The sequence below is a fragment of the Vibrio sp. YT-15 genome (assembly GCF_033337445.1).
Classification (GTDB): domain Bacteria; phylum Pseudomonadota; class Gammaproteobacteria; order Enterobacterales; family Vibrionaceae; genus Vibrio; species Vibrio alginolyticus.
The window spans coordinates 173014-227270 of sequence record NZ_JAWOQR010000007.1; the positions used below are offsets into that span (position 1 = coordinate 173014).

34 protein-coding genes (1 of these 34 running past the window's edge) are annotated in these 54257 nt (G+C 43.5%); 17 read left to right on the forward strand and 17 right to left on the reverse strand.

What is annotated here, in order from left to right:
• The 10 genes from rlmKL to R7D93_RS15380 all read right to left on the reverse strand — a co-directional run.
• Nucleotides 1-1710, reverse strand: the 5' portion of a protein-coding gene (gene rlmKL / locus R7D93_RS15335; RefSeq protein WP_053350765.1) for a bifunctional 23S rRNA (guanine(2069)-N(7))-methyltransferase RlmK/23S rRNA (guanine(2445)-N(2))-methyltransferase RlmL. Its footprint begins 411 nt before the window's first position; the window shows 1710 of its 2121 coding nt (coding positions 1-1710); the start codon lies at nt 1708-1710; its stop codon lies off the left edge, out of view.
• A gap of 486 nt (nt 1711-2196) precedes the next feature.
• Entirely contained in the window at nt 2197-2739 is a 543-nt protein-coding gene (locus tag R7D93_RS15340) for a cell division protein ZapC (protein ID WP_005377444.1), read from the reverse strand.
• Nucleotides 2740-2907: 168 nt separating this feature from the next.
• Nucleotides 2908-3918: a quinone-dependent dihydroorotate dehydrogenase gene (gene pyrD / locus R7D93_RS15345; protein ID WP_017634281.1), complete on the reverse strand. Its 1011-nt coding sequence runs from the start codon at nt 3916-3918 to the stop codon at nt 2908-2910.
• Nucleotides 3919-4229: 311 nt separating this feature from the next.
• Entirely contained in the window at nt 4230-9071 is a 4842-nt protein-coding gene (locus R7D93_RS15350; RefSeq protein WP_225496890.1) for an NAD-glutamate dehydrogenase, read from the reverse strand.
• 201 nt (nt 9072-9272) lie between these two features.
• Nucleotides 9273-9491 (reverse strand): DUF2835 domain-containing protein, encoded by a 219-nt coding sequence (locus R7D93_RS15355; RefSeq protein ID WP_005377440.1) that lies wholly within the window; start codon nt 9489-9491, stop codon nt 9273-9275.
• A gap of 65 nt (nt 9492-9556) precedes the next feature.
• Nucleotides 9557-12163: an aminopeptidase N gene (pepN, locus tag R7D93_RS15360; RefSeq protein ID WP_213868720.1), complete on the reverse strand. Its 2607-nt coding sequence runs from the start codon at nt 12161-12163 to the stop codon at nt 9557-9559.
• A gap of 226 nt (nt 12164-12389) precedes the next feature.
• Nucleotides 12390-13055, reverse strand: a complete 666-nt coding sequence (locus tag R7D93_RS15365; RefSeq protein WP_213868718.1) for a hypothetical protein — start codon at nt 13053-13055, stop codon at nt 12390-12392.
• Between the two features lie 194 nt (nt 13056-13249).
• Nucleotides 13250-15256: a carboxy terminal-processing peptidase gene (gene prc, locus R7D93_RS15370; protein WP_017634279.1), complete on the reverse strand. Its 2007-nt coding sequence runs from the start codon at nt 15254-15256 to the stop codon at nt 13250-13252.
• 17 nt (nt 15257-15273) lie between these two features.
• Nucleotides 15274-15900 (reverse strand): RNA chaperone ProQ, encoded by a 627-nt coding sequence (gene proQ, locus R7D93_RS15375; RefSeq protein WP_005377435.1) that lies wholly within the window; start codon nt 15898-15900, stop codon nt 15274-15276.
• A 97-nt stretch (nt 15901-15997) separates the two neighbouring features.
• Nucleotides 15998-16471, reverse strand: a complete 474-nt coding sequence (locus tag R7D93_RS15380; protein WP_005377433.1) for a GAF domain-containing protein — start codon at nt 16469-16471, stop codon at nt 15998-16000.
• 92 nt (nt 16472-16563) lie between these two features.
• Here R7D93_RS15380 and R7D93_RS15385 point away from each other — a divergent pair, with 92 nt between their 5' ends.
• The 4 genes from R7D93_RS15385 (at nt 16564) to rsmF (ending at nt 23863) form a co-directional block, all read left to right on the forward strand.
• The gene (locus R7D93_RS15385; protein ID WP_225496892.1) at nt 16564-18360 is read left to right on the forward strand and encodes an ABC transporter ATP-binding protein; all 1797 of its coding nucleotides are present in this window, start codon (nt 16564-16566) and stop codon (nt 18358-18360) included.
• Between the two features lie 24 nt (nt 18361-18384).
• Entirely contained in the window at nt 18385-19635 is a 1251-nt protein-coding gene (locus R7D93_RS15390) for a paraquat-inducible protein A (protein ID WP_005377429.1), read from the forward strand.
• A complete protein-coding gene (locus tag R7D93_RS15395; protein ID WP_213868712.1) occupies nt 19628-22276 on the forward strand; it encodes an MlaD family protein in 2649 nt (882 codons plus the stop codon). The genes R7D93_RS15390 and R7D93_RS15395 overlap by 8 nt, the downstream gene beginning before the upstream one ends.
• A 150-nt stretch (nt 22277-22426) precedes the next feature.
• Nucleotides 22427-23863, forward strand: a complete 1437-nt coding sequence (rsmF, locus tag R7D93_RS15400) for a 16S rRNA (cytosine(1407)-C(5))-methyltransferase RsmF (protein ID WP_064353943.1) — start codon at nt 22427-22429, stop codon at nt 23861-23863.
• 283 nt (nt 23864-24146) lie between these two features.
• Here the strand turns inward: rsmF and R7D93_RS15405 are convergent, their stop codons facing one another.
• Nucleotides 24147-24980 (reverse strand): S1 RNA-binding domain-containing protein, encoded by an 834-nt coding sequence (locus R7D93_RS15405; RefSeq protein ID WP_017633794.1) that lies wholly within the window; start codon nt 24978-24980, stop codon nt 24147-24149.
• Between the two features lie 192 nt (nt 24981-25172).
• On the opposite strand from R7D93_RS15405, the gene R7D93_RS15410 reads away from it, so the two are divergent.
• A complete protein-coding gene (locus R7D93_RS15410; RefSeq protein WP_213868710.1) occupies nt 25173-26525 on the forward strand; it encodes a hypothetical protein in 1353 nt (450 codons plus the stop codon).
• 33 nt (nt 26526-26558) lie between these two features.
• Here R7D93_RS15410 and R7D93_RS15415 read toward each other — a convergent pair whose 3' ends face one another.
• A complete protein-coding gene (locus R7D93_RS15415) occupies nt 26559-27056 on the reverse strand; it encodes a DUF4442 domain-containing protein (RefSeq protein ID WP_005377418.1) in 498 nt (165 codons plus the stop codon).
• A 372-nt stretch (nt 27057-27428) separates the two neighbouring features.
• Between R7D93_RS15415 and R7D93_RS15420 the strand changes: the two genes are divergently transcribed.
• Nucleotides 27429-28487, forward strand: a complete 1059-nt coding sequence (locus tag R7D93_RS15420; RefSeq protein ID WP_005390197.1) for a 3-deoxy-7-phosphoheptulonate synthase — start codon at nt 27429-27431, stop codon at nt 28485-28487.
• Nucleotides 28488-28508: 21 nt separating this feature from the next.
• Complete coding sequence (locus tag R7D93_RS15425) at nt 28509-28991, forward strand: YajQ family cyclic di-GMP-binding protein (RefSeq protein ID WP_005377415.1); 483 nt, start codon at nt 28509-28511, stop codon at nt 28989-28991.
• A gap of 101 nt (nt 28992-29092) precedes the next feature.
• On the opposite strand, the gene R7D93_RS15430 is transcribed toward R7D93_RS15425, so the two are convergent.
• Nucleotides 29093-30013 (reverse strand): bifunctional precorrin-2 dehydrogenase/sirohydrochlorin ferrochelatase, encoded by a 921-nt coding sequence (locus R7D93_RS15430; protein WP_005390199.1) that lies wholly within the window; start codon nt 30011-30013, stop codon nt 29093-29095.
• Nucleotides 30014-30473: 460 nt separating this feature from the next.
• Between R7D93_RS15430 and R7D93_RS15435 the strand changes: the two genes are divergently transcribed.
• The 5 genes from R7D93_RS15435 to R7D93_RS15455 all read left to right on the forward strand — a co-directional run bounded on the left by R7D93_RS15435 (nt 30474) and on the right by R7D93_RS15455 (nt 35710).
• On the forward strand, nt 30474-31502 hold the full coding sequence (locus R7D93_RS15435) for an amino acid ABC transporter substrate-binding protein (RefSeq protein ID WP_005377403.1): 1029 nt from the start codon (nt 30474-30476) through the stop codon (nt 31500-31502).
• A 218-nt stretch (nt 31503-31720) separates the two neighbouring features.
• Complete coding sequence (locus tag R7D93_RS15440; protein ID WP_005377402.1) at nt 31721-32926, forward strand: amino acid ABC transporter permease; 1206 nt, start codon at nt 31721-31723, stop codon at nt 32924-32926.
• Nucleotide 32927: 1 nt separating this feature from the next.
• On the forward strand, nt 32928-34025 hold the full coding sequence (locus tag R7D93_RS15445; protein WP_213868706.1) for an amino acid ABC transporter permease: 1098 nt from the start codon (nt 32928-32930) through the stop codon (nt 34023-34025).
• Between the two features lie 23 nt (nt 34026-34048).
• Nucleotides 34049-34798, forward strand: a complete 750-nt coding sequence (locus tag R7D93_RS15450) for an amino acid ABC transporter ATP-binding protein (RefSeq protein ID WP_005377400.1) — start codon at nt 34049-34051, stop codon at nt 34796-34798.
• A gap of 249 nt (nt 34799-35047) precedes the next feature.
• Entirely contained in the window at nt 35048-35710 is a 663-nt protein-coding gene (locus R7D93_RS15455) for a Bax inhibitor-1/YccA family protein (protein ID WP_025766607.1), read from the forward strand.
• Nucleotides 35711-35786: 76 nt separating this feature from the next.
• On the opposite strand, the gene R7D93_RS15460 is transcribed toward R7D93_RS15455, so the two are convergent.
• Entirely contained in the window at nt 35787-36161 is a 375-nt protein-coding gene (locus tag R7D93_RS15460; protein WP_005377398.1) for a chromosome partitioning protein ParB, read from the reverse strand.
• Between the two features lie 908 nt (nt 36162-37069).
• Between R7D93_RS15460 and R7D93_RS15465 the strand changes: the two genes are divergently transcribed.
• Nucleotides 37070-37399 carry a TusE/DsrC/DsvC family sulfur relay protein gene (locus R7D93_RS15465; protein ID WP_005377396.1) on the forward strand — a complete coding sequence of 110 codons (330 nt, stop codon included), beginning with the start codon at nt 37070-37072 and terminating at the stop codon, nt 37397-37399.
• A gap of 2 nt (nt 37400-37401) precedes the next feature.
• Here the strand turns inward: R7D93_RS15465 and yccX are convergent, their stop codons facing one another.
• On the reverse strand, nt 37402-37674 hold the full coding sequence (yccX, locus tag R7D93_RS15470; RefSeq protein ID WP_213973163.1) for an acylphosphatase: 273 nt from the start codon (nt 37672-37674) through the stop codon (nt 37402-37404).
• 90 nt (nt 37675-37764) lie between these two features.
• Here yccX and R7D93_RS15475 point away from each other — a divergent pair, with 90 nt between their 5' ends.
• Together R7D93_RS15475 and R7D93_RS15480 are read left to right on the forward strand one after the other, a co-directional pair.
• The gene (locus R7D93_RS15475) at nt 37765-39168 is read left to right on the forward strand and encodes a methyl-accepting chemotaxis protein (protein ID WP_017821867.1); all 1404 of its coding nucleotides are present in this window, start codon (nt 37765-37767) and stop codon (nt 39166-39168) included.
• Between the two features lie 161 nt (nt 39169-39329).
• Nucleotides 39330-40523 (forward strand): class I SAM-dependent methyltransferase, encoded by a 1194-nt coding sequence (locus tag R7D93_RS15480; protein WP_225496894.1) that lies wholly within the window; start codon nt 39330-39332, stop codon nt 40521-40523.
• A 70-nt stretch (nt 40524-40593) separates the two neighbouring features.
• On the opposite strand, the gene R7D93_RS15485 is transcribed toward R7D93_RS15480, so the two are convergent.
• Nucleotides 40594-47127: a Calx-beta domain-containing protein gene (locus tag R7D93_RS15485; RefSeq protein ID WP_213868702.1), complete on the reverse strand. Its 6534-nt coding sequence runs from the start codon at nt 47125-47127 to the stop codon at nt 40594-40596.
• 401 nt (nt 47128-47528) lie between these two features.
• Here R7D93_RS15485 and R7D93_RS15490 point away from each other — a divergent pair, with 401 nt between their 5' ends.
• Both R7D93_RS15490 and R7D93_RS15495 read left to right on the forward strand, forming a co-directional pair.
• Nucleotides 47529-48845 (forward strand): TolC family outer membrane protein, encoded by a 1317-nt coding sequence (locus R7D93_RS15490; protein ID WP_005389970.1) that lies wholly within the window; start codon nt 47529-47531, stop codon nt 48843-48845.
• A 2-nt stretch (nt 48846-48847) separates the two neighbouring features.
• A complete protein-coding gene (locus R7D93_RS15495; RefSeq protein WP_031781371.1) occupies nt 48848-49462 on the forward strand; it encodes an OmpA family protein in 615 nt (204 codons plus the stop codon).
• Nucleotides 49463-49550: 88 nt separating this feature from the next.
• Here R7D93_RS15495 and R7D93_RS15500 read toward each other — a convergent pair whose 3' ends face one another.
• Complete coding sequence (locus R7D93_RS15500) at nt 49551-54242, reverse strand: tandem-95 repeat protein (RefSeq protein ID WP_405537687.1); 4692 nt, start codon at nt 54240-54242, stop codon at nt 49551-49553.
• Nucleotides 54243-54257: the final 15 nt, after the last annotated feature.

Genomic DNA, 54257 nt, shown 5'->3' on the forward strand with positions numbered 1-54257 from the left:
AGTTGTAGTGGAACGCGCACCACCAACTGCAGCGTGCACTGTTGCACTACCAGTGTAAGCAAACAAGTTAAGGAAATCTTTACCCTGTGCCATTTCGCCAAGACGACGACGAGTGATCTTATGATCCAAGAACAGGCCTGTGTCTAGGTAGTCATGAAGGTTCACGATCAGCTTCACACCGTACTCGTTTACTTCGAGCGTCTCTGATACCTGACCTAATTTTTGGTACTGGCTTCGACCTTTCTGCTTCTCACGAACTTTCAGTACAACTTTGTTCGCTTCGACACCGGTCACCTGAATCGTCGCACGGATAATGTCCGTTAGACGACGCTTGGCTTTTTCTTCAGGGATGTTCTTAGGTGCTGCGTACTCTTGAATCACAATTTGATCGCCGTACACGTCGATCGCTACGTTATATTCTGGAAGGTCTGCATCGTAGATACGATAGCAGTCTAGTTTCTCTTTACGAGCCCACTTGCCAATCTTGCCAATGTTTTTCTTCAAACGGTTTGAGAAGTCTGGTGCGATTTGAACGTTAGTATCTGCACCTTTAACTTCATCAGCGCTGCGCTCGGCAATGCTGTAGTTCTTTTGGTGACACGGTAACGCACCATTGTTCAATTTAAACTGTTTATCAGCGCGCATACGAAGGCAACTCAAGAGCTCGTCTGAGCTAGAGAAGATAGATGCTTTACATCCGCCAAACTCAGATTTTAGCTGTCCACCGAATGCGGTATAGAGCGCAATCAGCCCCGGCTCAGTTCCTAGACGCTCACCGTAAGGTGGGTTTGAAACGATAACACCGTGTTCAAATCCTGCGGGACGAGTAATAGTTGCAGCATCACCTTGCGCAAACTCAATCAACTCTTCAACACCTGCTCTGCGGGCGTTTTCTTGAGCGACTTTTAATACTTTGGGGTCGTTATCGAATCCAAAAAACTTAGCGTCAACTTTCTTGACACCCCGTCTAGCTTGAACATTAGCCTCTGATTTAATCTCAGCCCAGGTCTCCGGTTCAAAGTCTTCCAAAACTTCGAAGCCCCATTGTTTGCGCTTAACGCCAGGTGCCATGTTGGCTGCCATCATTGCCGCTTCAATAAGCAAAGTACCAGAACCACACATTGGATCGAGTAATGGTTGATGCCCATCCCAGCCACAACGCATGATAATCGCAGAAGCAAGCGTTTCACGTAATGGCGCACGACCCGATTCTGGTCGATAACCACGCTGATGAAGACCACTACCTACCATGTCTACCCCAAGCAACGCTTTATCTTTATGCAAACGAACGTGAATACGAATATCTGGGCGTTCTTTGCTGATATTAGGACGTGGCAAGCCTTTATTCTCAAAGCAATCTACGATGCCATCTTTGACCTTCATAGCCCCGTATTGGCTATTTCTAATCTCACGGTTTGTGCCGTTAAAGTCCACAACAAAGCGTTTAGAGCTATGAAATTGGTTAACCCAGTTAATAGTGGAAGTGGATAGATACAAGTCCATGTCGTTGTTACACGTGAACTCAGATAAAACACGTACAAATCGAGACGCTAAACGGCTCCACAAACAACAGCGATAAACCTGTTCGTTTGTCGCTTTAAATTTTACGCCTGCCTGTACTGGTTTCGCATTTTCAATGCCTAGTTTAGTCAGTTCTTCAACAAGCAAATTTTCCATGCCATTTGAAGTTACCGCGAGATATTGATTCATAGTGTTCTTTCGCTGATAAAAAATGGCTTCAATTATACCTGACTTTACGATCAATGCCTCGTTTTTAAAGGTATTTTCCCACCCGTTAGTTCAAATCATCACCACTCAAATGATCTAAAACTTTCAACATCTTTAGTTTGAATGTTTTTCATTTATGAACGTATTTTGTTTCCTTTAGAAGAAGTGAATACTTATTTACATGCATTTTGGTATACACCAGTTTGGATTAGTTGATGTAAATTACTTACAAATGCCCTTTATAGGGGAATAAATAGGGTTGTTTTAGGCGCTAGGTTGCCTAATTAAAGGAGTAATCAAATTGAAATAAGTAAAATAAAAGTGACCAGCTTCATGTTTGCATGCATAGAAAACAAACAGTTTCATGGTCTTTCGGATTGGAGTGTCAGAGGAAAGGACAAAAAAAATCGACCCAGTAAGGTCGATTAAGGCAAACAAAGGAACGAAATAAAGAAAAATTAAACAGCTTTAACCCACCATTGCCATAGGGGTCATTGCAAAGAGGTGGTTTGCACAAGCCATGCGATCATGCATTACTTTAATCGGCTGCCCAAATTGAAGCGCCTTATTGCCATCAAGAACAAAGGCTTCTTGGTTAACATAAGCACATAAGCTCGATGTTTCGCCTGGTTCTAGAACGATGAACATACCATCAGAATATTGATTTGTGAGGAAGACCATGTCCCCTTCTTGAGGTTCATAATCAGAGGACTGTGCATCGAAGAACCAGCTCTTAGGCTGTACAGGTTTATGAAAACGCTTTGCAGCAACACAATACAGTGTTAATTCAGCTTGGCGATATTCACTGATATCGAGGCAGCGAATGCGCTCATTAAACGTTTGAAATGCGCTGGCGTCATCAACGGTAAATTCACTGTTTGAGAAGGCACAGTTAACCAACAATTTTCGGGATAGATTGGTTTGGAAAATCATTTCCTCCCCCAGATCCAGCATTAAGCAAGCTTTTTGCTCGTCAAAATACCAATTCCATTTGTCGCTGGGTTTAAGCATTATTCCGTTCTCTCTTGACTAGTTAAATCAGTGGTAAAGAGGTAAGACGCTTAATTACCTACTCGTGATTTTTAAATTCTACAAACGAACGGATAAAAAAAAAGAGGAAACAAAGTCCTCTTTTTTATGTAACAGGTACTGATTTTTCAGTAGTTTTTGATGTATATGTTAAAGATTCTTAACAATATCACGTACGAGACCTGGGCCGTGGTAAATAAAGCCAGTGTAGACTTGAACAAGCTTAGCGCCTGCCATGATCTTTTCTTTGGCTGCAACATAGGAATCTACACCACCAACACCGATAATTGGAAGTTTGTCTCCAAGCTCTTCATGAAGCTTACGTACGACCTCCGTAGAGCGTGATTGCACAGGGCGACCACTCAAGCCACCTGCCTCATTGGCGTGTTTCATCCCTTCTACGATCGTGCGATCCAAAGTTGTGTTAGTCGCGATCACACCATCTATATTGTTTTTCAATAAAGAATCGCAAATTTGGCAGATTTCATCGTCACTTAAATCTGGCGCAATCTTTAATGCTAACGGGACGTACTTGTTGTACTTCTCTGATAACTCCGCTTGTTTCGCCTTTAATTCGGAAAGCAGTTCATCAAGGGCTTCACCATATTGAAGTGAACGAAGGCCTGGAGTGTTTGGCGATGAGATGTTTACTGCAATATAGCCAGCATACTCATACACTTTTTCCATACAAATCAGGTAGTCCTCTGCCCCTTTCTCAATTGGCGTATCTTTATTTTTACCGATATTAATTCCGAGAACACAATTGAATTTTGCTCGTTTAACATTCTCGATCAAATTATCAACGCCTAGGTTATTAAAGCCCATGCGGTTGATGATCCCTTCTGCTTCCACTAAACGGAATAGACGTGGTTTATCATTACCTGGTTGTGGTCGTGGCGTTACAGTGCCGACTTCGACAAAGCCAAAGCCCATGGCATCAAATGCTTCAATACATTCGCCGTTTTTATCTAAACCAGCCGCAAGACCAACAGGGTTACGGAATGTTAGACCCATACACTCAACTGGACGAGTTGGTAACTGTTGGCGGTAAAAGAGATCAAGTGGTGTGCCGTTAAAGCGTTGGAAGTTCTTGATTGCAAGATCATGTGCCTTCTCGGCATCGAGTTGGAAAAAGCCAGTTCTGGCTAGACGGTAAAGCATTGTGCCTCCGAAAGAAAAAAGCCCCGTATAAACGGGACAATATTATTTACCGTTTTTCATCGTAATTCAATGAAAATGAACGTAATAAGTAAAAACCTATATCTTTATAAGATTTTCAAATATAAAACAAACAATTACAATCAAGTTTCTGCGATAAAAATCGTAACTAACCGCTTAAAAGCAATCGATTTCACTCTGTTTTAATTTCAACTCAATGTGACAATGTAACTATTTTCGTTCCAAATGTGAATAATAGATAATAAAAAGCCCCGTTAAATAACGAGGCTTATACTTATGACTTGATTATTCCACTACTCTTTCGATGAGCAGTTGAGGTTTAAAAGTACTAGCTCTCGAAGTGCTACAGAGAACTTAGCAAATTCGTGTACTGAGCCAACTTTGAACTCGTTTAAGATACTCTCCCAGCGGTGCAACGATTGCTCGTTAGTTTCAATCCAATCTTCTAACGCAGCCATCACGTCAAGCTCTTCGGTTGAGCAGCCACAAGTCAGTACCTGAGCGGTAAGTTGACGTTGTTGCCAGTCCAGATCTTCACGGAATGCCGCTCTTGCAAGTGCTTGCCAGTTGTTATCAACGGCTTGGCTATTAATTTGCTTCAAGAACCAATGCAACGATAAACGGTCACCCAAGTTAAAGTAGAGTTTCGATGCTTGCTCAACCGTTTTACCTGTTTCACTTGCTACTGATGAAATATCCAGTGCAGATTGTAAGCTTGATAAGCGGGCAACTTGGTGAGCGAGTTTCTCTTCAACCCCTTTCTCTATCCAACCTTGAGCCAACTCATTGTGTTCTTCAACTTCAGACTCAACTAACATAGTGTCTAGGGTTTCAGTAATAACATTGACATCTTGCTTGTAGATAGCAATCAACTCACCGACCGTGCATTTGCCGCTACGGTTACGAAGCAACCAGCGTGCAATTCGACGCAGTGCTCGGCGCACGTAAAACATAATTTCGTATTGAGCTTGCGCTGTCGCAACGTTATCAAGTTTGCGAGTTTGCTTGAGGATTTCTTCTAAATCAAAGATTTCTCTAGCCGCACTGTAAGCGTTGGCAATATCGACAACACTTGCACCAGTTTCTTCTTGCAAACGAGTAACGAAGTTACAGCCCATTTCATTAACCATCTGGTTAGCCAATGCTGTAGCGATAATTTCAGCTCGCAGTGGGTGATTAACCATTTGATCTTTATAGTTACGTCGTAACGCACTTGGGAAATATTCAACAAGTTGTTTTGCATGGAATTCATCATTTGCGATTTCATCCGTAACAAGTTGCTGTTTAAGTACCATTTTACCGTAGGCAACTAACACTGATAGCTCAGGGCGAGTCAGACCTAGTCCCTGTTTTTCACGCTCGATTAGCGTTTCATCATCAGGAATGTATTCGAGAGCACGGTCCAAGTACCCTGCTTTCTCCATAGTGTGGATGAATCGAATTTGCTCCTTAACAATGCCAACACCTTGCTGTTCAGTAACAGAGATCGACTCCGACTGACGGTAAGCATCATCCAAGACAATTTCACCCACTTCGTCTTCCATAGACTCTAGAATTTGGTTACGTTGCTTAACCGTAAGATCGCCATTTGAAACCAGTCCATTGAGGAAGATCTTGATGTTGACTTCATTATCCGAACAGTCAACGCCACCTACGTTATCAACGAAGTCCGTGTTCACTCGACCGCCAGTTAGTGCGTATTCGATACGACCAAGCTGAGTCATACCCAAGTTACCACCTTCGCCAACCACTTTGGCTCTTAAGTCACGGCCGTCAATGCGCAGCATGTCGTTAGCACGGTCACCAACATCTGTATGAGTTTCTGTCGATGATTTAACGTAAGTGCCGATACCACCATTCCAAAGAAGATCGACTTTCATTTTCAAGATCATCTTTATCAGATCGTTAGGCGCTAAAGATGCTTTCTTCGTACCTAACATTTTCTGAATTTCTGGCGTCAACTGGATCGATTTTGATCGACGAGAGAAGATGCCACCACCTTGAGAGATCAAGTCTTTGTTGTAATCTTCCCAGCTTGATCTTGGCAGATTAAACAAGCGGTTACGCTCTTCCCAGCTGCTGGCTGAATCTGGATTTGGATCAATAAAGATGTGCATGTGGTTAAACGCAGCTTGCAATCGAATATGCTTCGATAACAGCATACCGTTACCGAACACGTCACCTGCCATATCACCTACACCGATTGCAGTAAAATCAGTGGTCTGACAGTTGATGCCCATTTCACGGAAGTGACGTTTAACAGATTCCCAACCACCTTTTGCGGTGATACCCATTGCTTTGTGATCGTAACCGTTTGAACCACCTGAAGCGAATGCGTCACCTAGCCAGAAGTTGTATTCTGCAGAAACAGAGTTTGCCAAATCTGAGAAGGTTGCTGTGCCTTTATCGGCAGCCACTACTAGATATGGGTCATCTTCATCGTGACGAACAACGTTTTGTGGTGGTACCACCTCTCCTTCAATGATGTTATCTGACACATCTAGCAGTGCACGGATAAAGCGTTTGTAACAACGCTGACCTTCCGCAAAAATTTCATCACGAGTGGTGAGAGATGGCTGGCGTTTACAAACGAAGCCGCCTTTTGCACCAACTGGTACAATTACAGTGTTCTTAACCTGTTGCGCTTTTACTAAGCCAAGAATCTCCGTACGGAAGTCTTCTTGACGATCTGACCAACGCAAACCACCACGAGCCACTTTTCCACCACGAAGGTGAACACCTTCAATATCTGGTGCGTAAACAAAGATCTCGAATGCAGGTACAGGCTGCGGAATCTCAGGAATATCGCTTGGCTTCATTTTCAAAGATAACCAAGGCTTAGGCTGCTTATTCTCGTCTACTTGGTAGTAGTTGGTACGAAGCGTCGCCATGATCATTTCAATATAACGACGAATAATACGATCATCATCCAAGCTCTCTACACGATCCAACTGCTCTGTTAGCTTTTTAATTAGATCGTTTTGGCCTTTCTCGCTGCCTTTGTGTTTCGGATCAAATCGCTTGGTGAACAGCTTGACTAGACCTGTCGCTAAGTCTGGGTAGTGGCTTAGCGTGTCTTCGATGTACTGCTGACTGAATGGGAAGCCGACTTGGCGCATGTATCGTGCGTAAGCGCGAAGAATGGAAATCTCACGGCCAGATAAAGACGCACCTAATAACAATCGGTTGAAACCATCACTTTCAAGATTACCCGCCCAAATGGCAGCAAATGCTTGTTGGAAACGGTCACGAGCTTCACGAAGGTCAACGGTTTTCTCGCTCTTATGCAGCATAGAGAAGTCAAGGATCCAGAAAGTCTGCCCGTTGTTTTTCTCGATCTCATATGGCGATTCGCCAATCACACGCAAACCAAGGTTTTCCAACATCGGCATTACGTCAGAAAGGTGAATTGGTTCATCGCGATGGTATAACTTTAAGCGGACAGCTTTGGAATCTGCACCCTCTTCTTGAGGTCGGTAGAACAACATGCCAAGTTTATTATCATCACTTAACGCTTCTAAGCGCTCGATATCTGCAACCGCAGAACCTGGCATCATGTCCTCTTTGTATGAGCGAGGGAACGCACTCATATATTCTTTTGAAAGAGGAAGGCCTTTGCTTTCACCAAAGTTAGCAATGATGGATTCTTTTAGTCTGTCATCCCAAGAGGTAGAAACTTCCATTAGATTTTGCTCGATCTTTTTCACGTCTACGTCAATGTTGTTATTGTCTACACGAACAATGTAATGTGTTCTCGCTAGTGGGCTTTCTGAGAAGTACGTTGTAAATTCAACCTCTTGCTCGCAACCAAAGTACTGCTTAAGAATGCGTTGAGTTTGACGACGCAATTCTGTGTTGTAACGATCTTTAGTGACATAAACCATGCAACTGAAGAAACGACCAAATGGGTCTTTACGAACAAACAAACGCAGCAAGTCACGATCTTGCATTTGTACAACGCCCATTCCCACCTCAAGCAGCTCTTCTTCATTAGCTTGAAGCAACTCGTCGCGTGGGTAGTTTTCTAAGATATTGTGCAATGCTTTGTATGAGTATGATCCGTGACGGTATCCACTTGCTTCAAGGATACGGTCAACTTTTTCACGGATCAGAGGAATACTTTGTACCGCTTGGTTGTAAACGGCGGAGGTATATAAACCAGTAAAGCGATGCTCACCTATTACTTTACCGTTTTCATCAAACTTCTTAATACCGATGTAATCAGTATAAGCCGGACGGTGGATACGAGATGCTTTGTTACCTTTGGTGATGATCAGAGCGTATGGTTTTTTCGCTTCTAATCGCGCTGAATCTGATAATTCAGAGAGCTTGACGCTACGCACGCGCTTGTCATCAGCAAACAGACCTAGTCCTTTTTCTTTAGCAGGAACAAGTTCGGTATCACCATTGACCTCTTTTAAGTTATAATCTTTATAACCCATAAAGGTAAAGTTATGATCTTCTAGCCAACGAAGAAATGCGATCGTTTCATCCATACGATCAGTTTGGATAGAAACACGATCTTTATTTTTCTCAAGTTCATCAGTAACAAACTTAAGCTTATCAACCATCTGCTTCCAGTCATCAACGACTAAGCGAGTATCAGATAGAATTCTTAACAGCTCTTCTTTAAGCGCTTGCATCTCGTCTTTACTAGTAAGGCGGTCTACCTCTATGTGGAAAAGTGATTGAAGAACACCACCCTCACCGTTTACGTCTGTAACTTGGCCTTTTTTATCACGCTGAATCTGTGTTGGGTTATTCAACATTAGGTGACAAACAAGATCCAAACGCGCTAAAGCCATTTTGACTGAGTCCACTAAGAATGGACTATCTGGAACAACAATTTCTACGATTGTGTGTGTGGATTGCCAGCCTTGACGACTTACGGTCGGGTTAAATACTCGAACCGAAATCTCTTCTGGTTTTTTTTCATTGATATGGTGCCAAAGGCTAACGACAGCACCATAAAGGTCGGATTCGTTTCGCTGAATTAGATCATCATCAGCAATGTTACTGAATAAGTGTTGAGCAAGTTTAGTTACAAGCGTTTGGTGAGAAAGCTCGAGTTTGTCTTGAATCAGTTGGTAAACCTTTTCAAGCAGAACCGGCACTACATTTTCACGCGCGGTCATATTCACACTCCACATTAGAATTGTTGTTTTGTAGGGGGACTTAGTAGCTAGGTTGTTACCTTAGAAACTAAGCATAGGTAATGCATGTGCCCATTGTAAAAGCATAATTACAAATGTTTAACAACTAATCGTAGTGGTAAGAGGTGAAATGTCCGATTCTGTGACTAAGATTCCTATTTAACTCTCTGCAAATACAATACATCACAGAGTTTCTAACTTAAGAAACTTATTATTTTGGTCAGTTGTTAGTCTAAACTGGCCTCTAACGCCCAATTGACTAAGAAATGGTCTAAATCTCGCGGCGGGTAACTGCAAACGCAAACCGTTGTGTGTGACAACTTGAACAACACTTGCCGCACCAGAATAATGAGATAAAAACGTTTGATATGAAATGTTGAGATTGAAGTAGTAATAGTTCATGAAGTGAAAACTAAGTGACATAAACAAATAAGGTGGTCTAAATGACCACCCTATTGTTTTGTTTACTATTCGTCTAGTGCTTTAGTCACTTTTTCGAATAGATCTTTAGCAAGATTATCCATTGCTTTGAGCTTTTCAAGTTCTGCACGAATCATTGCTTGGCGAGCTTCATCGTATTTACGGAACTTAAGCAAAGGATCAATCATTCGAGAAGCTACTTGTGGGTTCGAATCATTTAGTTGGCGAAGAATTTCACCGGCAAACTGGTAACCTACACCGGATTTATCATGGAAACGTACAGGGTTCGCACTTAAGAACGAGCCAATTAAGCTGCGCGTACGGTTCGGATTTTTCAAACTAAATGCTTCGTGGTTCATGGTTGCTTTTACTTTTTCAAGAGCATCCTCTGCAGGATTGCTACCTTGAAGTGCAAACCACTTATCCATAACCAAACCATCGTGCTTCCATTTATCGCTATAATCAGCCATAAGTGCTTCACGACACTCGAGCTGAGCGTTATTTGCGGCACTCATCGCAGCAATCGTATCTGTCATGTTATTTGCAGATGCGTACTGCGCGTTGACTAAATCATTACCTTTTTCCGTATATGCTAGGTACTGAAGGCAACGGTTACGTAAAGCACGCTTGCCAATAGCAGCATGGTCGATCGTATACTCTGTTTGCTTAAGCGTGTGATAAGTCGCACTTAGCTCATCTTCTAATTCCTTAGAAAGTGACACTGTAATGCTGTTTAGCACTTTGTCTACGGCATCGATATCAATTTGCTGGTACCAACCAGTAATCTCATTGATTGAAGGCATAGAGAAAACTTGAGCAATGAAAGCTGGCTCAAGCGTTTCATCCAACAGCACACCGCGGAAAGCATCTATCACACCTTCAGAAAGCGATACTTCTTGTCCCGCTTGAACGTTTTTCACATTCTGACGAATGTATTTAGCCAATAGCATTTGGCTAGCGTCCCATCGAGCAAAATCGTTCGTTGCGTGCTTCATCAAGAAGACTAACTCGTCATCGCTGTAATCGTATTCTAATTTGACTGGTGCCGAGAATTCACGCAACAAAGATGGCACTGGCTGTTCTTCGACATTTTCAAATACGAACGTTTGCTTATCTTGTTTAATATCCAGCACGTTATGAACAGATTCACCGTTAATCACCAGTGGGATAACTCGACCTTTCGAATCATACAACTCGATATCGAACGGAATATGCAGCGCTTGTTTTTCTGCTTGGTCTTGCGTCGGCTCCGTAAATTGCTCTACCGTTAGTGCGTAAGTTTTTGCATCAGCGTTGTATTCGCTATTTACGCGCAGCGTTGGTGTACCCGATTGGCTGTACCACAGACGGAACTGTTTTAAATCAACACCGGTGGCATCTTCCATTGCAGAAACAAAGTCTTCACACGTCGCGGCGGTACCATCGTGACGTTCAAAATAAAGTTTCATTCCTTTTTGGAAGCCCTCTTCGCCAAGGAGTGTATGGTACATACGAATAACTTCGCTGCCCTTTTCATAGACCGTTAGCGTGTAGAAGTTATTCATCTCAATGACTTTGTCAGGACGAATCGGGTGAGACATTGGGCTTGCATCTTCCGCAAATTGAGGACCACGAATAATACGTACGTTATCAATACGGTTATCAGCACGAGAGCCTAAGTCAGAAGAGAATTCTTGGTCACGGAATACGGTTAAGCCTTCTTTTAGACTTAGTTGGAACCAGTCACGACAAGTGACACGGTTGCCAGTCCAATTGTGGAAGTACTCATGACCGATCACAGCTTCGATGCCTAAATAATCACGATCTGTCGCAGTTTGATCATTCGCCAGAACATATTTTGAGTTGAAAATGTTCAAACCTTTGTTTTCCATTGCACCCATGTTGAAGAAATCAACAGCAACGATCATGTAAATATCCAGATCGTATTCCAGGCCAAAGCGTTCCTCATCCCACTTCATCGAGTTGATCAGCGATGTCATCGCATGACCTGCACGATCTAAGTTACCTTTATCAACAAAGATTTCTAAATCAACACTGCGACCTGACATCGTTGTATATTTGTCACGCAATACATCAAAGTCGCCTGCAACAAGGGCGAACAAGTAAGCTGGTTTTGGATGCGGATCCTGCCATTGAACCCAATGACGACCGTTCTCTGCATCACCTTCTGCAATTCGGTTACCATTGCTCAGCAAATATGGGTAAGCCGCTTTATCTGCGATCACTTTTGTTGTGTATTTTGCTAGAACATCCGGACGGTCTAGATAGTACGTGATACGGCGGAAGCCCTCAGCCTCACACTGAGTACAAAATGCGCCGCCTGATTTGTACAAACCTTCGAGTGCTGTATTCGCTTCAGGATCAATTTTGGTGACGATTTCAAGTTCAAACTCGGATGGAAGATCGGTCAGTACCAGCGATGACTCCTTCACCTCGTGATGAGCCCAATCCTCACCATTTACTTTTACAGCGCGTAGCTCAAGCCCTTCGCCATCGAGTTCTAGCGTTGTTGTATCGCTTTTTTGAGCAACTTTTGATATCGCCGTAACGATTGTGTCATTGTCATATAGATCAAAAGTAAGATCGATATCAGTAATCGCATGAGATGGCTCTTTATAATCTTTACGATATTTGGCCTGGGGAGCTTGAGACATGAGCATAAATCCTTGTATGTCGAACAACAAAAATACCAGACTGCATGATCAAAAATGCAGTTCTGGTATCACTATATAAGCTATTTGTAGGGGTTGTGGTATCAGAATACAAGTCTTTCCATCAAAAAACGGAGCTTTTAGTGCTCTAGCTCCGTTTTTTGATTAACATTTAAACAACATTAATGACTTACCGTACGCACGCGTAATTTGGCGTATGTTAAAGGCATCATGGCGTAACTCTATTGAGTACGGCGTACATATCACCATTGGAATCTTCGATCGTTAGCTCATTCTTGTTGAGCTTATACGTGGTTCCATGCTCGCCATTTTCATACAACAGAACCAGAAACTCATCTTCTGTGTAAAACACACCTTGTTTGATGGACTCATCCCCTTCTTCGTTCGAAACCCTAAACATGAACACGAAATCAGGTTGAAGTATCAAATCCATCTGATTAATGTTGTTGGCCACTAGACCGTCGCCAGATACGTGAGAGCTAGACCAAATACCTGCAAGTGAATTGGATAATCCCTTAGTGAATGTTACACCATTAAGATCAAGCGTATTATGGTTGTTGCGATAGGCATAAATTTGAGGCTCGTCGGTGTTTAAACCAAGAACGATGGTGTCTTCATTTGCGTTATACAGCCCTTCCCAATGGTCAACGGAATAGTCTTTCTTTTGAATATCAATAGAAAAGCTGTAGTCAGAACCTAATGAGAGTTTGATCGCACGAAAGTTTTCAGCCGACTCTTCGGGGTTTGGGTTCATCAAATACCAGTCTCCGATGAGAAACGGCGTGTCAAAGTAACTTAATTCATCTTCTCTGGTGTTTTCTCCACCAAACACACTAAAGCAGCAAAAGCTAAGTAAAATAAAGAACCACTTCATATCGGCATCCTTATCGTTTTCTTTTAGCTTAGCCAGTAGTCCTCACTTTCGCGAAATTTTAGATGTAGATCACGTAAATTATTGGGGGAAAATAAGCGAATATCTTGCTCGATATCGAGACAGCGGAAGACAAAAAGGCATAAAAAAAGAGTGAATCTGAAAGACTCACTCTTTTTATTCTAAATTGCCAGTTATTATGACTGATTTTCCTGCTTAAGTAGATCGACCATAATCGCGACAGACTCATCTAAATAAACATCAGGAGCCTCGTAATCTTTTGGTATGTCATCCAATGTTTTGAATGCTTTTTTACCCAAAGCAACTTGACGTTCATTTATGCGTTGTAATCGAAGGGCTTCCGCTTTATCCGATTCAGCTTTACGAACTTTTTCGTTCAAAGACAAAGTATTATCGTCTTTTTCTTTACGATATTTCTCGATGTCTTCATTGATAAAGCGGAACTCCATTTCATCAGAAATACGCTTGTTATGAAGAGCAGTAAGTTTTTCAACTAAGGCGTCGTTACTTGGAAACGTTTGATATTGTGCTTTATCAATCTGATCCCAAGGTAAAGCATTGTCTTCAACACTTTCACCTGTTTCAGAAGCCTCAATTGGCGTTGGGTACGAAATATCTGGTGCAACACCACGATTTTGCGTACTTCCACCGTCAATACGATAAAACTTCTGAATCGTGTACTGAACGTAGCCTAGCTCTTTATCGAAAAGATCGTAAATATGATTCAGTGAACGATGTTGCTGAACTGTACCTTTACCGAAAGAGTTTTCACCTAAGATGATTGCACGATTATAATCTTGCATTGCCGCTGCAAAAATTTCAGATGCTGAAGCACTGTAGCGGTTAATCAACACCGTCAATGGGCCATCATAACTCACTTTTCCATCGGTATCGGCATTCACCTTGATGCGGCCATAGCTGTCACGAACTTGAACTACAGGACCTTCTTTAATGAATAAACCTGTCAATGCCGTCGCTTCTGTTAGCGCACCACCACCATTGTTACGTAGATCAACGATTACGCCGTCAACGTTTTTGGTTTTCAACTCAGCTAGTAATTTATCGGTGTCTTTCGATAAGCCGACGTAGAAACTTGGTACTTCTAAAATACCAATCTTCTTACCGTCTTTTTCGATGATTTCTGACTTAACCGCACGATCTTCTAAGCGAACTTTGTCACGAACAATTGTGACAATGTAACTCTTAGCATCGTTACCTTCTGGCAAGATCTGTAGATTAACCTTTGTGCCTTTAGGGCCTTTGATTAACTGAACAACATCATCCAGACGCCAACCGATCACGTCGACAATTTCTTCACCGTCTTGTCCAACACCAGTGATTCGGTCCCCTTCACCAAGTTGCTTACTCTTTGATGCCGGACCGCCAACAACAAGTGAACGAATTACTGTGTAATCGTCTGTCATTTGCAAAACGGCGCCGATGCCTTCTAGAGAAAGGTTCATTTCCGATTGAAATTGCTCGGCATTACGTGGAGAAAGGTAGCTTGTATGAGGGTCAACCTGTCGCGCGAAGGCATTCATATATAACTGAAATGCGTCTTCATTGTTGGTCTGTGTGATGCGCTTCATCGCGTTGTTATAACGCTTCTCTAAAACTTCTTTAATCTCTGGCCACTCTTTGCCAGTCAGTTTCAGATTTAACGCGTCATATTTCACACGCTTGCGCCACAACTCGTTGAGCTCTGCTTCGTCTTTTGGCCATGCGGCTTCAGAGCGGTCTAACTCTATCTCGTCATCGGTATCAAACTTGATCTCTTCATCGAGTAGAGTTAACGCATAAGCAAAACGATCGAAGCGCTTCTGCATTGAGAGGTTGTAAACATCAAAAGCAATTTGGTTGTTGCCCGATTTAAGCTGATCATCAAGCTCGACTGACCAATTTTTAAATGAATCGATGTCTGCTTGAGTGAAAATATTTCTATTGTAATCAAGCAACTCTACATAGCGTTCAAAGATCGCTTTAGAGAAATCATCATTGAGGCTGAAGTGCTTATAATGAGAGCGGGTAAATCGCGAGGTGACTCGTTTGCTAGCTGTTTCATGCTGAACTTCAGGAGAAAGAACCGGCAGGTCATCTTTATGTAGTTTGGCTTCAAGAGCCTGAGCTGATGCTGCTAGCCATAAGCTAGCAGCAATCAGGGTCACTTTTGAACGGCAATTCATGCGTAGGAGTATCTCCTTTATGCGCGCAAGTGCTCCGCTTTCACAACCATTTGTAGGCCGTTAGCAAGTTGAACACGTACATCATCCTTATTGATTTCAACAATGGTCGCTGCCATGTTTCCTTTGCCCATGTTCACGTTAACTGCGTTACCTACTGTGATTTCATCAGCATTTAGAGCGCGCGTTTCTACAGGCTTAGTTGGTTTTTGTACTTTTGGTTTATTAGTACGACGAGGCTGTTGAGGCTTTTTAGCCGCAGGTTTCGCTTTCGCCTTACCCTCTTCACGAGCTTTTTGTGCTTGTTCTTTACGACGAGCCTGAACTTTCGCCTTGCTTTCTGCAAGTGTCGCTTTCGCGTGTTCAACGTGCTCTTCTTCTAGCTCACCACAAGGGTTGCCATCTAGGTCTACACGTACTGCACCTGGTTTTACACCGTGTAGGTAACGCCATGATGAAGTGTACTGTCTTAACGCTGCACGAAGCTGTGTTTTGCTTACTTTTTCGTCTTCATTTAGACGTTCCGCAAGATCTTGAAAAATACCAATTTTCAGAGGTTTTGCTTCACCTTCTAAAGTAAAGCACTTAGGGAAACATTCAGCAATATATGCAATAACTTCTTTGCTGTTTTTTAACTTTTCAGTCATGAGGGGTCCTGATTTGAGCGGATTTCCGCGAGCATTAAGAAAAAATATTCTCGTATTATAGTGACATGCCAAGGAAAAACCACACTCGAAGGCTAATTTATGCGTCGTTCGCGTGTGAATTAAGCAGCTTTTCTACTTCAACCATGAAATGAGTGAGACCTTCTTCGTCTGTTTCATTAAATCGGCCAATACTTGGACTATCAATATCAAGTACACCAACCACCTTTCCATTAATAGAAAATGGAATCACAATTTCTGAATTGCTCGCTGCATCGCACGCAATATGCCCCTCAAATTCGTGAACGTCGTATACTCTTTGTATAGTATTAGTTTGTGCAGCAGTACCGCAGACGCCTCGACCCATTGGGATACGAACACAAGCTGGTTTTCCTTGGAACGGACCAAGAACAAGCTCTTCACCTTTTGTTAGGTAAAAGCCTGCCCAGTTAAGATCGTCAAGTTCCATGAAAAGCAATGAGCTCAAGTTTGCTAGGTTCGCAATAAAGTCTGGTTCAGACTCAATTAGAGCAACAGCTTGTTTGGTTAGTCTTTGGTATTGTTCTAAGTTCATATTAACTTCCTACTTACTATAAAAGCTTCCATTCTCAATGTATGGCGCTAAAATGCAGCCCTACTTTATAATAGGACTTATTCTCAATTACAATGCTTCTGAAAAATGACACTATTAGCCGTTCTTGGTTGATAACACAAGTAAAAAAGCACGAGTCCAAGCTGATCATAGCGAACTTGATAGCGGTGCTTGCAACCTTGATTAGTGTTCCAATTCCCCTCCTCATGCCTTTGATGGTTGATGAGGTCTTATTGGACCAACCTGCAAAAGGCTTAGATGCCATGAATGCCATTCTCCCTGAAGCGTGGCACACTCCGACAGGCTATATTTTCTTCACCCTGTTCTTGGTTGTTCTTATGCGAGCTGCGAGCCAAGGATTAAATATCCTTCAAAGCCGACAATTTACGCTTATTTCAAAAACCATCACGTTTGAGATGCGCAGTAAAATGATCGACAAACTCGGCCGTATCAGCATCCGACAATACGAAACCAAAGGTAGCGGAGGAATCAACGCACACCTTATCACTGACATTGAGACCATTGATAAATTTATTGGTTCTACGTTAGCAAAATTCGTTATCAGTTTTCTGACTGTTATTGGTACTGCTATCGTTCTACTTTGGCTCGATTGGCGACTTGGTCTGTTTATCCTGTTAGTTAACCCTATTGTCATTTACTTCTCACGTAAACTAGGCAGTATGGTTAAACATCTGAAACGGAAGGAAAATCATTCTTTTGAAATTTTCCAAAACCGTTTGGTTGAAACATTAGATGGAATCTACCAACTACGCGCAGCCAATAAAGAGCGAGAATTCCTCCAACAACTCAAAGACAGTGCGAACCAAGTTCGCGTTGATGCAGACAAGTATGCTTGGCAATCTGAAGCGGCTGGTCGCGTTTCTTTTCTTCTCTTTTTGATCGGCTTTGAATTATTCAGAGCTGTCGCAATGTTAATGGTCATGTTCAGTGACCTTACTATTGGCCAAATATTTGCCGTTTTTGGTTACCTATGGTTCATGCTTTCTCCTGTTCAAGAGTTGCTTGGGATTCAGTTTTCTTGGTACAGCGCTAAAGCCGCATTAAAACGCATCAACGACTTATTAGAGTTAGAAGAAGAGCAGAGACCGGTTCCTAAGGTAAATCCTTTCAAAGAAGGTAGAGAAGTTGATGTTAAAGTAGAAGACATTAATTTCTCTTACAATAATGAAAACAAAGTCCTAGATAATCTTTCTTTACATATGCCGGCAGGAAAGAAAGTGGCGTTGGTTGGTGCAAGCGGCGGTGGTAAGTCAACCTTGATACAATTACTTATTGGGGTTTACCGTCAAAACTCCGGTAGCATTCGCTTTAATGATGAATTAACAGAAGATATTGGTTTTGAAGTAATTCGCGACAAAATTGCCGTGGTATTACAGCAACCTATACTATTTAACGATACCTTGAGGCATAATCTAACGCTTGGTGGGAATTTTGACGAAATGTCACTTTGGCGTGCGCTTGAAGTGGCTCAGCTGCATGATGTAATTTCTCAACTTAACCACGGCTTGGATACTCAAGTTGGTCGTAATGGCATTCGTTTGTCAGGAGGTCAACGACAACGGCTTGCCATTGCTAGAATGGTGCTGAGTAATCCTCAATTTGTTATTTTAGACGAAGCCACGTCTGCGCTAGATACCGCTACTGAAGCGGCTTTACACAAAGCACTGACCGAGTTCTTACGTGGTAGAACAACATTAATCGTTGCGCACCGACTATCCGCTGTGAAACAAGCCGATTTGATCTACGTGCTTGAAGATGGGAAAGTGACGCAAACAGGTACTCATGGTGAGTTAGTTGAGCAAGAAGGCTTATATCAAACCTTATATGGGGGCATACAGTCCCACGCTTAAATCGTTCAAGCTAGAGAGGTCGTTATGACCTCTCTGTCTAAGCACGCCATGCAACCCAATAACGTACGTTTGTGCCAAGGTTGTGAATTGCCTGTCGACATCGTCGACTTACCCCATGGCAAAAATGCACACTGCCCTCGTTGTGGTACACAATTATATCGCGGAGGTAGCCCTAGCCTCTCTGGTAATCTAGCCGTCGCGATAACCTGTATCCTACTATTTATTCCATCGCACTTTTTTAACTTTATTAGCATCCGACTCTTTGGTGTGATGATTCCGGCAACCCTGCCCTCAGGGATGATCACATTGATGGAAGAAGGATTTGTTCTTCTTTCATTGCTCATTCTATTTTGTAGCTCTCTAGCGCCACTGACGGTTTGTGTTTCAGTGGTAACGGCGCATATTTCTTTACATCAACGATGGTTCCGTGGGCTTCGTATCTCACTGTGGCTAATTCAACATTTGAAGCATTGGGTTATGTTGGATGTGTTCTTAGTTAGCATCGCCATTTCCTGTTTTAAACTCCAAGATTATTCCGACATTTTCGTCGGCCCAGGGTTAATTGGTCTGGTTCTTTTGCAGATATTTACCGTTTTGTTAGTTTCAAGAATCAGCGTGCGTCGTTATTGGGAAGCTTGGAAACCAGAAAGTTTATATGCTTTTGAGCATAAAGATGTGCATTGCCATGAATGCCACTTGTCCCAGCCTGAAGGTGACCATTGCCAGCGTTGTCATCACGAGTTATATCATCGCAAGCCAAACTCCATTCAGAAAACATGGGCTTACCTCATCGCAGCAACGGTCGCCATCTTCCCCGCTAACCTGATCCCTATTTCCATCTTGCTTACCAATGGTAAGCGTTTGGAGGACACTATTTTTTCAGGCGTGGCTGGTTTGGTAAAAAGCGGCATGTATGGAATCGCTGCGATCATTTTTGTTGCCAGTATCGTTGTCCCGGTGATTAAAATACTTGGGCTCGCCTACATCATGCTTTGCATCCAATTCAAACGTTCGGTGTTTAAGAGACAACGAATGATGGTTTACTTTGTTGTTAAATGGATCGGTAAATGGTCTGTGATGGATTTGTTTGTTATTTCTATCATGATGACGTTAGTCGATCGTGGTCAGATACTGGATTTCACACCAGGATATGGCGCGGTAGCATTTGGTGTTGTCGTTGTATTGACCATGCTTGCAGCAGAAAGTATTGATCCAAGGCTAATCTGGGACCAAACAAGCCCAAAACAATCAGAAAAAGAGTCAATGAATGAGTAATCAGAACAGTTCTCAAACGTCATACGTACCAGATGTAAAGCGGAGTAAAGGCATATCTCCTCTTTGGCTGTTGCCAATTTTGACCATGGTCTTAGCTGGCTGGCTTGTTGTGAAGTCGATACACGATGCAGGACAACGAGTGCAAATCTATTTTTCTGATGCCGCTGGTCTTGTCGCCGGCCGAACCACTATCCGTTACCAAGGATTAGAAGTCGGCATGGTAAGAGACATTAACCTCACCGAAGATCTCGGCAGTATTTATGTCGATGCTGATATCTATCCTGAAGCTGCAAAGTTACTGAACGATAAAACACGCTTTTGGTTAGTAAAACCAACAGCTAGCCTAACGGGAGTTTCCGGACTGGATGCGCTCGTCTCAGGTAACTACATCTCGATTCAACCCGGAGATGGTCAAGAGTTTGAGACAACATTCCATGCGTTAGACTCTGCCCCAACAGATTTACGCGTTTCTCAAGGTTTGAATATTAAGCTCAAAAGCCGTGATTTAGGTGGTGTATCGGTTGGCTCTCAAATTGTTTATAAGAAAATCCCAATCGGTGAAGTGTACAGTTACCAGCTAGATGAAGATGCAAAATCTATCACTATTCAAGCCAACATTCAGGATCAATACCGACATATCATTAACAACCGCAGTCGATTCTGGAACGTCAGTGGAATTGGTGCCAGCATCGGTTTTGAAGGTGTCGATGTAAGACTAGAAAGCATGAGTGCCTTACTAGGTGGCGCCATCGCCGTCGACTCTCCGGATGATGGTGAGCCTGTAGAAGAGAACACCGAGTTCCGTTTGTATAAAGATTTGAAAACTGCTGGTCGAGGCATCGCGGTTAAAATCGTCCTACCTGATGACAGCAAGATCAGCGGAGAAGGCGCTCCAATTATGTATCGCGGAATCGAAATTGGCCAAGTTACGGACTTGAGCCTTTCCGAAGGCCGAGAAGTGATATTGGCGTCAGCGGCAATTCAACCCGCTTTTAGTGACATGCTGACGACAGGTACTCGATTTGTCTTAGAAGAAGCAAAAGTGTCCCTTTCAGGTGTTGAAAACATTGCTAATTTAGTGCGAGGAAACTTCTTAACGATCGTGCCGGGCGCGGGTGAACGCTCTCGCCGCTTTACTGCCATTCGTAAAAACGTGTTTAACCAACAGCAAGAAAAGTCCATCGCGATTCGGTTGGTGTCCGACAATTCGTTTGGCCTAGATAGCGGTGCCAATGTACTTTATAAAGGCATCGTTGTTGGTTCTATCATCAAAGTGGGCCTAGTCAAGGAAGATAAAAAATCACAACACGAAGTATTTATGGATGTATTGATTGACCATGAATACAAACATCTGATCAAATCAAACAATCGTTTTTATGTAACCGGCAGTGCATCAGCAGAGTTAACTGAATCGGGGCTCAGCGTTACCGTTCCTCCAGCAAAGCAGTTGTTAACCGGGTCAATTAGTTTTGTGAGCGAAGGCAAGCAGGATATTCCAAAAGAGTATCAACTGTTCCAAAATGAATCATTGGCTGAATTGGCGCAGTACAATCAAAGTGGCTCTAGGGCTCTAACACTATTTGCTTCTGAATTGCCGCCGATTTCCAAAGGCAGCCCTCTACTCTATCGTAATCTTCCAGTTGGTAACGTCTCCGATTTCCAACTAGTTGATGGCGGAGTACTAATTAAGGCTACTATCGAAAACCGCTTCGCTTATCTTGTAACGCCACAAACCGTTTTTTGGAATCGTTCAGGGATTGAGATAGATGCATCATTAGCTGGCGTCAGTGTGAAAGCACACCCTTTGAAGTCGTTAATCGAAGGTGGCATCGCTTTTGACTCCGTGCCAGGCGTTGAAAACAAAATCGGAGAAAACTGGAAGCTGTATTCTGATCAAAAAACCGCTCGCAAGTTTGGGCGCGTCATTGCTTTAGAAACCGACGGTTCGCAAGAGATTGCTAAAGGAATGCCGATTGAATATCAAGGTGTTAAAGTTGGTGAAATCACTCTGGTTGTACCGAATTTTCGTCGTAACATGGTTGAAGTCACTGCAAGGATCCTACCTGAATACGTAGAAAACATTGCGGTTGAAGGCTCACATTTTTGGCTAACTGAACCAGAAATTGGTTTAGGTGGCGTTAAAAACCTCGGGGCGTTGGTGTCGAAATCCATCAGTGTTGAACCAGGTAAAGGTAAAGCTAAATTTGATTTTCAATTAGAAAATAGTTCAGAACGCGTGCATGGAATCATGTTTACGTTACAAAGTGAACAAAGAGGCTCAGTACAAGTCGGTACCCCTATTCTTTACCGCCAGATGGAAGTTGGCCAAGTGACCGACGTAAGCCTAGGAGAATTTGCTGATCGCATCGTCACGACTATCAAAATACAGCCTGAATACGCTTACCTCGTTCGTCAAAACAGTGTGTTCTGGAATGTTTCAGGAGTAGATGTTTCCATCGGGCTTACCGGCGCTAACATCAAAGCGGGAACCTTTGATAGTTTAGTTCGCGGAGGAATTGCGTTTTCAACGCCAGAGCAATCGACTATTCCACCAGCGGCAAAGAGTGGGCAATCTTTCTTTTTGTATCCACAAGCTGAAGAAGGTTGGACTCAATGGCGTACAGCGATTCCTAAGCCGTAGAATAAAGCTCAATTCACGTACAATTGAAGTTTGATCACTTTAAAAGAGCAGCAATCGCTGCTCTTTTTTAATGCTCGGCCCTTGTCACTATTCGTTTCTGCTTCGCTTTCGTATATTATTTGCCACAAATTCTGCAAACGAGATCCCACATTGCATCCTAATGTTTACATCCCAGACGCGTTTCTGGAAAAAATCCAAACGATCCTTCCTGCTCACCTCAACATGGAAGACTTTATCGCGTCTTGCCAAAAGCCACTGCGCAAAAGTATTCGAGTTAATACGTTGAAGATCAGCGTTGAAGCGTTTTTAGAACGAGCAGAAACAAAAGGCTGGAAGCTTTCTCCTGTGCCTTGGTGTGACTCGGGGTTTTGGATTGAAGCGGACGAGTCAGTTGTACCATTAGGCAACACAGCAGAGCACATGTCTGGCTTATTCTACATTCAAGAAGCCAGTTCGATGATGCCGGTATCTGCTCTGTTTATGAATGATGAATCTTACGATGCCGTGTTAGATACCGCAGCCGCTCCAGGCTCAAAAACCACTCAAATTGCAGCTTTAATGAACAACAAAGGTGTACTTGTGGCCAATGAATACGCCGCAAGTCGTGTAAAAGTACTGCACGCTAATGTGGAACGTTGTGGGGTACGTAACGCCGCACTAAGTAACTTCGATGGACGCGTTTTTGGCGGTTGGCTACCAGAACAATTTGATGCGGTTTTGCTCGACGCGCCTTGCTCTGGAGAAGGCACCGTTCGCAAAGACGAAGATGCGATGAAAAACTGGACGCAAGCTTCCGTACTCGACATCGCTGACACACAGAAAGATCTTATTGAAAGCGCCTTCCATGCATTAAAGCCCGGTGGTGTGATGGTTTACTCAACATGTACGCTCAGTACAGAAGAAAACCAACAAGTTTGTCATCACTTGAAAGAAACCTATGGGGATGCTGTAGAGTTTGAAAGCCTTGAGAACTTGTTTGAAAACGCAGATGCGGCTCTAACTGAAGAAGGCTTTTTGCATATTTTCCCGCAGGTCTACGACTGTGAAGGGTTCTTTGTTGCAAGAATTCGCAAACTGGCTGCTGTTGAGGCGCCAGAAGTCAAAAAGCGCATGGGGAAATTCCCCTTTGCTAAAACTTCAAAAAAAGAATCGACAGAAATTGCTCAACAACTCCAAAGCGCGTTAGGTATTAAACTTCCAAATGACAGTTCTGTATGGCTTCGCGATAAAGATGTCTGGTTATTCCCTAATGCTTTAGAAGCGATGATCGGCGAATTACGCTTCTCCCGTATGGGTATAAAGATCGCGGAAGCCCATAAAAATGGCTACCGTTGGCAACACCAAGTCGCGACTGCCCTGGCGACAGGTTCTGAAAGCAACGCCATTGAACTCAGTATTGAAGAAGCGCGCGAATGGTACATGGGGCGTGATGTTCGCCCACAAACCATTCCTGAGGGAATGAAAACAGGTAAAGGCGAAGTGCTTGTCACCTATCAAGGCGCAGTTATTGGCCTTGGCAAGTGGGTAAGCAACCGAATAAAGAATGGTCTCCCTCGCGAATTAGTACGAGATAAGAACTTATTTTAAAAGACGTAACGAACCATAAATAAATGAAAAGCCATCGTATTTGCGATGGCTTTTTAATTCGTAAGTATGAAAGCAACTGGGCTCACTAGCGATCCGGATACGCTGTACTAAACTAGTTGTATCAAAGTAATGCTTTGATGTGGCATTTCTCTCTATGTTCACCAACAAAATTATTGTTGGACAAGTTTAGCGCAGGCTCTGCGGAGCCGTTTCCCCTAGGCCCAAAAAAAGGAAAAGTTTGGGCCGTTTTTTTGGCTGCAGATCCGCTATACGTGAGTTTGGACTACGCTAGACGAATACCGTCTTTCTCAATGACAATTTTACCCTGCTTGTATAAGCCACCGATGGTCTTTTTATAAGTCCCTTTACTTGTGCGGAAAGCATCAAAAATCGCTTCAGGAGACGACTTGTCATTCAAAGGCAAAAATCCGCCTTTCTTCTCTAGCAGGTCAAGGATCTTACTAGAAAGATCGTCCATTTTCGCCACACCGACTTTTTGTAGAGCAAGGTCGATTTTGCCATCTTCACGAATGTGCTTAATAAAGCCTTTCAGCTTTTTACCGATGTAAAGCTTACCAAAAACATCCGATGGGAAAATCATGCCCCAATGCTTACCGTTAACGATAGCTTTATAACCAAGTTGACTACGCTCTGCGATGATCAAATCAACTTGCTCGTTAACTTCATAATTCGCTGGAGTTTTATCTAACCATTTATTGAACTTAGTCGTACCAACAATGCGACCTGACGCTTTGTCGGTATAAACATACACTAAAATGGTTTGTCCGGCAGAGAAGCGAGTGCGTTGCTCACTAAAAGGAATCAGTAAGTCCTTTTCTTTGATGCCCCAATTTACAAAAGCACCTGTCGCGTTCACACCCTCAATCTTCATTAAACCCCATTCACCCACTTGGGCAATTGGTCTTTCAATGGTCGCAGCAAGTTGGCTTTCTGAATCGAAGTACAGAAATACGTCTACATGCTCACCAATTTCAGTACCCTCTGGTACATACTTACTAGGTAGTAGAACAGAACCGTAATCATCGCCATCCAGAAATACGCCAAAATCAGCCTTTTTAATGACTTCTAAGCTGTTAATTTGACCAATTTTAATCATTGATTTTGTCTCTTTTTAAATTTACGTGGAATTATACCTAAACTAACAAGAAAATCAGAGAGAAAAGCATAGTGCTCTGTTATGCTGTTGTCGTTCAGCTATATGCCCCAGTCACTCTTTTAGCACTCTTATACTTACCTGCTCAACGGAACGCATAAGTTAAGAATGCTTTAGCAAAGTCAGGAGCTTTCTTTGGTCACCGTCGATAAACAAGACTCAATAACATTAAAAATCAGTCATGCACTCGCAAAGAGCAAAAGTGTCGACCTAGATATTTACTTTTTTATACCTGGTGAGCTTGGTTTAAACGCCGATATCATCAGTGAATCCGAATTTTATTACACCTCAATCACACAGCAACGATCTTATTACAGTACTGAAATCCTTCTTCCGCTAGTACACAGTCGACTTGCCAAACGTGGACGCCTGTCGAATCAGCAATACCGAGTAAGTTTGAGTTTGTTCGCTTACCAATACGTTATCGCACTAGACAAAGCGGTAGCAAGTTTAAACAAGCATGAGAACAACTCCGTAACGGAAGATGAAGTGGACGAAGTTATCGAGCTCACGCTTGAGATCTTAAAGCGCTTGCGGCGTTCTATTCCTTATGAAGAGAACTTAAAACGCTACTACGTTAACATCGATAACTATCTGTCTTGGTATACCGAGCAAAAGTTCCTGTCACTGGTGGCCCATCTACCACGTGAAGGCGACTATGGCACGATCAAAAAGCGTCTGATCACGCTATGTGAGAAAGAGCAAGCCCATCGTAAACTCAACAAATACAACTCATCAAGAGTCGTTGAAGACGTTACTCGCCTATCTAACAAAATGCGCTTGCTAAGGCGATTGATTGAACACCCTATCGTGCTTCGTGAAGAAACCATATCGATGGGTAACAACATTAAGCGCGCTATCAAAGGTATTGCAACCGGTTTGGTGATGGTTGTCGTGACCTCGACCGTGATTCTCGCTCGCGATTATCTGGGGGAAATTTCTGCCTCATTCATTATCGCGATGTCTTTTATTTACGCTTTACGAGAAATCTTTAAAGATGATTTACGCGATGCCATGTGGCGATGGATCCGTAAAGGCAAGCCAAAATGGCGTAAGAAGTATGTTGATCCAACGACGAAAAAAGTGGTTGGCAAAAAATTGGAGTGGCTCGATTATTGCACCTTAAGTAGCTTGCCGGATAAGATTCAAAGAATACGGAAAAAGCGCGTCGTGCAACGTGAAGAGCAGATTCTTCATTATCACGAGAAAACCGAAATGGCGACCTCTCTTTTCTTGAGTGGTTACGAACAAACGAGAGAAACATTGAACATCAGTTTGCGCCCTATCATCCGCTTGATGGATAAAAGCTCAAACCGAGTTTACCGTTTAAATGAAGGTCAAGTAACCAAAGAGTCAGTAGAGAAACGTCATTTGCTCAATGTGATTGTCAAAGAGGACAACCACACCGATGAGCCTGTTTATTACCGCTGGAAAGTGGTCTTAAATCGCTCCAAAATCGTCTCTATCGAGAAGATTGAACTCAATTAAGCCAACGCCTTTAAACAAACGAGCCACAAACCACTAGGCAGCCTCTTTTCTTTGTTGGGCTGCTTTTTTTATCGAAAGAGTAAGCGAGAATTCAGCCATTGGCTCGTCACCATGTAAGTTAGGACACAGCGCGACAATTTTTACGTCACGATTTACTCGTTCACCCGTTGCCAAGGTGTGCTCGAGCATCTCATCAATGACATGACCATCGTTACAAACAAAGTGCACATCGGCTTCCGGGCGCTTTAAAAACTCGGCTTTCACACCTTTAAATGCTAGCGAGATCGCTTCTCCCTTTTCTTGCGCTTTACTCATAGCAAGAAAACCACCAGCAACATCAGCGCCAACGGCTAAAGCGCCGAAATACATGCTATTCAGGTGGTTCTTCGTTCTTCTGCGCAATGGGATACGAACCTCAACATGCTTGCTATCTATCGCAATGATTTTAGGGTGGCAAAGCCAAATCAGCGGCACTTTCGAAAAGCCAAACAGATTTAGATACAAATTCGCACGACGTAGAGCTGATAACATTTTGGTCTCCTTACCAATCTAGTCAGACCAGTTAATCAACGAAAGAAATAGATGTCAAAGAAATGTTAACAAAAGCTCGATCTCACGAGTTATTTAACCCTCACAAAGTGACGGTGTCACCCATAAGGTATGAAGTTTATCGCAGTTACTTAGATTACCTTACAGCGAGATAGATAAAATGGTTATAAATTCAAATGTATATATATTGATTTAATGATCAAGTTTTGTCATTTATACATAAGTCATTTAAATGAATACCTACACCTTTGTATACAATTCGGTATTTCCTGGCGAAGATTCCCGTGAAACGGTTTATTCCTGCCTGTAATTCCGTTATCTTTACCCCTTCGCAATAGAGAATAAAGCTATAACATGCCTATAAAAACAGATGAATTGAGAACCCAGCCTTTGGGTCCAATGCCTACCCCAGCAGAGCTAGGTAGTGTACATCCTATTACGGATGACGTTGCAGACCGTATCGCTCAATCTCGTCGTCAGATTGAAAACATTTTATCGGGTGAAGACGATCGCCTTCTTGCGATTGTAGGTCCGTGTTCTGTTCACGACACTGAAGCTGCCATTGATTACGCCACTCGCCTGAGTGAAATCCAAGACAAGTACAAAGACGAACTGTTTATCGTGATGCGTACTTACTTTGAAAAGCCTCGTACAGTAGTTGGTTGGAAAGGTTTGATTACGGACCCTAACCTAGATGGTTCTTACGCACTTGAAGCTGGTCTTCATAAAGCTCGTAAACTACTACTGGATATCAACAAGCTTGGTCTTGCGACTGCTACTGAGTTTCTTGATATGATCACTGGCCAATACATCGCGGATTTGATCACTTGGGGCGCGATTGGTGCTCGCACAACAGAATCACAAATTCACCGTGAAATGGCGTCGGCACTATCTTGCCCAGTTGGTTTCAAAAATGGCACAAATGGCAACGTAAAAATTGCAATTGATGCAATTCGCGCATCGAAAGCATCGCATTACTTCTACTCGCCAGATAAGAACGGTCGAATGACGGTTTACCGCACAAGTGGTAACCCTTATGGTCATATTATTCTGCGCGGTGGAGAAAAAGGCCCTAACTTTGATGAAGCATCAGTCAAACAAGCATGTGATGCTTTAGCTGAGTTTGGATTGCCACAACGTTTGGTTGTGGATTTCAGCCATGCAAACTGTCAGAAGCAACACAGAAAACAAATCGACGTAGCTCAGGACATTTGTAACCAAATTAAGTCAGGCAGCACTCGTATTGCGGGTATCATGGCTGAAAGCTTTATTCTTGAAGGCAATCAGCCAATGACTGACATCAATAACCTAACGTATGGTCAGTCTATTACAGATCCATGCCTAGGTTGGGAAGACACTGCTACAATGCTAGATATGCTGGCAAGCGCTGTTAAGTCCCGAAAGTCCCTATAACAAAATAATCAAGGAATCTTCATGCCATCGTTTGATATTGTTTCTGAAATCGATACGGTTGAACTACGTAACGCCGTTGATAACGCTAACCGTGAATTGTCTACTCGTTTCGATTTCCGCAACGTAAATGCGAGCTTTGAGCTAGTAGAAGAAAACGTAAAAATGTCTGCGGAAGGTGACTTCCAACTTAAGCAAATGCGCGACATTTTACGCGGCCACTTAGCGAAGCGTAACATTGACGCGAACGCAATGGATGCACAAGACCCAGACGTTACTGGTAAAAACTGGCACCAAACTCTGCTTTTCCGCCAAGGTATTGATACTCCAACGGCGAAAAAAGTAGTGAAACTTATCAAAGACGCAAAGTTAAAAGTACAAGCCTCTATTCAAGGCGACAAAGTACGTGTTACTGGTAAGAAACGCGACGACCTGCAAGCGACAATGGCAGCGATTCGTGAAGCAGAGATGGGTATCCCATTCCAGTTTAACAACTTCCGTGATTAATCAATCTGAGAAGTAAATAAAAACGCCAGCGCATAATCCGCTGGCGTTTTTTATTGGCTTTAGTGTAACGAACTACGTATCCACTTTAGCATTTGGCATTGCTAGATAACTAAGTCCTGCCCTTGCAGCAATACGAATTCGCTCGTTCCTTGTGGTATGAACACGCAAATTCGAAGCTTTTCAGCTTTAGCCTTGGCCAGCATATCCGAAAGCTCAGCAGCGCTCGAGAAAGCTTCTCTTTCTGCATCTCTTCGTATTAGTTCTAACACATTCGCTTCACATCGAGTTGAGTACAGAGCCAGCTCCGCTTGTTGCATATAGCGTACGGCTTTTATTGGCAACATCTCAACATCTTTCCCAACATGAACCCAAGTACAACTTCCCTTTTCATCTAAAGGTGTTGCCATGGTCGCTTGGTAAATTGCTTCTAACTCTCGATTATCTCGTGCGTTTTCAACCTCGGGATTCGAGAAGAATTGCTCCCAAAACTTACGGCGTAAATCGACGCTAGGCAATGCCTCTTTAATTGAGTTTCGCTTTGAGTTAGCAAAATCCGCCATCAACCCCATGTTTTGTGGCAGTATCGATTCAAGTTTTTCACGGATGTTTCGAATTAAAACTGGCGAAGCTCCACCACTAGAGATAGCGATTTGGATGCGGCCACGATTAATCATAGACGGCGTGATGAAATCACAATAAGGCTTATCATCCACAACGTTAACCAAGATGCCTAGCTCTTTGGCATCTTTGTACACTTGGTGATTTAGCTCAGGATTGTCTGTCGTCGCCCACACTTGAACAAAGCTTTTAGTGACAATGTCACTCGAATAGAAACGTTGTACCCAGCGCAGTTGATGCTCAGAAGCAAGCTTAGACAGAAAATCAACCAACGTCGGAGAAACGATAGTCACATCCGCCCCAGCCTTTAGCAACGCTTCCACCTTTCGGCTTGCCACCTCACCGCCACCCACGACGAGAACGGGTTTATTAATTAAATCTAAGAACAGAGGAAAATATCGCATTTCAATCCATGATTACTCTAATTAGCTGTTGTAGACCATGCTACCAAAAATGGGGCAAGCTCATCACCCTGTTTCGGTATCACAAATAATTTTTGTTTGAATTTTTACTAAACTTCACCTTGCTCAGCTAATGACAGTTTTAATAACAACTTTTTATTCTTTTGTATTGTTCACTCTTCTATTGATTGTTCTGATGCACCAAATTGTCCATGAATTGCACTATTTACAAACAATTAACATTTCGTCATTCTAAATCTCAAGGCACTTTGTAAGTTCTCTCAAAACTTCATTTAAATTATATATTTGAGAATTAACAGATCCTTTCCTACGCTTATAACTGGTTGATCTATCGAATGCCGTTTCTTCGAAAATCAATCACGTAGGACGATAACTCTAACGAATTGGACACGTTATTTCAGGTCACTCCTGATTAAACATGGATCATACAGGAAGGATACAAATGGCAAATAAACTCACAGTTCTTGCTTCCGTCGTAGCGGCTTCTACTGCGATGATGGCAACATCAGCTCAAGCAGCAGACACTACTCTGGACAAAGTCACAAAACAAGGCTTTCTTACTTGTGGCGTAAGTACCGGTCTACCTGGTTTCTCTAACCCTAACTCAAAAGGCGAATGGGAAGGTATCGACGTAGAATATTGCCAAGCACTGGCTGCAGCCGTTCTTGGGGATAAAACGAAAGTTAAATATGTACCCCTAACCGCAAAAGAACGTTTCACTGCGCTTCAATCTGGTGAGATTGATGTGCTTTCCCGTAACACGACCTGGACTCTCCACCGTGACACTGCACTGGGCCTAAACTTCGTAGGTGTGAACTACTACGACGGTCAAGGCTTTATGGTGAAGAAGGAACTTGGTATATCAAGTGCTAAAGAGCTTGATGGTGCGTCGGTATGTGTTCAATCAGGTACAACAACCGAGCTAAACCTTGCAGATTATTTCCGCAACCAAGGCATGGCGTACAAACCAGTGGTATTCGACACAGCTGCGCAAACTTCGAAAGGTTTTGATGCGGGACGCTGTGACGTATTAACAACTGACCAATCTGGCCTTTATGCACTGCGTTTGAATTTGAAAGATCCGTCCTCTGCGGCCGTTCTTCCAGAAATCATCTCTAAAGAGCCACTAGGTCCAGTCGTTCGTCAAGGCGATGATCAATGGTTTAACATCGCTAAGTGGACATTGTCTGCGATGATTAACGCTGAAGAATACGGTATTAGTTCGAAGAATGCGGATGAAATGCTGAAGTCAACAGATCCAAACATCAAACGTATCCTCGGTGTTGATGGCCCTAAAGGCAAAGGTTTGGGTATTCGTGACGATTGGGGCTACCAAGTTATCAAACAAGTTGGTAATTATGGTGAAAGCTTCGAACGTACAGTCGGTACTGGTTCGCCGTTAGAAATCTCTCGTGGCGTTAATGCGCTATGGAATGCAGGCGGCTTTATGTACGCGCCACCAATCCGATAGAAAGAGTTAATCAGGGCGGTTCATGCCGCCCTTTTTCTTGATTATATCTCACTGTATGAGTAAGGATCGCTCATTGGATGGCGAAAAGCGCTCGCTTTGTGGAACGGCTTTAAAGGTTCGTAAGCCACTAGACATGAGAGCGTTATTCTTTAGCCAGCAAGGACGAAACTTCGTTATACAGGCCGATATCTATAACTAAGGTTTGAGGTTATCGCTGTATGAAACCGACACAAGATGCATCGCCAAGTACGATGTCCAAACCAAGCGGAAGCAAGAGCCTGATTTATAATCCTGCCTTTCGTTCTGCTATTTTCCAGATCATTGCCATTGCTGCACTGGTATTTTTCTTTTACACGATTGTAAACAACGCTCTCAATAACTTAGATGCTCGTGGTATTGCAACGGGCTTCGGTTTTCTGAATCAAGAAGCCGGGTTTGGTATTGGGTTAACATTAATTGAATACGATGAAACGTACTCTTACGGTAGAACATTTATCATCGGCCTTCTTAATACGGCGTTAGTCTCCGTATTAGGTATTATTCTGGCTACTGTGATTGGCTTTACCATGGGGGTTGCCCGCCTTTCTTCTAACTGGTTAGTTAGTCGTTTAGCGGCAGTTTATATCGAAACTTTCCGAAATATCCCCCTTCTTCTGCAAATATTCTTCTGGTATTTCGCTGTTCTTCAAGCATTACCCTCACCACGCCAAAGCTTAAGTCTTGGTGAAGCTATTTTCCTGAACGTTCGTGGCTTATATTTCCCTGCACCGACTATGGAACCTGGCAGTAGCTACGTTATTGCCGCGTTAATCTTCGGGGTAATCGCAAGCTTATTAATTAATGTATGGGCGAATAATAAGCAACGTCTCACCGGGCAACAAACCCCAATGGGAAGAATAGTTTTGGGTTTAGTTGTTGGCCTTCCATTGGTTGTGTACTTCCTTGCTGGTATGCCAATTTCACTGAATTATCCTGAACTAAAAGGGTTTAACTTCCGAGGTGGTATTAGCATTATTCCTGAATTGGCTGCGCTACTTTTGGCATTGAGTGTTTATACAGCTTCTTTCATTGCTGAGATTGTGCGCTCTGGTATTAATGCGGTTAGCCATGGTCAAACCGAAGCAGCGATGTCGCTAGGCTTACCACGCTCGAAAACTTTAAAGCTTGTTGTCATTCCTCAAGCGTTACGAATTATTATTCCACCTTTAACCAGTCAATATCTCAACCTCACCAAAAACTCATCGTTAGCGATGGCGATTGGTTACCCAGATCTTGTCTCTGTGTTTGCTGGTACTACCCTGAACCAAACGGGACAAGCGATTGAGATCATTGCGATGACGATGGGCGTGTACTTGACATTAAGTCTGATTACGTCTGCATTAATGAACTTGTATAACCGTAAAGTCGCGCTGGTGGAGAGATAATATGAGTACTCATCAATTTCAACCGGATCTCCCACCACCCGCCAATACTGTAGGCTTCGTTGGTTGGATGCGGAAAAATCTATTTAATGGCCTTATCAATTCCATTGTTACTGTCATTCTTGCGTATATTGTCGTAACTGCAATATGGTATATCGTGGATTGGGCGTTTATTAACGCAGACTGGATTGGCTCAACGCGTGACGACTGTAGCCGAGATGGTGCTTGCTGGGTATTTATCAGCGTGCGCTGGGAGCAGTTCATGTATGGTTTTTATCCAGAGTCCGAACTTTGGCGCCCTCGCCTTTTCTATATCACATTGGCCATATTTACTGTTTTACTCGCGTATGAGAAGACACCGAAACGGATGTGGATTTGGCTTTTCTTCGTAAACATCTACCCATTCATCATCGCAGGGCTGTTGTACGGGGGTGTCTTTGGACTAGAAGTGGTCGATACACACAAATGGGGTGGATTACTCGTTACGCTCATTATTGCGTTAGTTGGTATCGTAGTTTCACTGCCAATTGGTGTGGTACTTGCGCTTGGTAGACGTTCAGAGATGCCGATCATTCGCAGCATTTGTACCGTCTACATTGAAGTTTGGCGTGGCGTTCCTCTGATTACGGTTTTGTTCATGGCTTCGGTTATGCTTCCATTGTTTATGTCTGAAGGCTCAGAGACAGATAAACTGATTCGCGCCCTTATAGGTGTGGTTATGTTTGCCTCCGCTTACATGGCAGAAGTGGTACGCGGTGGTCTACAAGCCATTCCGAAAGGTCAATATGAAGCCGCTGATGCGCTTGGGTTAAGTTACTGGAAAAAGACTGGGCTTATTATCTTGCCACAGGCGCTAAAGATTACTATTCCTTCTATCGTGAACACCTTCATCGGTTTGTTTAAAGACACCAGTTTGGTACTCATCATTGGTATGTTTGACGTACTCGGTATAGGGCAAGCAGCAAACACCGACCCTGAATGGTTAGGTTTTGCTACAGAAAGTTATGTATTTGTCGCGTTAGTGTTTTGGGTATTTTGTTTTGGCATGTCGCGCTACTCGATATGGCTTGAAAACAAACTTCATACCGGTCACAAACGATAACTCATCAAGATCAAGGACGTATTATGACGCAACAACAAGATTACATGATCCAATTGAAGGACATGAATAAATGGTATGGTGAGTTTCACGTACTAAAAAATATTAACCTCGACGTTAAGCGCGGGGAGAAAATCGTTATCTGTGGCCCATCTGGGTCGGGAAAATCAACGATGATTCGCTGTATTAACCGCCTTGAAGAGCACCAAGCAGGCAGCATTTACGTCTCTGGTACGGAATTAACTGAAGACTTAAAGAACATTGAAGCAGTACGCCGAGAAGTGGGCATGTGCTTTCAACACTTTAATCTCTTCCCTCATTTAACCGTACTGGAAAACTGTACGCTCGCGCCTATCTGGGTGAAGAAGATGCCAAAAGATGAGGCAGAAGCCGTTGCGATGAAATATCTGGAACGTGTTAAAATTCCAGACCAAGCGGAGAAGTATCCCGGTCAGTTGTCTGGTGGTCAGCAACAACGCGTGGCGATTGCTCGCTCTTTGTGTATGAACCCTAAAGTCATGCTTTTTGATGAGCCAACATCTGCACTCGACCCGGAAATGGTTCGCGAAGTACTGGATGTAATGGTCGAACTCGCCGAGGAAGGCATGACTATGCTATGTGTGACACATGAAATGGGCTTTGCTAAAGAAGTTGCCGATCGCGTGATATTCATGGACGCAGGAGAGATCATCGAAGAAAACAACCCGGTCGACTTCTTTGAGAATCCTCAATCGGATAGGACCCAAAACTTCCTAGCGCAAATCTTACACCACTAAGATTTAGCCGAATCGACATAAAAAAGCACTGGTTTCTATGAAGCCAGTGCTTTTTGTTACTAAATTCAAAAATCTGTGTAAGAATCAACATAGCTATGCTAAGCAGTAATATTGTGTTACAAGTTGCCAAATACATAACATCTTATTTCTATTATTATTTTATCTAAGTTACGTATGGTTAGGGCTTGATTTTTTGAACTTTCAATCCCATAAATGTACTTAAAAGAAAGTCTCTTATCGAGGAAGATTATGAACAGTCCAATGTTTACCCGCACTTCAACTCAAGAAAGTGCTCTACAAACGAACAAAGTATTGCGTAATACTTACGCTCTACTTTCAATGACACTTTTATGGTCGGCAGTCGTTGCTGGCGTTGCAATGGCATTTAACCTTCCACATCCAGGTATCATCCTAATGCTGGTTGGTTTCTACGGCCTATTATTCTTAACAGAAAAAAACCGTAACAACAGTCTTGGCCTTGTGTTTACGTTCCTATTTACTGGCTTCTTAGGTTACACCGTTGGCCCTATTCTAAACATGTACATCGGTGCAGGCATGGGCGATATCGTATTAACCGCACTCGGTGGTACGGCACTATCTTTCATGGCAGCATCGGCATACGCACTAACAACGAAACGTGACCTATCGATGATGGGTGGCTTAATGCTATCACTATTTGTTGTGCTGGTTGTGGGCATGATTGCAAGCTTCTTTATTCAATCAACCCTGTTACACTTGGCGTTGAGCAGCTTGTTTATCATTTTCTCTACTATGGCGATCCTGATGACAACACAAAGCATTATTCGTGGCGGTGAAACAAACTATATCTCTGCGACAGTAACTTTGTATGTATCAATCTACAACATCTTCATCAGCCTACTAAGCATTCTAGGTATTATGAACGACGATTAATCGTTTCTCGTTAAGTAGAATCAAAAAGCCCGAAGGTAATTCCTTCGGGCTTTTTCTTTGTGTGCAATTCAGTGTATTACGCCTGCTCTACTGACAACTCGATAACTTCGTCAGCTTCTGGGTTTTCTCTAAAGCGTCTCACTTTGATCGTTTCCTCTCCTAACATGATTTGCTTGGCGATTCGGTGCATACCGTCAAAAACACGATAGTCACTGGTTAAGATTACCGGATACGACAAATCAGCATTGTTGATTCGTTGGCAATGTTTTGCAATTTCGCGGCAGGTTGGCTGTGGCCCTTCATGACTAAACCAAGTCACTTCATTTGGGCCTTTGATATCATCAATCGAAATTTCTTCTACAGGTAAGGATTCTGCAAGTTGCCAAATACGCTCGATGGACCAAGTGGATTTTACATTGTCATTAATCTCAATGTAACGTTGTTTCGACATGACTAACTCCTTGTCATCATTGTTGTTTCTAACCTGAATACAGGCTTTCATTAATCCAATGAGAATATCGGTCTATGAAAACAAACACAACGTTTAAGCTATTAATTCTCAAACAATCGCTATATCGCTTGTATGAGCGCTTTATAATCACCTCTCTCAGTTTGTAAACTGATTTCAGGGTATAACTTGTCTTAATTCAAACCGCGACTTCGCAATCGCTCATCGACTGATGACAAGAAGCAAAATACTCCAAACGCAACCCACCAATAACCGAACATCTTGAGCGCGGGCAACCAGACTACTGATTTACCAGCTACGCTAAAAAATATGTAGGCCGACATCATCGGTGTCACTAACATGACTCCCCAAGTCAAAAAAAGTAACGGCCCATAGATGTACTGCAACCAAGCATACTTCGGTTTTATAGGATTATGTTTTACAAATCCCGTCAGACATAGAAAAGAGAAAATGCTAAAGCATGCTTGCAGTACCGCCCATCCAATGGAAACGAAAAGATTCGACCACTCCATACACTCCTGAATTGCTCCGTGTTGTTGTTAAGCATGGGTGAACATAACGATTTTTTTCAATTTATTCTTTTGATTTAAAACTAGTTTATATTCGTTGTGATCGACTTATCTAAAACAATAAATATAACTGACAAATCAATCACACCAAGTGAATTGCATAACAATGCAAAACCACCGATATCAACCCCGAAAATTTTCTAACAACACGAATAAAAAAACAAATTTATGCTTAAAATATAATTTAAGAGTATTCAGTTATAGGCCACTACTTTGTACGCTTTTGCTTCGCTCGGCACTACTTCGAGATTCTTTTGTTGAGAACATTCTCGGCTGTCGCTAATCTATAAACATCCATGTTTACTTAACGGATAAAACGTTATGTTCGTTTACAACGGCAAAGAAATTGAAACGGATGCTCAAGGCTACTTATTGGATCATACTCAATGGGAAGAAGGTATGATTGAGCTTTTAGCAAAAGAAGAAGACATCGAGCTTACGGATGCTCATTTGGAAGTTGTGCATTTTGTGCGAGACTTTTATGAAGAGTTTAATACCTCCCCTGCAGTGCGTATGCTTGTGAAAGCGATGGAAAAAGCACACGGCCCGGAAAAAGGTAACAGTAAGTATCTATTCAAGCTGTTTAAAAAGGGACCAGCCAAACAAGCAACCAAATTAGCCGGCCTACCAAAGCCAGCTAAATGCTTGTAGATTCATAAAATTTTAAAACCGCGTAACGGCTTATACGACGAAGGCTCCTGCATCACATGCTCTACTGTTGCCGTTCGCGGTCCTTCTTGTAACCATTCCGAAAACGCAACTATTTGCGCGTCTGTTCCACACGCCATCACTTCAACATCGCCATTGTTTAGGTTCTTCGCATAACCTGTTAACCCTAGCTTCAATCCTTGATGGGAAGTATGGTAACGAAAGCCGACGCCTTGAACGTGACCTTTTACTATAAATCTCTCACACTTTACGTTCATCTTTGTACCGCTTCTTTTTACTGAGTGATATATTCTTTTCGTCTATTCACCCCACTAAGGATAGTGGGTTTTTGCACGGTTATTATAATTATGAAAGAAATTCCATTCCGCTGGATTGATAAGTATCTCATTCACTTAAAGATTCAAGAAAAGTTCTATTTGCTCTTCGTTCTCCCTCTTCTTGCTTTAGTCATTCTCACTCTCGTCCTTAATAGCGCGGCTAATACACTGATCTCAAGTATGTACCAAGAAGAGCTCATGCTTATGAAAGGTCTGATAGAGGCAGGCAACCTTTCTCAATCTCAAGTAGCAAGCCTCATAGCGGGTTCAGAAACCGTTTCTATTGGCTCTGGTTCGCAATCCGTGTCTGTTTTAAATGGTGCGTACAGTTTGGTTGCGAACCATGAACTTTCTTTATGGACTGCCCTATCAACGACTCAAGTGAGCATCATCTGTGTGAGCTTGTTTATTCTCGCTCTTGGCGTTTACTACATCATGACGTTTATTGGCGGCGCGATGTTCACGATGAACAAAGCATTAAACACCCTTGCGGGTGGCGACTTAACCGCGAGAATGAACTTCTTCCCTGTTCGCGACGAGTTTAGTGAAATTGCTATTACGATAGACAAAGTTGCAGAACGAGAGCAACAAATGGTGCTGTCGATTCAAGAGTCTGTGGCGTTAATGCAACAAATTAGCTCAGACCTGAATCAATCGATTCATCACAGTTCAGATATTTCAGCGACTCAGCAGGAACACCTCAACTCTCTTGCGAGTGCAACTGAACAGATGGCATCAACGATTCGAGAAGTCGCGACACTAGCTCACGATTCAAGCACGCAAACCGATGATGCGCGAAACGTGGCTCAGTCTGGACAAGTGAAAGTTGAGAATACGCTTCACTCGATTTCGAACCTTTCTAATGAGATTCAATCTGCGTCTCAAGCCGTTGCCGAGTTAGATGCCAATGCAGCACAAATTGATGAAGTCGTGACAACCATCAATGGGATCTCCGAGCAAACCAACCTACTTGCTCTGAACGCGGCTATTGAAGCTGCACGTGCTGGAGAACAAGGTCGTGGATTTGCTGTCGTTGCGGATGAGGTTCGCGCTCTTGCGGGACGCACTCAGCAAGCGACAGTTGAAATCCAAACGATGATTGAATCGTTACAGCGTAACAGCCAGTCGCTTACTAAGCTGATGGAAGTGACAGTTAATAATGCAAATGAGGGACAAAACCTCATGACGGAAGTGAATCACGAAATCGGCTCTTTGGCAGATAAAAATCAAACTATCTCCGACAGTAGCATTCAAATTGCAACAGCAGCTGAAGAGCAAGGTGTAGTCGCGGACAATATCGCCTCAAGCGTTGAAGAGATTCGAGTTCAAGCAGATAACGTGTGCAATATGATAAGCACGACTTCACAAAACGTTGATCAACTGCGTAAGCAAAGCGACACCATGGAAGCACTACTTACTGGACTTAAAGCATAGCAACGGAATCTGTTACAGCAAATTCAAATAAAAGGGTCACTTTAGTGACCTTTTTTGTATTTAAAAGTCACTACAATGTACTGGATTGCCGAGGGATATTGCTTTTACCATTCACATCCCGGACAATACGCCCCTTTCAAAATTCAACAAGAGCTAATGAAATGAAAGCTGCTATCTATTTGGTTAAAGGTCGTGAGAAATCGGTCAAGCGCAAGCACCCTTGGATCTTCTCTCGAGGCATCAACAAAGTTGAGGGCGAACCTGCTCTTGGCGAAACGGTTGATGTATTCACTCACGACGGTAAATGGCTAGCTAAAGCGGCATATTCGCCAGCTTCACAAATTCGTGCTCGTATTTGGAGTTTTGATAAAGAAGAAATCGACACCGCGTTTTTCGTTAAACGACTTAAAGACGCACAACTTCTTCGTGAAGACATTATCGAACGTGATGGCCTTACGGGTTATCGCCTTATCGCAGCAGAGTCTGACGGCTTACCAGGCGTTACGATCGACCGTTACCAAAATTTCTTTGTGTGCCAACTTCTCAGTGCTGGCGCAGAACACAATAAGCAGGCTATTGTTGACGCTCTGGTTGAGTGCTTCCCTGATTGTAATGTGTACGAGCGCTCTGACGTGGCCGTTCGTAAAAAAGAAGGTTTAAAAGAGATCACGGGCGTCTTGCACGGCGAAGAGCCACCTAAATCGGTCGTCATCGAAGAAAATGGCGTAAAGATTAGTGTAGATATCGTTGGCGGACACAAAACAGGTTTCTACCTAGATCAACGTGATAGTCGCCAGCAAGCGATGAAATATATGAAAGGCAAAGAAGTTCTTAACTGCTTCTCTTACACAGGTGGCTTCGGACTTTACGCTCTAAAAGGTGATGCAAAGCGTGTGATTAACGCTGACGTGTCACAACCTGCTTTAGATACCGCAAAATTCAACGCAGAACTAAACGAGTTTGATATTTCGAAGAAGCGTGCCGTGTTCCTAAATGCAGACGTGTTTAAGCTGCTTCGTGAGTATCGTGATCAAGGAACTCAGTTCGATGTTGTGATCATGGACCCACCGAAGTTCGCAGAGAGCAAAGCACAACTAAACGGCGCATGTCGTGGTTACAAAGACATCAACATGCTTGCAATGCAAATTCTAAAACCGGGCGGCACGCTACTGACCTACTCGTGCTCTGGCTTGATGGATCAAGTTCTGTTCCAGAAAATCATCGCTGATGCAGCCGTAGACGCTAACCGCCAAGTAAAGTTTGTGGAGCGTTTTGAGCAAGCCGCTGACCACCCAACCGATACAGCATATCCAGAAGGTTTCTACTTAAAAGGTTTTGCATGTAAAGTGCTTTAATTATTGCCTGAACTTACTGCATTACTAAATGAAAAACGGAGCTTTCGCTCCGTTTTTCATTTTGAATCATTTACTCTCGTAATTGTTCAAGATTAGAAATCAAACTATTAGCGATATCAGAAGCAGAAGCTCCGTCAAAATTAACCTCCAACTGTTGTCCATCTTTATTGATGGTCAGAGTTGAGTTACCTCCACTTTCAGTCACCGCCACCGTGATATCATCCACGCTTCCGTGATAATCGCCCGAGCCGAGATCATCAAGTAATGTGGAAATATCAGTACCACTCATATCATCAAATACATCGGTAAAATCGAGCTGATCCCCGTCACTGAAATCCGTCACGGTGTCAGTTGCGGATTGCATCTCTGTCCACTTGAAGATGTCATCACCTCCGCCACCAGTCAAAATATCATTACCTAGACCACCAATTAGAATATCATTACCATCGGTGCCTACAAGAACATCATCTTGGTCTGTTCCCATGATGATATTAGGCTCTTGCTGTAACGAAGCAGTCTGTGTACCGAAAGCGGTCACTGTTTCAAAAGAGACATTGTTAAAATCAATATCAACGGTTGCAGTGGTATCGCTTTCTAAACCATCTGAGTCAATCGCTTTGTAATCAAACGAGTCGTTTACATTATTAAAACTTGTAATCTGAGTACCAACTAGAGTAAAGCTGGCTTTATCACTTGAACTGTCTGTTTCAGGGAACAAGCGAATCTCATCAAAACTGCCATTACTTAGCGATACGTCAGCGTAACCTTCTTGATTACCAGTAAATACGATGTCACTGGTCTGTATGGTTTGTATATCAACGAGAGTATCGCCCATATAAAAGTATGCTTGAATCCAAGCGCCGCCACTGTTAAACCTATCATTCAAGCTTGCTAGGTTTAACCTTGCTTCTTTAGCTTCAAGCCCTTCATCTAATTCAATGGCAATGAACTCACTCGTACTAATTTCATCCCCTTGGCCAGTTTCGCCCGGTGACACTACAACTAAACCTACCTGCTGAGCGGCAAAGTCAACCTTGATTTGAGCATTATTGATAAAGTCACCATTACCATCAATGGTTCCTCCAAAGAAACTTAAACCGTTAACATCGACTGAATCGGCAATGAAGTCTTTAGAAAATTCATCGAGTAAATCTTGGGAATCAAAGCTTTGCTCATCAAAGAAATCTTCCGTTAGTGCATATCTGACTTCCGTAGTTTCTGGAATCACATCACCAATGTCCAATATGACTTCATTGTTCTGATCATCCAAGTAATAGAGATAGCCATAGTCTGGAAGCGTCGTGACACAGATGCTCGTTTCTTTATCATCTTGAAGATCAAAGTCATCTTCAAAGTCTTGCGCATGTGGTGCAAAGTCAATTAAAGCGTCTCCTCCCACACTAAGGTCAACCGAAATGCCAAAGTCTTCTACTGTCGGAGGTGTATTGTCATCATCAATAATCGTACCAAGGCCTGACGCTGCAGGTGATTGCCCTTGAATCGAACCAGTTAAAACAAAGTTTTCTGAAGATTCATAAATCTGGTCTTCAACAGTGTTTACCGTAACACTAAAGTTAGTATCACTCGCAGGTACGGAGACATCAAACGTTCCATCAGGGTTTACCGCAATAACTTCCGTCGTGTTATCAGCATAAGTAATGGTCACACTCGTAGCGTTAAAATCATCTCCAGCGACAGCGGTTCCGTCTAAGAGAGACATACTAACCATAATCGCAACCGCACTTGCATTACTCAGTGTAACGTTAAATTTCGCATCGTTACCTTCCACCACTTGAATATCCGTAATTTCAGTGACAGTTGGTATGTCTGCATCATCGTTAATCGTTACGGTACCGACCGCAGCAGTTGTTTGCACAGCAGTGGCACCGGATAATGTAAAGTTCTCATCACCCTCATAAATATCATCGTTTAACGTCACCATAGTAACGCTAAATGTTGTGTCTAAAGCTGGTACAATGACATCAAACGTACCATCTGGGTTCACTGAAATAACGTCGGTACTACTATCAGCGTAGGTAACGGTTACTGTCGTATTTGTATAATCCGAACCTCCTTCAGCTGTCCCATTTGCTAATGTCATATTAACAACGGTGTTTGTGGTACTTGCATTGCTTAAAGTGACTTCAAGCGTTGCCAGCTCACCTTCACTAACTATGGCATCCGTAATCGCTGCTACAGTCGGTCGGTCATCATCAGGATCTGGTCCTGGGCCACTACCATCATCAACAATAGTACCGGTACCAATCACAGAGCCAACTTGGTTATCAGTGTTACCTGATAACGTAAAGGTTTCAGGTCCTTCGAATAAGTCATCATCTGTTGTACTTACAGAAACACTATAAGTCGTATCATTTGCGGGCACATCGACAATAAAGCTGCCATCTGGATTTACCGTAACGACTTCTATGCCGCCACTCTCATAAGTAATTGTTACTGAAGTATCGGTGTAATCCACACCGCCTTCTGCTGATCCGTCAGTCAGCATCATATTGACAATGGTGTTGGTGGTGCTTTCATTACTCAACGTTACATCTAGTGTTGCAATATCACCTTCGTTTACCGTTGTAGAGGTAATCGCTGCAACTGTTGGGCGATCGTCATCTGGATCAGGTCCTGGCCCCGAACCATCATCAAGAAGAGTCCCTGTACCCATTGCAGATGTAATTTGAGTGGCAGTTTTACCCGAGAGTGTTAAAGTCTCTGCGCCTTCGAATAGGTCATCATCAATAGTATTGACTGTGACGCTGAATGAGACGTCGTTCGCGGGAACTGAAACATCAAATGTTCCGTTTGCGTTGACAGTAATGACATCTGTTGAGTTATCCGCATAGGTAACTGTAACCGATGTATTAATGTAGTCTATGCCCCCCTCTGCGCTACCATCAGCGAGCACCATATTGACCAAACTTTCACTATCACTAGGGTTACTTAAAGTAACATCAAAAATGATAGGTTCACCTTCATTAACCACTTCACTAGAAATAGAGGCAACGCTGACTGTATCGTTATCAAGAATCGTTACCGTGCCTGTAACCGGAGTTGTTTGTATCTCGGTCTGTCCAATTAATGTGAAATTTTCATCGCTTTCGAACAGCTCATCGTCGGTGGTACTTATCACAACGTCAAAGGTCATATCACCAGCTGGTACGGACACATTAAATGTACCATCAGGGTTAACAGGGATAACGTCTGATGAACTATCTGCATAAGTAACAGTAACAGACGATTTGGTGTAATCTACCCCTCCCTCTGCTGTGCCATCATTAAGTGCCAGATTAACAAGAGTATCCGTAGTGCTTAGGTTACTCAAAGTGACAACCAACGTAGCAGACTCACCTTCGTTTACGGTTGTATCACTAATTGCCGCAACAACCGGACGGTCATCATCCGGATCGGGACCTGGACCACTACCGTCATCCACTATCGTCGCCGTACCCGTATCACTGCCTTGTACTGCGCCAATGCCAGTCACCGTCACACTGAAATCTTCAGGGCCTTCATAAACGGCGTCATCAATAGAAGCAATGCGCACATCAAATTCAGTCTGTCCGGCAGATACGGTCACCACGCCATCGTTTGGCACTGCAACCCAACCGCTTCCGGTGTTGTATTCTAAGGTGCCTAAGTCACCGGCTTCGGTATCGCCGAGATTAAGACCCAACTCTACTTGCGCTTCCGCTTCAGACGCGTTCGATAAGGTGACTGTGAAGTTCGCCGTATCACCTTCATTAATAATGCCAGCATCGGTAATAGTCACGCTCGGGCGGTCATCATCGGGATCAGGTCCTGGACCACTGCCGTCGTCCACTATCGTTGCTGTACCCGTATCGCTGCCTTGTACCGCCCCAATACCAGTCACCGTCACACTGAAATCTTCAGGACCTTCATAAACGGTGTCATCAATGGAAGCGATACGCACATCAAATTCGGTTTGCCCGGCAGGCACCGTCACCACACCATCATTTGGCACTGTGACCCAACCGCTTCCGGTGTTGTATTCTAGGGTGCCCAAATCTCCAACTTCGGTATCGCCAAGATTAAGACCCAGTTCCACCTGCGTTTCCGCTTCAGACGCGTTCGATAAGGTGACTTTGAAGTTAGCTGTTTCACCTTCATTAATGGTGCCAGCATCGGTAATAGTCACGCTTGGGCGGTCATCATCGGGATCAGGTCCTGGACCACTGCCGTCATCCACAATCGTTGCTGTACCCGTATCGCTGCCTTGTACCGCACCAATGCCAGTCACCGTCACACTGAAATCTTCAGGGCCTTCATAAACGGCGTCATCAATAGAAGCTATACGCACATCAAATTCGGTTTGCCCGGCTGGCACTGTCACCACACCATCATTTGGCACTGCAACCCAACCACTTCCCGTGTTGTATTCTAAGGTGCCCAAGTCACCGGCTTCGGTGTCACCTAAGTTGAGGCCAAGCTCGACTTGAACTGTAGACTCGGAGGCGTTCGACAACGTCACTTTGAAATTCGCTGTCTCACCCTCATTGATGGTGCCAGCATCGGTAATAGTTACATTCGGGCGGTCATCATCCGGATCGGGGCCTGGACCACTGCCGTCATCCACTATCGTTGCCGTACCGGTATCGCTGCCTTGCACTGCGCCAATGCCAGTCACCGTCACGCTGAAATCTTCTGGGCCTTCGTACACCGCGTCATCAATAGAAGCGATGCGCACATCAAACTCGGTTTGCCCTACTGGCACCGTCACCACGCCATCGTTTGGCACTGCAACCCAACCACTTCCCGTGTTGTATTCTAGGGTGCCCAAATCTCCAACTTCGGTATCACCAAAATTAAGACCCAGTTCCACCTGCGTTTCCGCTTCAGACGCGTTCGATAAGGTGACTTTGAAGTTCGCCGTATTCCCCTCATTGATGGTGCCAGCGTCTGAAATAGTCACGCTTGGACGGTCATCATCCGGATCAGGGCCCGGGCCACTGCCATCATCCACAATCGTTGCTGTGCCCGTATCACTGCCTTGCACCGCCCCGATGCCGGTTACTGTCACACTGAAATCTTCAGGGCCTTCATAAACGGCGTCATCAATGGAAGCGATACGCACATCAAATTCGGTTTGCTCGGCTGGCACGGTCACCACGCCATCATTTGGTACTGCAACCCAACCGCTTCCGGTGTTGTATTCTAAGGTACCTAAGTCACCGGCTTCGGTATCGCCAAGATTAAGACCCAGTTCCACCTGCGTTTCCGCTTCAGACGCGTTCGATAAGGTGACTTTGAAGTTAGCTGTTTCACCTTCATTAATGCTGCCAGCATCCGTAATAGTCACACTTGGGCGGTCATCGTCCGGATCTGGACCCGGACCACTGCCGTCATCCACTATCGTTGCCGTACCCGTATCGCTGCCTTGCACCGCGCCAATGCCAGTTACTGTCACACTGAAATCTTCAGGGCCTTCATAAACGGTGTCATCAATGGAAGCGATACGCACATCAAATTCGGTTTGCCCGGCAGGCACCGTCACCACACCATCATTTGGCACTGCAACCCAGCCACTTCCCGTGTTGTATTCTAAGAGACCTAAGTCACCGGCTTCGGTGTCACCTAAGTTGAGAGTCAGTTCAACCTCAACATCTATAGCTGATGGATTAGATAACGACACTTTAAAGCTAGCCGTTTCACCCTCATTAACTATCCCTGCATCGCTCATCGTTACCGTTGGGCGATCATCATCAGGACTTAAACCTGGCCCACTACCATCATCAACAATGGTTGCCACCCCGGTTGCAGGTGTATTTTGTTCTTCTGTTGTGCCAGAAAGCGTAAACGTTTCTGGGCCTTCGAATATAGAGTCATCTATAGAGTCGAGAGAAACCGTAAACCCGCTTTCACCTAATGGGACCGAGACTGTAAAAGTACCGTTATCATCAACCAAGATTTCTTCCGTTGTACCATCAGAAAATGTTATGAGAACACGCTCATTAACGTAGTCACTTCCGCTCTCGTCAGTTGAACCGCCAGTTGCGGTGCCATCAAGTAGCGACAAAGTGACATCAGTATTGTCCTCTGTTGCTTGGTTTAAAGTAATATCGAATACAACCTGATCACCTTCGTTGATAGTCGGACTGGATATTTCCTGAACAATTATCGTTGCAGGAATGGGGGTTGCTGTTGGTTCTGGTGGTTGTGTTTGGAGAATATCGAGTAGCGTCTCTACCTGAGTACTTGAAAATCCTGTTCCGTCAGTTCCCACTGTCTCAAAATTGGTACTAGCGAGTAATTCAGCACCTGTGCGATCTATAGCTCCCGTATTCTGTGGGCTAGACCCGTTTCCTTCACCTGCAGCAGGTTCAAACTCTTCACCCAGCTCAGTCGGGTCTTCCCCACTCGCAATTGCTTCAATTAACGCAGTGATATCATCAGTTACATTTATTGAACTTCCTTGTGGTGTCACCTGCTCGATAACAAGTTCAGAAGTATCTGATACTTCATCGATTATTAACTCTCCTGGTTGAGGTAGTTGACCCTGACCTAAAGTCCTAATCTCCCCGTCCAACCCGATAACGACAATGTTGCCCGCCAATGAGCTAAAAGTTACACGTTCCATATCTACCTCGCCCCACTTCAAACCAAGTCAAAAGTTTGTCACCCCTACATTTACGTCTATAGTTTAGTCAAAATCATCATATTTTCGTTGTATGTGTAGCTTGTAGGACGTTTGATAACTCTAGGGGCAGAGTTACAAAAAAGCGCAGAGTGACACAGGCCGTGAAACGCTATGATATTAAGAATTCAAGCTTTTCTCCGAGCTAAACTTGCTATGTTGCTAAGCAACATTCGACATATGTGCTAAGGTTTTAAAAGGCGAAATCTTGGATTTTTGAAACAAAAGCTTTGTTTTAACAGTAGGTTGATAAATCCCTTACTCAAGCACTGTTATTTATGATGTTTCGTCTCAGTTATGAGATGAAATAGCAAAAAGCAACACGAATTTTTAGGAGAAATACCGTGAAATGGAACCGACTAAATATTGCTTGCTGCTGTAGTTTAATGGTGTCTATACCCGTTTTCGGTCAAACTTTAGAGCAAGCCGTGGCATTGACGTTAAAAAACAACCCTGACATTAAGAGTGCATTTAATGAATTTACGAGCCGAAAATACGTAAATGAAGCATCTTCGGGTGCTTACTTGCCCTCTATTGATCTAGATGCGGGTATTGGGTATGAAGGATTAGACCCTTCTGACGAGGTGGGACGTGGAGATACAGATTACACTCGAAAAGAAGCATCGGTGACACTAACCCAACTTATCTGGGACGGCAGTGCGACTCTTAATGATATCGACCGAACTGCAGCGGATGCTGAATCAGTAAGATTTCAACTTTTGGCCGACGCATCGGATAAAGCACTTGAAGTCACCAAAGTGTATCTAGACGCTGTAAAAGCTTACGAAATACTCAAGCTGTCTGAAAACAACCTGGCTGTTCACAAAGATATCTACGATGACATTAAAAAACGAGTCAACTCGGGTATCGGCTCTACCGCTGACTTAACGCAAGTAGAAGCACGTTTGGCAAAAGCACACGGCAACTTAGCCGCTGCTCAAAATAACCTGTATGACTCTCACACGATGTTCACTCGTTTAGTCGGTCAAACACCGCAAGGGCTAATCTTTCCGAGAGCGGACCAAAACTTTATTCCGTACACAGTTGATGAAGCGGTAGGCTTGGCATTTGAACTGCATCCCGTTATTCAAGTGGCGCTCGCAGACGTAGACTCGGCTAAGTTTCAATACAAACAGTCTAAAGGTGTTAACTACCCAACCATTTCCATTGAAGCTTCGCAAACATGGCGTGACGACGCTGATGGTTTAAAAGGTCGCAGTGATGAGACACTTGCCATGCTGCGTCTACGCTACAACCTATTCAATGGCGGCAGTGATGCAGCGAACTCAGAAAACTTCGCCTACCAGCTAAATAAAGCAAAAGACTTGCGAGAAGGTGCCTATCGCAATGTTGAAGAAGGGTTAAGACTTTCTTGGAGTGCGCTTGATTTAACATTACAACAAAAAGAGTTTCTATCAGATCATGTAGACTCTGCGTCTGAGACCGTAATTGCTTACGAGAAGCAATATCGCATCGGTAAACGGACACTGCTTGATCTATTGAACACTGAAAACGAGCTCTTTGAGGCGCGTAAAGACTACTTAGATTCTAAATACGCAGAGCAGTACGCCAAATATCGAGTGATGAACGCAACAGGTCAACTGTTGAGTGCATTAAGGGTCGAAATGCCTAAAGAATGGCTAGAAGAAGTGGAGTATTAATTATGAAACACATAACTCTTATTGCACTCTCATTGATGATTTCGGCATGCAGCTCATCCGATAAAGGCGATGAGTATGATTACATCGATACGCCAATTGCCGATCAGTGGGCTGATCACATAGATGATGACTCAGACGGCGTTATTAACGAGCGCGATTTGTGTCCGGGTACCCCTTTAGGTGCCGAGATAGATAACGATGGTTGCGGCTCGTATGTCGACTCCTCACAAGAAATGCAAATTCGAGTCCTATTTGCGAACGATTCCGATGTTATCAACCCTATCTTTACGCAACAAATTCGTGAGTTGTCCGATTTCTTGAAAGAGTACCCAAATACGTCTATCGAGATTCAGGGCTATGCTAGTCGCACTGGTACTGCAGAACACAATCTCGACTTATCCAAGCGCCGGGCTGAGAACGTTAGAAAAGAACTCATGACGAATGGTATTAGTGGGGATAGAGTTACCATTGTGGGCTATGGAGACACAGTGCTTGCAACACAAGGCACTGACCAAGTGAGTCACGCGCTAAACCGTCGAGTAACCGCAACAGTGATTGGTCACAAGGGCGAAGTTAAGAAAGAGTGGACCGTTTTCACTACACTTCCAAAAAGCTAACACAACCATAAACAGAACGTAAAAATAAAAGGTCTAGCAAATTGCTAGACCTTTTTTGATTTTTAATTTTACCTAAATGGTAACGCCACTACATATCTTTGTATTGCGCCTCTAAACTTGCAATCAAGCTTTGAGTCACATCATCAACGCTTGCACCGTCAAAATGGATGTCTAATGTCGAGCTACCTTTTGTAATACTCAGGTTTGTCTCAGAGCTACCATCTGGTGCTACTTCTACGTGATACTCTCCGACATCACCAGTATGATCACCTGATTGAAGATCATTAAGAAGCTCTCCAATTTCATCTTTAGATAAGTCATCAAAGAGATCAGAGAAGTCTAGAGTGTCTTCATCTTTATTGAAGTCAGTGACAGTGTCGCGTTCATTGGACACATCAATCCATTTAAAGATGTCTTCACCGTCCCCCCCTGTCAAAATATCATTGCCGAAACCACCAATTAAAATATCATTGTCTGCACCACCGAACAGCTTGTCGTCACCACCTTGTCCAAACAAAATATCATCTCCTGAACCACCAGAGATGGTGTCTGCTTGGTCGTAATAACGAGACTGTTCAAATTCTGCTTGGTTTTCAGTAATGTAGTGATGAACTTCTTCTTTGGTAACTAACGAAACATCCTTACCTAGTTGAGAAGCTACGTAGTTTTGTAGCGCGGAAACTCCTTGCTCACCATCGACGTCGAAACGCATGGCATCACCAAAAATAATGTCATTTCCATCAAGGCTGTTAATCTCATCTTTGCCTTGCATCAATGAAACTTCCTTACCAAGGATCACTTCTGCTAGTTGGTTTACATCTATGTTAGCTCTTACTACACCATCAGAGTCGAAGTTTTCTAACGAATCTTCATCTAAGTAGCGACCAAGACCTATCGAACGAACCTCACTAAATTCAGCCAATGCTTGATATGCGTTATTCGCTTGAGATAGAACATTATTTCCATAATCATCATAGACATATGAGTTAAGCATTCTCCCCACCTGTTCACCAGTAGAGAGCGAATACACCGCCCCGCGAAAATCTATGATTGTTTTATTGTTGTATGTGACTGTATCACCAAACCTGTAATCACTTGGCAAAACATCCGCTAGCGTCACTAACTTTTGTTCTGACACGCCAAGTACGACACCCTCCCAACCACTAAACCAACTCGTATTGTTATCCGTAGCTTGGTTTGGTTGACCATCAGATATGAAATAACTTAGGTTTGTTGCGCCACTATCGGCATTAGCAAACCAGTCTAGTGCAGATTGGAACCCGGCTTCATAATTTGTATTACCATCACCGATTTGTAAAATTGCATCCAATGTAGACTCTATTTGCGATGTTGCGTTGTCAGCACTCAAATCTAATTCAAGTATCTGAGAGCTCCCAGTAGCAAATGTGGTCAATAAAACGTTCACTTTGCCCGAATGAGGGCCACTAGCACTTTCGGTAAGAGTATTCAGCACTGTTTTTAGCTCACCTAGCGCTAGACCAACGTCGTAACCCATGCTGCCTGATGTATCGAGCATAAAAGCAATGTTGTAGTCCTGCCCCTCGACAATCTGTAATCCTTGAACATCGCCAACAATCACATCATTGCTATCAGATCCAGCTATCTTGTTATCACCATGCGTACCGGAAACAAAATCATAATCTCGAACTGAAACAGAAGCCGTGTCCGTTCCCATTTGAGTATTGTTATTAACTTCAACACTTCCTGCCGTCGCTGTTACATCAAAATCTAACGAACCATTGTAATCGGCTGGTACAGTAATCGTACCGCTTAGTTGATGACTGGTTTGATTTGGTTCACTTGAAAGGTCAACCGTGTAAGAACCATCGCTGTTTTCAGTAACCGTTTTGCCATTCACCTCTAATGTTAGCCCTGAAGGAATTCCCGTTAAGGTGACGCTATCGTTAATGAATGACTCACTGCCATCCACATCGATAAGATCAAGGCTCAGCTCAAAAGAGACTTGCTGCTCTGTAAGTACAACATACTCTCCTGTGTTGTTATTTAGCTTGATAATGGCATCTTGGAAGATAAGTTGTTCAATTTCATAAAGGTGGTCACCCGACTCTTTATGAGTGCTCGAAACAACATCTTTTGTATCAATAAATCGGCTATCTTCGACAATCCAATACGGGACCTCTGAGTGGTCAGATGCAGGGTAATAGTTGAAGTTGTAATCAGACAACTTGCCAGAGTAAACAACTGTGTCCGTCTCCGCTTGATCATCTAATGAACCAATACCGCCATAGATAGAATCATTACCTCCTCCAGTCACAAAGATATCACTGCCTTGAGCATCAACGTTCGCGCCTGCTTGTTGATCTCCGACAAAGCTCAGTGGCGATTCAGTGTCACCGCTTAGCATTAAGTCATTACCAACATGTCCGTTATTAAACGTTTGTGTCACCACATGTTCAAAGTCAAGCCCTGGTAAATTACTTGCCTCAAGCAGATCTTTAAGTTCTTCGTCTGTAGACCAGCTTCCGCCTAGTGTCACAGGTACAGACGTTACTGGACTGAAAGTAAGGTCAATCTTAATTGGGTCCGCGACAGGCTCTATGTCGATACTCAACGTACCTGAAGCAGAAGAATTGCCATCACTAACAGTGAAATGAATCTGCTCGTAAGTATCCAAGCCGTTCCCAACACCGTCTTTATCGAAAACATTTGCACCAGATTCATGTTCAGCAGGAACATAACGAACAAGACCATTTTCGATATCAGAAGCGAGCACACTTCCAGAAACCGCTTCCCAACCATCAGAACCTTTCACTTGCAGTGAGCCATTTAGAGCAGAAGTGTCAAACTCAACACTTATACTACTATCAACGATGCCTAAATGTTCTAGTGTTATAACAATAGCTTCGTCTTCTAATCCGGAAATTTCGTTGCTTTGAACTGCTGGCGGAACATCATTATCATCAATATAGCCAACGCCAGATACATCTCCGACTTTAATCACAAGACTCTCTGTTGATTCAACCAACTGATCATCAATACTTGGAATGGTAATCTCAAAGCCATTCACTCCGGCTGGAACAATAAGGTATCCGCCCAAATACTTCACGCCATTAGTAAAAGTTGCGTTCGACAAATCAATGTCTTGAGAGCTCACACTAGAACCCTCTGCAGAGAAATCCACTTGATACTTAACGGTCTGATCTGTCGCGTTATTTAGAGAAACAGAAAACGTGACATCGTCACCCTCAACAACAGTAACACCTGCAATGCTCTCCACCACAGGTCCATTTTCCGCAACATTACCATCTAGTATTTCGTTAACGATATTGACCGTAGACGGATCACTAACTCCACTTTCAGAATCGACTGCCACATATCCAAAGCTATCTCCGGCAGGAATACCTTCTACATAACGTAACTCCCAGTTCCCTTCATTTTTCGTAGAAAAATCTAACTGAGTAATGACCGAACCTTCAGGAAGAGCTAGTTCTTGCCCAAAACCAACGCTTGTTTCTTGGAATAGCATGAAGTTGCCTTCAGGCTTCAAGAACTCGAACGTTTGAGTCTGTTCGATATTATTTGAATCTAAATACGTAACCGTAATAAGCGCAGCGTTGTCATCACCGTAATCAAACAATCCACCTAATCCATCTAAGCCAAGGTTTACGCTGCCCACAGGGTTATTAGACAAATCGATCGTAATTGTCTCGCCTTTCTCAATACCCTGCCCATCATTGTCAGCAATACCGCTTCCGATATGTGACACTTGGCGGTTGTATTGAGCAAGTTCACCACTATCAGAAGATATAGTGATGGAGGAACCATTAACTAAATGCTCAGTACGGGAGTGTGATGGACCTCCGCCCTCACTTAGCCCCCAATTATTGAAATCTGTTGTAGACTCGGAACTATTTGGTGTATCTGGGCGATCCTTGATACCTAATAAGAAACCCACATTATCAGCTTCATAATAAAGGCTATCTTTTTCATAAAGAGTGTCACTGACTTCTTTTATTTCATGCAGTTCACCGTTGTTATCTCTGAAGAACAATGTTCCTGAGGTCGGTAGTTCAGTAATCCGCACGTGCAAATCGTTGCCATTTAAGTCATCTTCAATATCCGCTATATGATCCTGAGAGTCGCCATCACCTAAAGGTTTCGTATCAGTATCAAATACAACTTGCGTCAAAGGCTTGTCAGTAACATGCGTAAAGTCCTCACTGTCAGGCCTGTCATTCACTGGTGTGACATCGACGTTCACCGTGGTGGACTCCGATACCCCACCGGACGTGACGATGTAGGTGAAGCTGTCTGCCCCGTGGAAGTTGTCGTTTGGCGTGTAAGTGACGCTGCCATCCGGGTTGACCGAGACCGTGCCGTTGGCTGGACCGTGATTGGTATCGAGCGACACCACTTTGTCGTCGCCTTCGAACGTGTCGTTATCTAAGACCTTAATGATGGTTGGCGTATCTTCCACAACCGTCGCTTTATCTGCCACGATGTCCGCCACTGGCGCTACGGTGAAGTTCACCGTTTGGCTAACGCTTTCGCCGCTTGGATCGGTAGCCGTAAAGGTCAACGCTTCTGAGCCGTTCCAGTCTGCCGTTGGGCTAATGGTCGCGATGCCATTTTCAATCGACACCAACACGTTGCTGTTGCCAGAGACGCTAAACGTTAACTCGCCATCCACGTTATCCACATCGCTGAAAGCAGTATTTAGATCGATGCTGTATGGGGTGAAATCTTCCGCCAAGGTTTGGTCTGCAATGCTACTTTCAACCACAGGCGTGTCGTTCACCGCATTTACGGTGAC

Excerpts from the sequence above, each read along its gene's own strand:
- R7D93_RS15340 (WP_005377444.1), bottom strand. The coding sequence starts at position 2,739 with ATGCTTAAACCCAGCGACAAATGGAATTGGTATTTTGACGAGCAAAAA.
- pyrD (WP_017634281.1), bottom strand. The coding sequence starts at position 3,918 with ATGCTTTACCGTCTAGCCAGAACTGGCTTTTTCCAACTCGATGCCGAG.
- R7D93_RS15350 (WP_225496890.1), bottom strand. The coding sequence starts at position 9,071 with ATGACCGCGCGTGAAAATGTAGTGCCGGTTCTGCTTGAAAAGGTTTAC.
- R7D93_RS15355 (WP_005377440.1), bottom strand. The coding sequence starts at position 9,491 with ATGAACTATTACTACTTCAATCTCAACATTTCATATCAAACGTTTTTA.
- pepN (WP_213868720.1), bottom strand. The coding sequence starts at position 12,163 with ATGTCTCAAGCTCCCCAGGCCAAATATCGTAAAGATTATAAAGAGCCA.
- R7D93_RS15365 (WP_213868718.1), bottom strand. The coding sequence starts at position 13,055 with ATGAAGTGGTTCTTTATTTTACTTAGCTTTTGCTGCTTTAGTGTGTTT.
- prc (WP_017634279.1), bottom strand. The coding sequence starts at position 15,256 with ATGAATTGCCGTTCAAAAGTGACCCTGATTGCTGCTAGCTTATGGCTA.
- proQ (WP_005377435.1), bottom strand. The coding sequence starts at position 15,900 with ATGACTGAAAAGTTAAAAAACAGCAAAGAAGTTATTGCATATATTGCT.
- R7D93_RS15380 (WP_005377433.1), bottom strand. The coding sequence starts at position 16,471 with ATGAACTTAGAACAATACCAAAGACTAACCAAACAAGCTGTTGCTCTA.
- R7D93_RS15385 (WP_225496892.1), top strand. The coding sequence starts at position 16,564 with ATGCTTCTGAAAAATGACACTATTAGCCGTTCTTGGTTGATAACACAA.
- R7D93_RS15390 (WP_005377429.1), top strand. The coding sequence starts at position 18,385 with ATGACCTCTCTGTCTAAGCACGCCATGCAACCCAATAACGTACGTTTG.
- R7D93_RS15395 (WP_213868712.1), top strand. The coding sequence starts at position 19,628 with ATGAGTAATCAGAACAGTTCTCAAACGTCATACGTACCAGATGTAAAG.
- R7D93_RS15405 (WP_017633794.1), bottom strand. The coding sequence starts at position 24,980 with ATGATTAAAATTGGTCAAATTAACAGCTTAGAAGTCATTAAAAAGGCT.
- R7D93_RS15415 (WP_005377418.1), bottom strand. The coding sequence starts at position 27,056 with ATGTTATCAGCTCTACGTCGTGCGAATTTGTATCTAAATCTGTTTGGC.
- R7D93_RS15420 (WP_005390197.1), top strand. The coding sequence starts at position 27,429 with ATGCCTATAAAAACAGATGAATTGAGAACCCAGCCTTTGGGTCCAATG.
- R7D93_RS15425 (WP_005377415.1), top strand. The coding sequence starts at position 28,509 with ATGCCATCGTTTGATATTGTTTCTGAAATCGATACGGTTGAACTACGT.
- R7D93_RS15430 (WP_005390199.1), bottom strand. The coding sequence starts at position 30,013 with ATGCGATATTTTCCTCTGTTCTTAGATTTAATTAATAAACCCGTTCTC.
- R7D93_RS15435 (WP_005377403.1), top strand. The coding sequence starts at position 30,474 with ATGGCAAATAAACTCACAGTTCTTGCTTCCGTCGTAGCGGCTTCTACT.
- R7D93_RS15440 (WP_005377402.1), top strand. The coding sequence starts at position 31,721 with ATGAAACCGACACAAGATGCATCGCCAAGTACGATGTCCAAACCAAGC.
- R7D93_RS15445 (WP_213868706.1), top strand. The coding sequence starts at position 32,928 with ATGAGTACTCATCAATTTCAACCGGATCTCCCACCACCCGCCAATACT.
- R7D93_RS15450 (WP_005377400.1), top strand. The coding sequence starts at position 34,049 with ATGACGCAACAACAAGATTACATGATCCAATTGAAGGACATGAATAAA.
- R7D93_RS15455 (WP_025766607.1), top strand. The coding sequence starts at position 35,048 with ATGAACAGTCCAATGTTTACCCGCACTTCAACTCAAGAAAGTGCTCTA.
- R7D93_RS15460 (WP_005377398.1), bottom strand. The coding sequence starts at position 36,161 with ATGTCGAAACAACGTTACATTGAGATTAATGACAATGTAAAATCCACT.
- R7D93_RS15465 (WP_005377396.1), top strand. The coding sequence starts at position 37,070 with ATGTTCGTTTACAACGGCAAAGAAATTGAAACGGATGCTCAAGGCTAC.
- yccX (WP_213973163.1), bottom strand. The coding sequence starts at position 37,674 with ATGAACGTAAAGTGTGAGAGATTTATAGTAAAAGGTCACGTTCAAGGC.
- R7D93_RS15475 (WP_017821867.1), top strand. The coding sequence starts at position 37,765 with ATGAAAGAAATTCCATTCCGCTGGATTGATAAGTATCTCATTCACTTA.
- R7D93_RS15480 (WP_225496894.1), top strand. The coding sequence starts at position 39,330 with ATGAAAGCTGCTATCTATTTGGTTAAAGGTCGTGAGAAATCGGTCAAG.
- R7D93_RS15485 (WP_213868702.1), bottom strand. The coding sequence starts at position 47,127 with ATGGAACGTGTAACTTTTAGCTCATTGGCGGGCAACATTGTCGTTATC.
- R7D93_RS15495 (WP_031781371.1), top strand. The coding sequence starts at position 48,848 with ATGAAACACATAACTCTTATTGCACTCTCATTGATGATTTCGGCATGC.